The 57,671-nt window shown below is 67.4% G+C and carries 35 protein-coding genes (2 of these 35 running past the window's edge); 18 read left to right on the plus strand and 17 right to left on the minus strand.

Annotated features, from left to right (window positions below; all coding sequences use genetic code 11):
• The 5 genes from ACKN61_RS12695 to ACKN61_RS12715 form a co-directional block, all read left to right on the plus strand.
• A protein-coding gene (locus ACKN61_RS12695) for a TRAP transporter large permease (RefSeq protein WP_408949845.1) crosses the window boundary here: on the plus strand, positions 1-1,059 show its 3' portion. 225 nt of this gene lie to the left of the window's left edge; 1,059 of the gene's 1,284 nt are visible here — the last part of the coding sequence; its start codon lies beyond the left edge, outside the window; the stop codon is at positions 1,057-1,059.
• Between the two features lie 93 nt (positions 1,060-1,152).
• Positions 1,153-2,229 carry a LacI family DNA-binding transcriptional regulator gene (locus ACKN61_RS12700; protein WP_408949846.1) on the plus strand — a complete coding sequence of 359 codons (1,077 nt, stop codon included), beginning with the start codon at positions 1,153-1,155 and terminating at the stop codon, positions 2,227-2,229.
• A 1,414-nt stretch (positions 2,230-3,643) separates the two neighbouring features.
• On the plus strand, positions 3,644-4,489 hold the full coding sequence (gene kduI / locus ACKN61_RS12705) for a 5-dehydro-4-deoxy-D-glucuronate isomerase (RefSeq protein WP_408949847.1): 846 nt from the start codon (positions 3,644-3,646) through the stop codon (positions 4,487-4,489).
• Between the two features lie 10 nt (positions 4,490-4,499).
• Positions 4,500-5,273, plus strand: coding sequence for a 2-dehydro-3-deoxy-D-gluconate 5-dehydrogenase KduD (gene kduD / locus ACKN61_RS12710; RefSeq protein WP_408949848.1), 774 nt, complete (start codon positions 4,500-4,502; stop codon positions 5,271-5,273).
• Between the two features lie 25 nt (positions 5,274-5,298).
• Complete coding sequence (locus tag ACKN61_RS12715; RefSeq protein WP_408949849.1) at positions 5,299-5,769, plus strand: cupin domain-containing protein; 471 nt, start codon at positions 5,299-5,301, stop codon at positions 5,767-5,769.
• 12 nt (positions 5,770-5,781) lie between these two features.
• Here the strand turns inward: ACKN61_RS12715 and ACKN61_RS12720 are convergent, their stop codons facing one another.
• The 3 genes from ACKN61_RS12720 to ACKN61_RS12730 all read right to left on the minus strand — a co-directional run bounded on the left by ACKN61_RS12720 (position 5,782) and on the right by ACKN61_RS12730 (position 18,550).
• Positions 5,782-7,554 (minus strand): ShlB/FhaC/HecB family hemolysin secretion/activation protein, encoded by a 1,773-nt coding sequence (locus ACKN61_RS12720; RefSeq protein WP_408949850.1) that lies wholly within the window; start codon positions 7,552-7,554, stop codon positions 5,782-5,784.
• 79 nt (positions 7,555-7,633) lie between these two features.
• The gene (locus ACKN61_RS12725; protein ID WP_408949851.1) at positions 7,634-8,104 is read right to left on the minus strand and encodes a hypothetical protein; all 471 of its coding nucleotides are present in this window, start codon (positions 8,102-8,104) and stop codon (positions 7,634-7,636) included.
• Between the two features lie 3 nt (positions 8,105-8,107).
• Positions 8,108-18,550: a hemagglutinin repeat-containing protein gene (locus tag ACKN61_RS12730; RefSeq protein WP_408949852.1), complete on the minus strand. Its 10,443-nt coding sequence runs from the start codon at positions 18,548-18,550 to the stop codon at positions 8,108-8,110.
• A gap of 406 nt (positions 18,551-18,956) precedes the next feature.
• Here ACKN61_RS12730 and ACKN61_RS12735 point away from each other — a divergent pair, with 406 nt between their 5' ends.
• Positions 18,957-19,889: a TSUP family transporter gene (locus ACKN61_RS12735; protein ID WP_408949853.1), complete on the plus strand. Its 933-nt coding sequence runs from the start codon at positions 18,957-18,959 to the stop codon at positions 19,887-19,889.
• A 166-nt stretch (positions 19,890-20,055) separates the two neighbouring features.
• On the opposite strand, the gene ACKN61_RS12740 is transcribed toward ACKN61_RS12735, so the two are convergent.
• A complete protein-coding gene (locus ACKN61_RS12740) occupies positions 20,056-22,383 on the minus strand; it encodes a beta strand repeat-containing protein (RefSeq protein ID WP_408949854.1) in 2,328 nt (775 codons plus the stop codon).
• A gap of 770 nt (positions 22,384-23,153) precedes the next feature.
• Positions 23,154-24,077, minus strand: a complete 924-nt coding sequence (locus ACKN61_RS12745) for a LysR substrate-binding domain-containing protein (protein ID WP_408949855.1) — start codon at positions 24,075-24,077, stop codon at positions 23,154-23,156.
• 119 nt (positions 24,078-24,196) lie between these two features.
• Between ACKN61_RS12745 and ACKN61_RS12750 the strand changes: the two genes are divergently transcribed.
• Together ACKN61_RS12750 and ACKN61_RS12755 are read left to right on the plus strand one after the other, a co-directional pair.
• Entirely contained in the window at positions 24,197-24,898 is a 702-nt protein-coding gene (locus ACKN61_RS12750) for a pirin family protein (RefSeq protein WP_031370146.1), read from the plus strand.
• Positions 24,899-25,017: 119 nt separating this feature from the next.
• Complete coding sequence (locus tag ACKN61_RS12755; protein ID WP_408949856.1) at positions 25,018-25,848, plus strand: alpha/beta fold hydrolase; 831 nt, start codon at positions 25,018-25,020, stop codon at positions 25,846-25,848.
• An 81-nt stretch (positions 25,849-25,929) separates the two neighbouring features.
• On the opposite strand, the gene ACKN61_RS12760 is transcribed toward ACKN61_RS12755, so the two are convergent.
• Both ACKN61_RS12760 and ACKN61_RS12765 read right to left on the minus strand, forming a co-directional pair.
• Positions 25,930-26,349, minus strand: a complete 420-nt coding sequence (locus ACKN61_RS12760; protein ID WP_408949857.1) for an OsmC family protein — start codon at positions 26,347-26,349, stop codon at positions 25,930-25,932.
• Positions 26,350-26,505: 156 nt separating this feature from the next.
• Positions 26,506-28,851: a hypothetical protein gene (locus tag ACKN61_RS12765; RefSeq protein WP_408949858.1), complete on the minus strand. Its 2,346-nt coding sequence runs from the start codon at positions 28,849-28,851 to the stop codon at positions 26,506-26,508.
• Positions 28,852-29,375: 524 nt separating this feature from the next.
• On the opposite strand from ACKN61_RS12765, the gene ACKN61_RS12770 reads away from it, so the two are divergent.
• On the plus strand, positions 29,376-29,795 hold the full coding sequence (locus ACKN61_RS12770) for a hypothetical protein (protein WP_408949859.1): 420 nt from the start codon (positions 29,376-29,378) through the stop codon (positions 29,793-29,795).
• Positions 29,796-29,864: 69 nt separating this feature from the next.
• Here the strand turns inward: ACKN61_RS12770 and galE are convergent, their stop codons facing one another.
• On the minus strand, positions 29,865-30,893 hold the full coding sequence (gene galE, locus ACKN61_RS12775) for a UDP-glucose 4-epimerase GalE (RefSeq protein ID WP_408949860.1): 1,029 nt from the start codon (positions 30,891-30,893) through the stop codon (positions 29,865-29,867).
• Positions 30,894-31,108: 215 nt separating this feature from the next.
• Here galE and ACKN61_RS12780 point away from each other — a divergent pair, with 215 nt between their 5' ends.
• The 3 genes from ACKN61_RS12780 (at position 31,109) to ACKN61_RS12790 (ending at position 34,710) form a co-directional block, all read left to right on the plus strand.
• Positions 31,109-32,557, plus strand: a complete 1,449-nt coding sequence (locus ACKN61_RS12780; protein ID WP_408949861.1) for a lipopolysaccharide biosynthesis protein — start codon at positions 31,109-31,111, stop codon at positions 32,555-32,557.
• Between the two features lie 12 nt (positions 32,558-32,569).
• Positions 32,570-33,520 carry a hypothetical protein gene (locus tag ACKN61_RS12785; RefSeq protein ID WP_408949862.1) on the plus strand — a complete coding sequence of 317 codons (951 nt, stop codon included), beginning with the start codon at positions 32,570-32,572 and terminating at the stop codon, positions 33,518-33,520.
• A gap of 62 nt (positions 33,521-33,582) precedes the next feature.
• Positions 33,583-34,710, plus strand: a complete 1,128-nt coding sequence (locus ACKN61_RS12790; protein ID WP_408949863.1) for a GNAT family N-acetyltransferase — start codon at positions 33,583-33,585, stop codon at positions 34,708-34,710.
• Here the strand turns inward: ACKN61_RS12790 and ACKN61_RS12795 are convergent.
• The 9 genes from ACKN61_RS12795 to ACKN61_RS12835 all read right to left on the minus strand — a co-directional run bounded on the left by ACKN61_RS12795 (position 34,707) and on the right by ACKN61_RS12835 (position 46,635).
• Positions 34,707-35,852 (minus strand): glycosyltransferase, encoded by a 1,146-nt coding sequence (locus tag ACKN61_RS12795; RefSeq protein ID WP_408949864.1) that lies wholly within the window; start codon positions 35,850-35,852, stop codon positions 34,707-34,709. The two genes, ACKN61_RS12790 and ACKN61_RS12795, sit on opposite strands and share 4 nt — an antisense overlap.
• Positions 35,849-37,483 carry a hypothetical protein gene (locus ACKN61_RS12800; protein WP_408949865.1) on the minus strand — a complete coding sequence of 545 codons (1,635 nt, stop codon included), beginning with the start codon at positions 37,481-37,483 and terminating at the stop codon, positions 35,849-35,851. The genes ACKN61_RS12795 and ACKN61_RS12800 overlap by 4 nt, the downstream gene beginning before the upstream one ends.
• Positions 37,470-38,915, minus strand: a complete 1,446-nt coding sequence (locus ACKN61_RS12805; protein WP_408949866.1) for a WecB/TagA/CpsF family glycosyltransferase — start codon at positions 38,913-38,915, stop codon at positions 37,470-37,472. Before ACKN61_RS12805 ends, ACKN61_RS12800 begins: the two co-directional genes overlap by 14 nt.
• Positions 38,912-40,054 (minus strand): glycosyltransferase, encoded by a 1,143-nt coding sequence (locus tag ACKN61_RS12810; protein ID WP_408949867.1) that lies wholly within the window; start codon positions 40,052-40,054, stop codon positions 38,912-38,914. Before ACKN61_RS12810 ends, ACKN61_RS12805 begins: the two co-directional genes overlap by 4 nt.
• The gene (locus tag ACKN61_RS12815; protein WP_408949868.1) at positions 40,051-41,382 is read right to left on the minus strand and encodes a VpsF family polysaccharide biosynthesis protein; all 1,332 of its coding nucleotides are present in this window, start codon (positions 41,380-41,382) and stop codon (positions 40,051-40,053) included. Before ACKN61_RS12815 ends, ACKN61_RS12810 begins: the two co-directional genes overlap by 4 nt.
• On the minus strand, positions 41,379-42,494 hold the full coding sequence (locus ACKN61_RS12820; RefSeq protein WP_408949869.1) for a glycoside hydrolase family 5 protein: 1,116 nt from the start codon (positions 42,492-42,494) through the stop codon (positions 41,379-41,381). Before ACKN61_RS12820 ends, ACKN61_RS12815 begins: the two co-directional genes overlap by 4 nt.
• 74 nt (positions 42,495-42,568) lie before the next feature.
• Positions 42,569-44,068: a GumC family protein gene (locus tag ACKN61_RS12825; protein ID WP_408949870.1), complete on the minus strand. Its 1,500-nt coding sequence runs from the start codon at positions 44,066-44,068 to the stop codon at positions 42,569-42,571.
• A complete protein-coding gene (locus tag ACKN61_RS12830) occupies positions 44,069-44,911 on the minus strand; it encodes a polysaccharide biosynthesis/export family protein (RefSeq protein WP_408949871.1) in 843 nt (280 codons plus the stop codon).
• A gap of 278 nt (positions 44,912-45,189) precedes the next feature.
• Positions 45,190-46,635 (minus strand): undecaprenyl-phosphate glucose phosphotransferase, encoded by a 1,446-nt coding sequence (locus ACKN61_RS12835; RefSeq protein WP_408949872.1) that lies wholly within the window; start codon positions 46,633-46,635, stop codon positions 45,190-45,192.
• Positions 46,636-46,953: 318 nt separating this feature from the next.
• Between ACKN61_RS12835 and ACKN61_RS12840 the strand changes: the two genes are divergently transcribed.
• The 6 genes from ACKN61_RS12840 to ACKN61_RS12865 form a co-directional block, all read left to right on the plus strand.
• Complete coding sequence (locus tag ACKN61_RS12840) at positions 46,954-48,540, plus strand: alkaline phosphatase D family protein (RefSeq protein ID WP_408949873.1); 1,587 nt, start codon at positions 46,954-46,956, stop codon at positions 48,538-48,540.
• Between the two features lie 154 nt (positions 48,541-48,694).
• Positions 48,695-49,606, plus strand: a complete 912-nt coding sequence (locus ACKN61_RS12845) for a PhzF family phenazine biosynthesis isomerase (RefSeq protein WP_408949874.1) — start codon at positions 48,695-48,697, stop codon at positions 49,604-49,606.
• Positions 49,607-49,851: 245 nt separating this feature from the next.
• Entirely contained in the window at positions 49,852-50,004 is a 153-nt protein-coding gene (locus ACKN61_RS12850; RefSeq protein ID WP_408949875.1) for a hypothetical protein, read from the plus strand.
• Positions 50,005-50,287: 283 nt separating this feature from the next.
• Complete coding sequence (locus ACKN61_RS12855) at positions 50,288-50,566, plus strand: hypothetical protein (RefSeq protein WP_408949876.1); 279 nt, start codon at positions 50,288-50,290, stop codon at positions 50,564-50,566.
• 227 nt (positions 50,567-50,793) lie between these two features.
• Positions 50,794-52,548, plus strand: coding sequence for an ABC transporter ATP-binding protein (locus ACKN61_RS12860; protein ID WP_408949877.1), 1,755 nt, complete (start codon positions 50,794-50,796; stop codon positions 52,546-52,548).
• 121 nt (positions 52,549-52,669) lie between these two features.
• Positions 52,670-57,671: the 5' portion of a non-ribosomal peptide synthase/polyketide synthase gene (locus ACKN61_RS12865; RefSeq protein ID WP_408949878.1), read on the plus strand. 22,883 nt of this gene lie beyond the right edge of the window; only the first 5,002 of its 27,885 coding nucleotides appear in the window; its start codon is at positions 52,670-52,672; the stop codon falls past the right edge of the window.

Genomic DNA, 57,671 nt, shown 5'->3' on the forward strand with positions numbered 1-57,671 from the left:
CGCCTGATCGGCCTGGCCTCGGCCCTGGTCGGGCATCTGCGCGGCGGCCTGGGCCAGGTCAGCGTGCTGTCGTCGCTGTTCTTCGGCGGCGTTTCGGGCTCGGCCATCGCCGACGTCTCGGCGATCGGCGGGGCGATGATCCCGCAGATGGTCAAGCGCGGCTTCGACCGCGATTTCGCCGTCAACGTCACCATGACCGCGGCGATGGTGGCCCTGCTGGTGCCGCCCTCGCACAACCTGATCCTGTACTCGGCCTCGGCCGGCGGCAGCATCTCGATCGCCGACCTGTTCGCCGCCGGCATCGTGCCGGCGTTGCTGATGACCGTGACCCTGATGGTGACCTGCTGGATCATCGCGCGCCGGCGCGGCTACGCCATCGAGCCGTTTCCGGGCTTCGGCATCGTGCTGCGGCGTTTCGTCTCGGCCCTGCCGGGGCTGCTGCTGGTGGCCTTGATCTTCGTCGGCATCCGCGCCGGCATCTTCACCGCGGTGGAAAGCGCGGCCATCGCGGTGGTTTATGCCTTGCTGGTCACCACCGTGGTGTACCGCAAGCTGCGCTGGAAGGATTTCCTGGAGACGGTCGCCGGCGCCGCCCGTACCACCGGCATGATCCTGTTCGTGATCGCCTCGGCGGCCTCGTTCGGCTGGCTGCTGGCCTATCTGCAGGTGCCCAGCGCCGCGGTCGAGGCCCTGACCGGGCTGACCACCGACAAGAACCTGCTGCTGTTGCTGATGATCCTGATCCTGCTGGTGCTCGGCACCTTCATGGACCTGGCGCCGATGATCATCATCTGCACGCCGATCTTCCTGCCCCTGGCCAAGGCCATCGGTGTCGACCCGGTGCACTTCGGCATCATCCTGGTCCTCAAGGGCGGCATCAGCCTGATTTCGCCGCCGTTGGGTTCGGTGCTGTTCGTCGGCACCGCCATCGGCCAGATCAGCATCGGCGAGACCTTGCGCACGATCTGGCCGTTCTGGCTGTCCGCGCTCGGCGTCTTGCTGGTGGTGACCTTCGTGCCGGAACTGTCGCTGTGGCTGCCGGCCTTGCTGAAGCATTGAGCATGGGGCGCGGATCGTCGCCGCAGGCGGGCGCGCTCGGCCTGCGATGCGGGCTAGAATCCCCCTATCCCTTCGGTGCCCCTCGCCTTGTCCATGCCGCCGCGCAAGAAAACTGAACGCATCGCACCGCCGGCCAAGCGCGCGAGCGCGGTGCCCGGCAAGGCGCAGACGATCAACGACATCGCTCGCCTGGCCGAAGTGTCGAAGAAGACCGTCTCGCGGGTGATCAACCAATCGCCGCTGGTGCACAAGGAAACCCGCGACCGGGTCGAAGCGGTGATGCGGGAGTTCAACTACACCCCCGATCCGTTCGCCCGCGGCCTGGCCTTCCGCCGCTCGTTCCTGATCGGCATGGTCTACGACAACCCGACCGCGCAATACATCGTCAACATGCAATACGGCGCGCTCGATGCGATCCGCGATTCGGGCTTCGAGCTGGTGGTCCACCCTTGCGACAGCCGCAGTCCGGGCTACATCGATGGCGTGCGCCGCTTCGTGCAACAGCAGAAGCTGCACGGGGTGATGCTGGTGCCGCGCGTATCCGAAGACCAAGCCCTCGCCGACATGCTGGCCGAGATCGACTGCCGTTATTCGCGCATCGCCTCGGTCTCGCTGGACGAGGCCTCGCGCATGGTCATCACCCACGACCGCGACGGTGCCGCCGAGGCCGCCGACTATCTGCAATCGCTCGGCCACCGCGACATCGCCCTGATCACCGGCCCGAGCAGCTATCGCTCGGCGCACGAGCGCACCGCCGGCTTCGTCGAGGCGCTGGCCAAGCGCGGCATCGAACTGCCGCGCGAGCGCGTCGTCGAAGCCGGTTACACCTTCGAGTCCGGCGTCGCCTCGGCCGAGCGCCTGTTGGCCGGCAATCGGCGGCCGACCGCGATCTTCGCCGGCAACGACGAGATGGCCGCGGGCGTCTACAAAGTGGCCTTGCGCGCCGGCATTAGCATTCCGCAAGAGCTGTCGGTGATCGGCTTCGACGACAGCCCGTTGGCCTCGCGCCTGTGGCCTGCGCTGAGCTCGGTGCGCCTGCCGATCCGCGACATGGGCCGCATCGCCGCCTCGATGCTGCTGGCCGAGCCGGCCGCCGCTTCGGCCCTGGCGGCGGCCAGCGTCCGCCCCCACCTGATCGTCCGCGACTCGTGCCAACCGCCGGCGCGTTGATCCGCCGGGCAGTTCGAGCTCGTTGATTTCTTTGTAGTGCATGAATGGTTTCGGGCCGGCAGTTGCCGAGCGTGCCGTTGCCGTAAAGATTTTGCGGTTGTTGTGCGTCGCCGCGCACTTGCGAAGGCAATCGAAAACCCGGAGGGCGGCGCGCAAGGATGCGCGCCGTTTTTCATCGGGACAGGGATGTCCCGTATGAAAAATCCCTGCGTCGGCATCGAGCGTGCGGGCCTGTGATTCAAAGAAAAGCATTTTTCTTTGGTTACCTTTCTTTTGTTGCTTATGACAAAAGAAAGTAACCCGCCGCTTTAGTGGCGGAAGCTTTAGGCGTTTGATCCTGATCTTGCTTTTGAAGAAGCCACAAGCAAGTGCAGAGCTTCCGTCCGCTACGCGGCCGGGTTACTTTCTTTTGCTAAGCCCAAAAGAAAGTAACCAAAGAAAAGGGCTCTCCTTGCAAGGGCACAGGCCACGAGTGCGATGCCTGCGCAGGGATTTTTCGATAGGACATCCTTGTCCTATCGAAAAACGGCGCACGTCCTGTGCGCCGCCCTCCGGGTCTACGGCTGCATCGCAAGTTCGGAACTGCGCCAAGCTCTTACAGCAACAGCAGCCGAAGGCCTAGCTTTGGGTAGGAGCGGCGCGAGCCGCGACCGCGAATCTCGGCTGACGAAAATCGCTCGAAACCATCGTGATCCAAAACCCTTAGCTCTGGCCCTGGCTGTGCGCCGCCGCGCACTCGCAAAGGCAATCGAAGACCCGGAGGGCGGCCTGCATGGATGCAGGCCGTTTTTCATCGGGACAGGGATGTCCCGTATGAAAAATCCCCGCGGATGCAGCGAGCGTGCGGGCCTGTGATTCAAAGAGAAGCATTTTTCTTTGGTTAGCTTTCTTTTGTTGCTTATGACAAAAGAAAGTAACCCGCCGCTTTAGTGGCGGAAGCTTTTAGCGTTTGATCTTGATCTTGATCTTGATCCTGATCTTGCTTGAGCGAAACGCCGCACGATCAAAACGGCGCGGTCGCGGCTTGTGACCGAAGGAAATCCGGTAGAACGCCGCTCCTGCCCTCGCGACGATCCACTCCTTCGATCGATGACAAAGGCGTTGCGGATTCTGCGCGTCCCGTGGTCGCGGCTTACGCCGCTCCTACAGGAGCAGGTACATCGCGACCGCCCGGTTTCGCACTCGCGGCGTGGCTTACCCAGCTGATTCGGCACCTCAGATAACGGCAGTAATAGGCTGATTTAAAAAGATATTCATGGCAGCCGCCATGCCTGACTGCCCGTCCGAAAGCGCCCACAGCAACCTCAAACCTATCGCCGTCGCGAACGAATGACACCGGTTAACCTTCCGGTCTAGAATCGTCCCTACCCCGGCCCCGCCGCCGGCCCGGGGCCCCGACCCGACGGAGCTTTCGATGTTCCAAAAGACCTACCACGCCACCCATCCCGACATGATGGCCGGCGCCAGCAACGAGCAACTTCGCGATCGCTACCTCATCGGCGATCTGTTCGCCGACGGCGAGGTTCGTCTCAACTACTCGCACAACGAACGCTTCGTCATCGGCGGCGCCGCACCGACCCACGCGCCGATCGCGCTGCCGCCGCACAGCGAGCCGGCCTCGGCGGCGGGCAAGTCGTTCCTGGAACGCAGGGAACTCGGCATCGTCAACGTCGGCCAGGGTGCGGGCAGCGTGCGCGTCGACGGCCAGACCTATGCGCTCAAGCCGAAGGACGGCCTTTACGTGCCGATGGGCACGCAGAACGTCGTGTTCGCTTCCGACGATGCGGCCGAGCCGGCCAAGTTCTATCTGGCCTCGACACCCGCGCACGCGCGCCACGAGACCGTACACATCTCGATCGACCAGGCCGTGCCGCTGCAACGCGGCGCGCTGGAGACCTCGAACGAGCGGGTGATCTATCAGTACATCGTGCCGGCCACCTGCCGCTCCTGCCAGTTGCTGCTGGGCCTGACCGTGCTCAAGCCGGGCAGCGTCTGGAACACCATGCCGCCGCATCTGCACGACCGCCGCTCCGAGGTCTATTTCTACTTCGAACTCGGCGACCAGCGGGTCATGCACTTCATGGGCGAGCCGGCCGAGATGCGCCATATCGTGATCCGCAACGACGAGGCCGTCGTGTCGCCGCCGTGGTCGATCCACATGGGTTCGGGCACGCAAAACTATTGCTTCATCTGGGCGATGGGCGGTGAGAACCTCGACTACACCGACATGCACCAGCTCGACATCTGCCAACTCAAGTGAGGGCGCGCGCATGAATACCGATCCGCATCCGCGCAACCCGTTCGGCCTCGACGGCTCGGTCGCCCTGGTGACCGGCGCCAATCGCGGACTCGGCCAGGCCATCGCTCTGGCGCTGGCCCAGGCCGGCGCCGACATCGCCGCGGTGGCCAGCGGCACGATGGACGAGACCGCCGAACTGGTGCGCGGCCTCGGCCGCCGGCTACTGCCCTTGCAAGCCGATCTGTCCAGTCTGGAACCGATCGACCGTATCGTCGCCGAGACGGTCGAAACCCTGGGGGCGGTCGATATCCTGGTCAACAACGCCGGCCTGATCCGACGCGCCGACGCGCTCGATTTCAGCGAGGCCGACTGGGACGCGGTCATGAACGTCAATCTCAAGAGCGCGTTCTTTCTGGCCCAGGCGGTGGGGCGCGGCATGGTGGCCCGCGGACGCGGCAAGATCATCAACGTCGCCTCGATGCTGTCGTTCCAGGGCGGCATCCGCGTGCCTTCCTACACCGCCAGCAAGTCCGGCCTGGCCGGCATCACCCGCCTGCTCGCCAACGAATGGGCCGGCAAGGGGCTCAACGTCAACGCGATCGCCCCCGGCTACATGACCACCGACAACACCGCGCAACTGCGTTCCGACGAGGCGCGCAACCGCGACATCCTGGCGCGGATTCCGGCCGGGCGCTGGGGGCAACCGTCGGACATCGGCGGCGCGGCGGTATTCCTGGCAAGTCGTGCCTCGGACTACGTCAACGGGGCGGTCCTGCCCGTCGACGGGGGCTGGCTGGCGCGCTGAGCGTCGTTATCCGCGGAGATCCACCATGATCCTGCCATCGATTCGCCGATGCTCGGCCGTTGCATCGGCCTTCGTCTTCGCCGCGACGGCTATCGCGCCGGCTATCGCGCCGGCTCATGCCGCGGCCCCGTCTCCGAAGCCGCGCTCGGATTCGTATGTCGAGCAGGCTCGCGACATCGCGCAAGCGCAGCCGGGCCCGCACGAAGGCGAAGGCCGCACCACGGCCTATCCGTTCTTCGCCCATGCCGAAGGCTTCGATATCGTGTTCCGTCAGCGCAGCCTGCATCCGGGCGCGAGCATCGGCGAGCACACGAACGACAAAGACGAGATCTATTACGTCCTGTCCGGACGCGGCGAGCTGATGCTCGATGGGCGCCGCCGCCAGGTCGGTCCGGGCGACGCGGTCCTCACCCGCGACGGCAGTCGCCACGGCCTGCGCCAACTCGGCGATGAAGACCTGACCATCATCGTGGTCTACCGCAAGCCGGCGCCCTGACCCGCCCGTGCGCTAGAAGCTCGCGCTGAGATTGAAGCCGAAGCTGATGTCGGCGGTCGGATAGCCGCTCGGTTTGGAGATCGGCGCGCCGGCGAACAGGTCGTAACTCAAGCGCTTCCAGCCACCTCGGGCGCCGACCACGCCGCCGGCGAGGTCGCGGCCGATCAGCTCGGCGACCGAGCGGCCGCCGACGCGGCCGTAATCGATGCCGACATAGAGCTCGGTGCCGCCCTGCCCCGGAACCCAGCCGAGGTCGTTGCGGATCAGCCAACCGCGGTCGCTGACCAGGCTGGTTTCGCCGTCGAAGCCGCGCACCGAATAGCGGCCGCCGATCGCGAAGCGATCCTGCGGAGTCAAGGGCGTGCGGTTCCATTGCGCACGCACCAAGCCGACATAGCACAGCCGGCGTTCGCCGCCGGCGAGCTTGAGCTTGAACGGTGCGGTAAGGCTGACTTCGGCGGTATACAGCTTCATCCGCGATGTGCCTTCGCCGAAGTTCTCTTCGGGAGAAACGATGGAACCGAAGGCGCCGGTGCCGCGCTTGTGGGCGACGGTGGCTTCCAGGGTCGCGCTGCCGACGAACTCCTTGTGATTGAGACTCAGCTCCCAACCCCCGACCACACGGTGCTGCACTTCGATCTCGGTGTCGTCGACGAAGTTGCGCGAGGAGCGACGGAAGGCCTTGAGCGCCATCGCGGTCTTGCGGTGCTGGTCGCGGTACAGCAGGCGCGAGAGTTTGACCTCGCCGTTGCCGCTCTCGCCCGAATAAACATAGGCCTGGTTGAGGCCGGCGACGCGCTGGTGATACTCGCTCTGCGATGCGGTCAGGGCCAGCGCCCAATAGCCGTACGGCAATGAGTAATGCGCGGTCTGGCTTTCGTTGCCCTTGGCGGCGCCGTGGAACAGCGGGCTGGCCACGCCGTGGTTGGCGCTTACGTAGAACAGGTCGTTGAGGCCGAACGGATTATCCAGCGACAAGGTCGCGCCGCCCTGGTTGCGGCCGGTCGAATCGGTGCCGCTGTCGTCGAGGTTCAGGCTCACCCGCCAATGGCGCGGCTGCACGTACTTGACCACCAGATCGCTGTCGCCGGGCTTGGCGTCCTTGGCGCTGGACGGCTCGATCTTGATGTCGGCGTCGGCGGTGGGCGCGCGCTTGAGGTTCTCCAGGCCTTGTTCGATGTCGCGCAGGTTCAGCAGATCGCCGACGCGGGCCGGAATCGCGCTGAGCAACAGCGCCGAACTGCCGAGCAGCGGCGACGCCGAATCGGCGCCGAGCCGGATCGCGGCGATGCGGCCCGGCAACAGGGTCAAGCTCAGCGTGCCTTTCGATAGGTCTTGCGGCGCGGCGAGTACGCGGGTGGTCACCCAGCCCTTGGCGATCACCGCGGCCTGGACACGCTCCATGACCACGTTGACGCCGTCGGTGCCCAGGCAACGGCCGAGCGCCGGGTCGTCGCCGCCGGGGCCATCGAGATGATCGAGGGCCCATTGGAACGACTCGGCACGGTCGCCGACCAACAGCACGCGGTCGATACGGAAGCACGGCGACTCGGACTCGGGTATGCGCTGGGTCGGCGCAGCCAACGCGGTCGGCAGGCGCTCATCGATGCTGCGTTCGTTCTGTTCGCGCAAGGCGCGCTCGCGCTCCTGCTGGCGCTGCTGCTCGATGATGGGTTGAGGGGGAGTGGCGACCTGGGCCGCGCAGATCGCCGGTGCGGCGACCGCGCAGGCGATTACCGTCGCGCGGGTGGTGGCTCGCATCGAGCCGCGAATGAATCCGTTCAAGAACTTCTCCTGACCTGCCGTGCCCGCGAGCGATGCAGCCGGGTTTGCGATGAATGAGCTGACTTGCGGCGAGCGCGGCTTAGGCCTTCGCTACATCCAGGGCACGCCTGAGCGCCGAGCCCAGTTCGAGGTCGGAGGCAACGGGTGCGATCTGCAACGGCGGCGGGTCCTCGATCCACGGTGCCGTCGGCCCGGTGTTGTCGGCGGAGCGGAACTCGATGCGATCGGCATAGACGCTGACCGACACGATCCGGGTGCCCTTGAAGAAGGCCTTGTCCGACTCGACCCCGCGGTCCTTGCGGTACTCGGCCATGACCGCCTGGAAGGCTTCCTTCTCCCGGTGCATATGCGGGTGATAGAAGCCCGGCTTCCTGTCTTCGAGACGGGCCCGCAATGCGGCGCCGATCGCCTCGTCGGTTTCGTCGATCTGCAGCTTCGCGAATTTTCCGTGCCCGCCGAGCAAGCCGTTCGAAGCGCGGGATTGCGCCAGTACCAGCAATTGCCCGTTGCGCCGCAGATACACCGCGGCGCCTTGTTCACATCGTTCCATGGTTCATTTTGCCCTGAAGACTCGTATCACCACACCATTGTCGCGCCCGTACTGCAAGGCCCGGTTGATAGCGGCCATCTGTTCCGGCGTACCGCCCTCGGCCGGCAGGACCAACTCGAAGGCCTTGCGCTTGATGTCGGCGGGCTCGATCTCGAAGGTCTTGTTTCCAACGAGTCCCTTGCCGTCGGTGCCTTCGTAATCGATCAGTTGTTGGATCTGCCTCTTGATGTCCGACTCGGCCTTGTTCGGGTTCTTGATGCGGGAGTCGGTGTTCCAATCATAGCTTTTGATGCTGACCGCATCGCCCAGGATCTCATCGAACACGTCGACCGCGCGCTCGTTGTTGTGCAGGCCGATGCCGCGCTCGTTCCGATCCAGCACTTCTTCGGCCAGCGCACCGCGCCTGTTGTTGTCCGGCGACCAGATGGATCCGTCCTTGTGGGTCAGCACCGGTGCATCGCGCACCGTATCGCCGGTCCGCTGAGTGGGTATGTTCCACTGCAGGTCCTTCATCGAGGGGATGTGGCTGGCCACCTCGTTGCCGTTCGCATCCCGATAGACCGAAGCGGTATAGGTCTTGATGGAACCGCTGTAGTTCGGCAGCTCGTTCAAGGTCTCCTTGACCGACTTGATCTCGCCTGCGCCCGGCAGCGATTCGACGATCTCCTGGACCTTCTTGGCGCTGCCGGCTCCGGCACCGGCCCCCAACAACGGCCCCACGCTGGCGACTTCGCCCAGACTGGTGCCCACCGGGTTGCGCGGCGGCTGGCCGGTGCCCCAGGCATTGGCGATGTCGCTGCCGGATCGGACGCTGTCGTACTGCTTGAAGATCGCCCAGTACAGGTTGTTGTTGTCGCCGCGCGACAGTTGGTAAGCCCAATCGGCGACCGGCGCGGCGATATCGCGGACTTCGAGATTGCTCTTGTCGATGTAGTCCTTGTAGTCCTTACCGGTGATCAGACCGTTGATGTAGGCGTTGCGCATCGCCGACTGCTGTTCCTGGATCAGCTCGTAGGCCGCGGTGGCCTCGCCGATCTTGGAGCGGCATTGCGGCGAATCGGGCGATGCGCAGGCGACGTTAAGCTCGGCCTGGCGGCCGGCGTCGAGCTTGTTGAGATCGTCGCGCGCCCTGCATGCGGCGGCATCGCCGGTCTTGCAGGCGTTGTTGCTCTTGATCCACTGCTGGATCTCGGGGTGCTTGAGGTAGTTGTTGGAGGTGGCGGCATTGGCCACGTTCGCGCCCAGGGCGGTGTCGCCGCCGGAGGCGCCGATGGCGGCGCCGAGCATGGTCGAGCCGGCCAGCAGCAGGTCGTCGTATTCGGCCTTGATGCGCTTCTTGTCGCTCTCGCTGAGCCCGGCGGCGTTGTAGTCGTAGCCGTTCTCCTTGAGGAATTTGGCCATCACCGGCAACAGCGCTTCATTGACCGCGCCGGCCGTGGCACCGATCGCCGCATTGCCGTCGCCGAGCTTGGCCCGCACCAGACCGGCCAAGCCGTGCAACAGCACCTTCTGCGGGCTGCCCTCTTTCCATTCGTACTTGCTCGCGACATCGCCGATCACGCTGGTGATCACGCCACCGACCATCTCGGCGATGCGCTGCCGATCCTTGACCTCCTGCTGCCGCTTCGGAATCTCCTCGGCCTGTTGCAGGGTCAGGGTATTGACCAAGGCTCCGTTGGCGGTTTCGGGATCGCGAACGGTCAAGGTGGCGACGTTCTCGCGGCTCTTGTCGTCGATCTCGGCGTTGCCGGTGCCGGTGATCTTGATGTTGCCCGGGCTGATGACGCTGAGCGTTTGACTGGTTTCGTCGTTCTTGGCCGGCAGACCGGCGCCGCCGTTGATGTTGGCCAAGGCCGTGCTCATGACGCTGGAGCGAACGTTGCTGGCCAGGCTGGTGCCCTGCGAATACGCGTTCGCGCCCGAGCTGAAACTCATGTTCAGGCTCGAACTGGACGAATTGGTCTTCTGCTGGTTGACCAGGTCGCTGCTGGTCAGGCTGGCGGTGGTCAGGCTGTTCTTGTCCGGCGCCGCGGTGCTGGTGATGGCGCCGCCCTTGAGGTCGGTGTTGCCGCGCACCACGATGTCGTAGCCGCCGTTGCCGGCGCTGATGCCGCTTTGCCCCGTGGCGCTCTGGTAAAGGTGATTGACGCGCTGGCTGGAGGCATTGACCGAACCCGAGACGTACTCGCCGTAGCAGATCGGCGGGATGCACAGGCTGAGGCTGAAGCCGCTGCTGCTTTCGCGGCTGACGTAGCTGGTGACGTCCTGCAGCGACTCGATGTTGAGATTGCGGCCGACGTTCATCTCGACGCTGTCGCCGGCCAGCTGCGCGCCGCGCAGGTTGGTGTCGCGGCCGCTCTTGACCTTGAGCGAGTCGGTCGCGGTGACGAGGGTGTTGTCGTGGCTGACCTCGAAGCCGGTCTGGCGCCCCGACTTGTTGCCGGCCTCGACCTGGATGCTGAAGCCGTTCTGCGAGCCGAAGCCGAAGGTAACGCCGCCGCCGAGGTTACTGCCCGAGCTCGTGCCGAGGGTCGCGGCGGTGTTGCGCGCGGCGTACAGGTTGATGTCGCGCTTGGCGTCCAGGACGATGTCGCGCGCCTGCAGCTTGCCGCCTTCGACATTGATGTCGGATTCGCGGGCGGTGATGTCGATGCTGCCGGCCTGGATGTTGGTGCCGCGCTGGCTGCTGCTGACCTTGACCGTGTCGGAACGCTCGCGGGTACGGCTTTCGCTGACCGCGATGCCGAACGCCGCGCCGGACGGATTGTTGGCCAGGGCCGCCTCGCTGCTGCCGGCGGCGACCGCGGAGGCGACCTTGGTCGGGTCCTGGGCCTGGCCGAAGCTGTTGACGCCGTTGGCGATCTTGTCGCCGCTGGCCAGCTTGTAGGCGTCGTAGCCGGATTTCAGCACCAAGGCGCCGCGCAGGCGATCGTCGCTGGTGGTGCGTGCCGACTCGACCCGCTTGTACAGGCTGGTGATGGCGCCGCCGACATAGCCGGTGAGTTCGGCGCCGATGGTGTGGCCGCTGCTCTCCTTGTGCTTCTTGCTGGCCTCGCTCGAAGTCGCCGCCATCAGGTTGACTGCGTTGCCGGAAATGCTGACCCGGTTCTTGGCCAACAGGTTGGCGCCCTCGGTGGTGACGTTGCCCTGCCCCGTGCCCGCGTACTTGGGGTCTGCGCCGGCATACAGGCTGAGGTTGCCGTTATTGGCGCTGATCAGGCTGGTGACTGCGGTGCTGGACTGGCCGGTGCCGTCCTCGCCCTTGCGGGTGCGGCTATAGAACGTCTGCTTGGGCGCGTAGCCGACGCGCAGATTGAGGGTGCGGTCGTTCTTGTCGCTGGCCGAGATCGTGTTGCTGGTGTCTTGCGCGGCCAGGATATCGATGTTGCGGCCGGCGGTGATGCCGACGTTGCGGTCGGCGATGACGTTGCTGGCGATGATCTGGGCATCGCGGCCGGCTTCGATGCTGACGTTGCCGCCGCTGACGCTGCTGCCGACCTGTTCGGTGCGGCTGCCGATCTCGAACTCGCTGCGCGAGCTCTTGTTGTAGGTCAGGCCGTCGGTCAGGTTGCGCTTGAAGCCGCTGCTCTTGCTGGAGGCGAAGCTCGCCGACTGCGAATGCTCCTGCGCACTTTCGATGCGCACGTCGCGACCGGCGCTGAGCACCGCCTGGTTGACGGCGGAGACGTCGCTGCCGCGCACGACCAGGTCGTTGCCGGCCGACATCACCACGTTGTCGCCGCTGAAGCTGCTGCCGATGACGCGGGTTTCGCTTTCGCCGTCGAGCTTGTCGCTGCTGCTGCGCGAAAGCAGCTTCTTGCTCGAAGTGTGGCTGACCGCCAGCATCGCGCTGGCGGACTGGCCGGCGTCGATGCGGATGTCGTTCTCGGCGCTGACCGCGAGGGTGCCGCCGGCGGCCACCTGGGCCGCGCGTGCCTGCACGTCGTGACCGGCGCTGATCGCAACGCTGCCGCCGCCGACGATCTGCGAACCGACCTCGCGGCTGTGCGCGGCGATGCCGCTGGCGGTGGTGTCGCCGCTGCTGCCGCTGACGTGGGCCGAAGTGGCCATCGTCACGGTGCCGAGGTTGACGTCGCGGCCGGCGTTGGCCAGCGTGCGGCTGCCCTGGCCGACGTTGGCGAGGATCGCGCCGGTCAGGTTGAGGTCGCGTTCGGCCGAGGCCAGCAGCACGCCGCCCGGATCGGTGACGTAGACGCCGGCGACGCGGTCGATATTGCTGCCGGTCAACAGACCGGTCGAGCTCTGGGTGGTGGTGCGGATGTTGATGTCGCGACCGGCGGTCAACACGGCCGAGTCGCGTGCGGTGATGCTGCCGCCGATGTTGTTGAGGTCGTTGCGCGCGTCGATCGCCACGTTGGCGCCGGCGATGCGGCCGCCGAGGTTGTTGACGTTCTCGGCGGTGATCGACACCAGTGCGCGACCGGCGATGGTGCCGGTGTTGACCACGTCGCCGGCGCTGTTGATGCGGGTCGCGTTGGCGGCCAACAACGCACCGGAACCGTCGATGTCGCCGGGGCGCACGCGCACGTACACCTGCGGCACCAGCACGCGCTGGGTGCCGCCGTCGGGCAGGCTCACGGTCTGTTCGACCAGCCAGACGATGTCGCTGGTCAGCTGCGCCATTTGCGCCGCCGACAAGGCCACGCCCGGACGCAGGCCGTATTGCTGGGCGAAGGTCGCACCGGCGTTCATCAGCGCGGTGTATTGGGTTTCGTCGCTGCCGAAGCCGTCCAGGTAGCGATAGCCGGTCAGTTGCGCGACCTGTTCGCGGATCAGTTTCTGCTCGTAGAAGCCGTCGCCGAGACGCTTGAGCAAATGCTCGGGCTGGAAGCCCATGCGGCTCAGCAGATAGTCGCTGCTCAGCCACTGGCGGTGGTTGGCGAAGCGCGGGTCGGTCTCGATCAGGTAGCGGCTGGCGGCATCGGGCCGCAGGCCGAACAGGCTCGCACGCGGCACCGTCGCATTCGGCAGGCTGGTGCGCACGACCATCGGGATGGTTTCGTTACTGCCGGTGCCGTCGGCGCCATGCGCACCGCCGGCCGTGCCGGCGCTGGCGCCCGAGGCGCGGATCACCGCGCCGACCTGGGCCGGCACTTCGACCAACGCGCCCGGACCGGCGCCGCCGTTCACCCCGCCCGCGCCGCCGCCGTGGGCGTCGACGTTGGCCGTGCCGGCCGCGCCGGGGTTGTAACCCTGCACCGCGTTGACGTTCTGCAGCGGGGTGTATTTCTCCAGGTCGATGGTTTCGTTGATGTCGGGGTGGCTGACGCTGCCCTGGATCTCGCCCTTGTGGCTCATGACGATCGTCGAGCTGACGATGCGGCGGTTGCCGGTCAAACCTTCATTAGTCACGTCGCTCGCGGTCAGGGTGCCGCCGGCGATGATCTTGCTGCTCTTGTTGTGCACGGCGCCGGACAGCGCCATGTCGCCGCCGGCGACGATGCGCGAGGGGTCGACATCGGTCGCGGTGTCTTCGGTGACCGCGTACGAGGTCGTCCACAGGCCGAAGCCTTCGACCGTCAGCAACTGGCCCGGTGTGCCGTCGGGGTTGCGCAGATAGACGATCGGCGAGCCCATGACGAAGATGACTTGGTCGAGGGTGTAGAAGCCGCTGCCGCCGATCGGGGCCAGCAGTACCGTCGGAGCCTTCGGCGGCGTCGCCTGCGGCCCCTTGCGGATATGCACGTCCCAGTTGTTGATGCGGCCCATCGCGATCGACAGGTCGCCCAGCGCTTCGATGTCGGCGCTGAAGTTGTTGAGCGTGCCGCCCTGCCCGGTCGCTTCGCGTGCGCCGTTGAGCGCGCCGCCGATGAACAAGTCGCCGGCGCTGAAGATCAACGCGTGCTCGCGGTTGTTGAGGGTGCCCGCGCCGATGTCCAGGCTGCTGCGCGCGGCAATGGTGCCGGCCTTGATCGTGCCGCCGACGTTCTCGGCGTCGTTGTTCACCGTACCGGCGCCGATCGAGACCACGTCGCCGTAGATGCGGCCGGTACCGATGTTGTTGAGGGTGCCGGCGTCGAGACGGGTGTCGTGGCCGTCGATCAGGCCTCGGTTGGTCAGCGTGTCGGCGGCGCGGACGATGGTGGTGCCGGCGCTGATTTCGGCGCCGGCGGTGTTGTCGACGTTGCGCCCGGCGACGGTCAGGGTCTGGCCGGCGACGAGCTTGCCGTGATTGGTGAAATTGCCGGTCGTGGTGTAGCTGACGTTGCCGTTGGCGCCGACTTCGCCGTTGTTCACCACGTCCTGGGTCAGGGCGATGCTGAGGTCCTTGCCCGACACCGCGCGGCCGTCGCCGCTGAAGCGCGCGGCGTCGATCTTGAGCAGTTTGTCGGCGACCAGGGTGCCGTTGCCGTTGATCAGGTCGAGCGTTTTCGCCGCCGGGTTTGCGGCGTTGGGATCGACGATGGCGACGGTGTCGCCGGCCGATATCAGACCACCGCGGTTGTCGACGGTGCCGCCGCTGGCTATGGTGACGTTGGCATCGGCGCGGATCGCACCGGAGCGGTTGTCGAGGCCGCCGGTGTTGATCGCGACGCTGCCGCCCTCGATGCCCTGGTTCGCGCCCGAGGTGCCGGCGTTGACGACGTGGCCGGCATTGAGCGTGGTCGTGCCGAGCGAACGGATCAGCGCGCCGCTATTGTCGAGCGCACCGGCGCTGATCGTGAGATCGCCCTTGGCCTGGGTCCGGCCGCCGCGGTTGTCGTAGGTCGCGCCATGGGTGTCGATGCTGATGCCGCTTTCGCCCAGCACCGTGCCGCCGCTGTTGCTGACTGCACCGGTGTTGGCGACCAGCGCCTGCTTGGCGCCGATGAAGCCGGCGTTGTTATTCAGCGTGCCGGTATTGAGCGTCAGAGTGTCGGCGCTGCTGATGCCGCCCTGGCCGTTGCTGGCGCCCACGGCGTTGGTGTTGATCAAGGCCTGGCCACCGGTATCGATGCTCATCGCCTTGCCGGACTGGATCACGCCGCTGTCGTTGTTCAACAGGCCCGATTTCAGGGTGACGGTTTGGGTGGCCGCCAACGCGCCCTTGCCGCTGTTGTCGAGGGCATTGCCGCGGGTATCGACCGACAGGCTGTCGCCGAACACCTTGCCGCCGCGATTGCTCAAGCCGCCGTTGGCCAGCGTGGTGCGGGCGCCGGCCTGCAGGCTGCCGCCGTCGTTGCGGGTCAGGCCGGCGGTGGCGATGTCGAGGTTGCCGCGCACCGCGGCGACGGTGCCGCCGCTGTTGTCGAGACTGGCCGCAAGGATGCGGGCATTGCCGTTGCCGGCGATGGTGCCGCCGATGTTGGTCGCGGCGCCGCCCTGGGTGTCGACGGCGACGTCGCCGACCGAGGTGATGCGGCCGCTGTCGTTGTTCAAGCTGCCCGCGCGCACCTCGACGTTGCCGCCGGCGCCGATTTCGCCCTTGAGGCTGTTGTCGAGTAGACCCTCGACGCTGAGGCCGAGCGCCGAGCCCTCGGCCGCACGCAGGGTGCCGGCCCGGTTGTTGAGGCTGCCGGCGGCGACGCGGGTCTGGCCGTTGCTGGCGAGGATGCCGCCGGCGTTGTCGAGCGCGCCGCGCACGCCGATGCGCGTGTCGGAGGCGCCGGTCTGGACGACCTGTCCGCCGCGATTGCTCAGCGCGCCGGCCTCGATGGCGATCTGCTTGGCGCTGGTCTTGCCGCCGTCCTGGTTGAAGGCGTCGGCCAGCTCGACGAGCAAGCCACCGTTGCCGGTTATGTGGCCGTTGTCGCCGTCGAAACGGCCGCCGGCGATCTTCAGCGCGCCGCTGCCGGCGTGTTCGATCTTGCCGCCGCGGTTGCTGATCGCCGCGCCTTGCAGCCCCAGGTCCTGGCCGTTGCTGGCGATACGGCCGCCGTCGTTGTTGAGCGTGCCGCTGACCGCAAGCGTGCTGGCCGCGGTGCCGGTCTGGACGATCTCGCCGCCCTGGGTGTTGGCGATGTTGGCGGCGCGGATATCGAGTTCGCCGGCATTGAGTTTGCCTGCTTGGCTGATCAGCGACTGCGCGCCGTTCGTGTTGGCAGTGACGCTCAAACGGCCAGCCGTGGCCACGGTGGCGCGGCTGGTGTCGACGTTGCCTTGGGTGGCGGTCAGCGCGATCTCGGCAGCGCTGGTCTGGCCCGCGGAAATATCCACGCTCGCGCCCTGCAGGGTCGCTTTGCCGGCGGCAAGCTGGGTGCCGTGGGCGACCAATGCCCCGGTGGTGGTGACCTGCAACTGGCCTGCGCCGGCGAGTTTGCCGTCGGCCTGGATGCCGGCGCCGAGCACGCCGCTGCTGCCGCCTTGCAGGCTGCCGGCGGTGATCAGTGCGTTGCGACCGGCGGTGATACTGCCGTCGTTGCTCAACACGCCGCCGGTCGCGATCGTCGCGTCGTTGGCGCCGCGCAGGTTGCCGCTGTTGGCCAGGCTGCCGGCATGCAAATGCAGATCCCCGGCCGCGCCGATCTGGCCCTGGGCGTTGCTCACGGCGCCGACCACGTTCAAGCGCGTGCCGGCCTGCGCCGACTGGATGCTGCCTTTGGCGTTGTCGAGCGTAGCGGCGGTCAGGCCGACACCGCGATTGGCCATCAAGGTGCCGGCCTTGTTGATCGCCGCGCCGTTCACTGCCGCGGTCAGGGCGCCGGTGGCGGCGATGGTGCCGCCGCTGTTGTCGAGCGTTCCGCCGACCGAAAGCTGGGCATCGCCGGCGCTGGTCAGCGTGCCGTCGCGATTGAGCAGCTCGCCGCTCGCGCTGATGTTCAAGCGGCCGGCGTTGAGCTTGCCGCCGCTGTTATCGAACTGTTCGACCCGGGCGTTGAAGACGTTGCCGATATTGAGCGTGCCGCCGCGATTGTCGAAGCGCGGCTGATCGACCGTCATCTCGGCAACGCTGAGGCTGCCGCCCCGGTTGTCCAGGTTCGCGCTCTGCAGCGAGATCGCGCCGCCGGCATGGATGCGCCCACCGTCGTTGCGCACCGCGCCGGCCGCAGCGATCAGGCCCGGCGACGGCGGCTGGTACGGCGGCGGCACGACGCCACCGCCTTCGCCGCTGCCCGGAGTGCCGCCCCCGTTGCCCGGTGTGCCGCCGCCAGGCGTGGTCGGCGGCGTGCCGCCGCCGGTGCCCGGCCCGGTGCCAGGCGTCGGCGTCTGCGCGATCGGCTCCAGGCCGATGTTGCCGCCGCGGTTGCTCAGGCTCGGCGCATTCAAGGCCAGCGCCGCGCCGCTGGTCTGGCGCAAGGTGCCGCCGCGGTTGTCTAGGTCGCCTGCGCTGCTCAATTCGAGGCGCGAACCTTCGAGCGTGCCGCCTTGCTCGCCGAGGCGGTTGTTGAGGGCGCCCTGGGTGGCGATCTTGAGATTCGCGCCGCTGGACACGCGGCCGCTGTTGTCGAACTTCGATGCGCTCAGGCTTGCGTCGGTCGTGGCCTGCAAGGTGCCGATGTTTTCCAGGCGCCCGGCGCTGGTGACGACGAGTTGGCCGGCGCCGGCGAGCTGCGTCGCCGACGTCGACGTCGACGCCGCCTGCAGCGTGCCGGCGTTGCGCACACCAAGGCCGGCTTCGGTGCCGACCAGGACGATCTTGCCGGCGTACATGCCGCCGAGTGCCGCCACATCCAAGGCATAGGTCGGTGTGCTGCCGGAGGCGCCCGCCGCGGCGACCTGGGCGTGATCGGCTGAGATCCGGTTCGCCCCGGTAACGACCTTGAGCTCGCTGGCCCAGATGCCGGCGTTGGCCTGCACCGCGCGGGCGAGGATCGCCGCGTAATCGGTCTTGCTGGCGTCCAGGCCCTTGCCGTCGATGGTGATGGTGCCGCCGCGGACCAGGAAGCTGTCGAGGCCGCCGAAGGAATTGAACTGCGGCGTGCCGGTGCTCAGGGTGGCGCGGCTGGCGTTGATGAAACCGCCGCCGTCGACCGCGATGCCGGCCGGGTTGGCGATGATCACTTCGGCGCGTTGGCCGCCGACTTCGAGGTAACCGCGCAGGCGGCTGGCGTCGCCGCCGTTGACCTCGTTGAGGATGATCCGCGCCGGCCCGGTGGCCAGATTCGGATTGCCCTGCACCCAACCGCCGAGTTGGGTCTGGACGTTGCCGCGGCTGTTGTTGAGGATCGCGCCTTCGGGGCCGACATTAAACTGTTGGTAGACGTTGCGGCTCACACCGGCCGCCGACGGTGTCTGGATGTTGACCAGGGGCACGCCGTTGGGCGCGGTCAGCAGCACCGGGCGCTGCGTCGCCGGCGCTTCCGGCGCCGCGATCATTTGTCCCTGGCTCGGCGAAGCCGAGAGTGCGGCGACCAGGACCACCGCCGCAGTCAGCGGCGCGGTGGCGCGGTGCGCGCACGCGCCCTCGCCGTCCTTGGCGAGTGCCGGCTTCGTCCCGGAAGCCGACGCGTTCGGTTGCGTGCCGTTAGCACGCGCACGGGCGATGCGAGGCGGAAGGCGGGTCATGGTCTGTCGTCCTTGAAAGAATGGCGCGTCGTCGCCGTCGGCATCCCACCCCGAAGGGCATGTGCTGGCGTTCGCCTATAGAGACGAGGCAACAGCGGCGATCCCTACCCCGCCCCCTGCAATCGCCGTGACGTGCGACTCAGGTCACACTACGGCACCGGTAACGGCGTGAAGACGAAGCCCTGGCCCGGTCTTCGCGGCCGTTCGGCCCCTCCGAACAGGCCGAGAGCCGCAAGCGAACGAGCGCCGTCCGGCCGACGACTGTGCCGTTATCCGCATCCGGAGCGCGTAAGCGATGCAAGCCGCGTCGGCGCGCGGGTCCGACCATGGCCCGGGTCCTGTCCGGAGGCGCCATGCCCCTCGTCGAATTCGTCAGCCGCTCGCCCTCGCCGCTTGAGGCACTGTCGTGAATCGTCCGAGCCTCGAGGTCGCCCTGCTCTGGTCGGCCCTGGCCTTGTTGGCGCTGGCCTATGCCTGGCGCTGGTACGCGCTGGAGCGTTCCCGCCGCCAACGGGATCGCGATGCGGACGCGGGTGTGTCGCCGTGGCCCCGTCCAGGCGATGGGCTGACCGGCTTCGTGGCGAATTTCTTTGACACCCTCGGCATCGGTTCTTTCGCCACCACCACCGCGATCTTCAAGTTGCGCGGCCGGGTCACCGACGATCGCATTCCCGGCACCTTGAACGTCGGCCACGCGCTGCCGACCATCGCCCAGGCCCTGATCTTCATCGCCGTGGTCAGCGTCGACTTCGTCACTCTGGCCGGGATGATCGCCGCCGCGGTCGCCGGCGCCTGGGCCGGCGTGCGGGTGGTGGCGCGGCTGCCGAAGCGCGCGATCCAGATCGGCATGGGCATCGCGCTGTTGGTCTCGGCGCTGTTGTTCCTAGCCACCAACCTGCAATGGCTGCCGGGCGGCGGCGACGCCTTGGGCCTGCACGGCGCGACGCTCGCCTTCGCCATCGCCGCCAGCTTCGTGCTCGGCGCGTTGATGATGCTCGGCATCGGGCTGTACGCGCCGTGCCTGATCCTGGTCAGCTTGCTCGGCATGAACCCGCTCGCGGCGTTCCCGATCATGATGGGCGCCTGCGCGTTCCTGATGCCGGTCGGCGGCGCGGCCTTCGTGCGCAGCGGCCGCTACGACCTGCGCGCGGCCTTGGGCCTGACCTTGGGCGGCATTCCCGGGGTCTTGATCGCGGCCTTCCTGGTCAAATCGCTGCCGTTGGAATGGCTGCGTTGGCTGGTGCTGGCGGTGACGCTGTACGCCGCTGTGCAGATGCTGCTGTCGGCGCGGCGAGCGCGGGCGGAGGCATCGGCTGCGCTGGAAGTCGATCGCGCCTGAGCGGCGGCGGCCTCATTCGGCCAATAACGCCACGACCCGCGCACCAACTCGGATACGAACCCATCGCGCAAAAACCTGCGTGCAAGCACTTCAGTTGGCTGGCGAGATCTCGTGACGCCCGCCCGGCGACCCGGCTCTGGCCGGGACGCGCAGGCCGCGCCGGCGACTAGGGCACGTTGCACTGGAACACGAAAGTGACCTGATTGCTGCCGGGCGCCGCGGACAGGGTGCCGAGCGTCACCCCGGCCGACAGCGCGCCGAAGGTCAACGGCCCTGCCGGGCACGCGCCCGCCGGCCCGGTGCAGGTCACCACGTTACCCGCCGGACAGACGATGCCAGGGCCGGCCGTGTCGCTGACCAGCGCTCCGACCACCGCGTCCGGGCCTACGTTGGTCACCACCACGGTATAGGTCGTGGTCGCTCCTCGCGTGACCGTGTCGTTGGCCTGGTCGATGTCGTTGTTGATGCCCGGCGTGTTGGTCTTGGTGATGCGCAGGTCGGCCTGCCGGCGCGTATTGGTGATCGTGCAGACGATCGCGGTGTCGTTGTCGCCGACGGTCAGCGAATTGCCCGACAGGCCGCCGGTGCCGGTGCAGGCCCAGGCGCTCGGGTTATACAGGCCGATGTTGCCGGCACCCAGTATCTCGGACAGGGTGAACACAGTGCCGGTGTCGACCACCACCGCCGCACCGGTGTCGGTTTCGTTCGCGCTGTTGGCGACCGACGTCAGCGTCGGGTTCGCCACACCGCCGGTCGCGCTCAGGTTTGCACTGTCGTTGACGACCGCGCCGCCCCAGGTCTTGGCCAACGCCACCGACGCGGTCTTGCGCGTATTGGTGAAGCTGCAGGTGAAGTCGGTGCCGGCCACCACGTCGGTGGAGGGAATGGTGAAGGTGGTGCCGCTCAGACTGCCGACGTTAGCTGTGCCGTTGCTGCAGGTTGCGCTGCCGAGTTGGTAAATCGCCGGCAGCGCGTTCTCCTGGATCGTGATCGCCGTGCCCGGCGCAACGATGCCGAACGGTTGCACGCCTGCGGCGGCGTTGCCGTCGACCTGCGCCGCGCCCGATGCCGGCGTGCTCACCGTCGCGGCGGTCAGCGCGGTATTGGTCAGGGCGAAGCCGAAGGTCGCAGCCGCGGCCGGACTGGTGGTCTTGCTCAGGGTCAGGCAACCCGGGTCCACCACCGCCGTCGCGGTGTTGTTGGCGGTGCCGCCCGGCGCTGGCGTGACGAACAAGGCCTGCGCGCTGGTGCCCTCCTCCATTGGCGCGATCACCGCGACCGTGCTGGTGTTGGTGGTTGCCGCGCACTGCGCCGGGTCGAGCGTGCCGGTGATCGTATAGGTCAGGGTGCCGCCCGCGGCCGCGTTGCCGGCCGGCAAGGTCGCGGTCGCGGCGATAGCGCCGGTGCCGCTGGCGGCCGGACACACGGGAGTGGGTGTGCCGCTGGCGGCGCAGGTCCACGAGAACGCGGTGAAACCGGCCGGCAGCGCATCGGCGATCGTCACCTGAGCGTCGTGCACGTTCAGATCGCTGCCCGTGCCCACGGTCGGGCGCGCGGTGTTGTTCTGGTAGGTCACGGTGAACACCGTGCTGCCGCCGGCTGCGGGGCTGGCGTTGCTCACCGTCTTGGTCGTGCGCGTGTCGACGTCGTTGTCGAGGACGGTGTAGGTCGAGGTCTGCACGAACGGCGGGCCGCAGGTGGACGTGCTGGCGATGGTGTAGGCCGCGGGATTCGGCTGCACCGTCATCACGATCAGTTCGTTGTTCTCGACGACGGTGTCGTTGACGATGACGATGCCGGTCGGGAACTGGCTGCCGACGTTGCCGTCGTAGTCGCCGGCCGGGATCGTCATGGTGAAAGTGTTGGTGCCCGACGGCGTGGTGTAGTCGCTGCCGAGCGTCGCTGTGCTCGCTGCCGTGACCTGGATGGTTACATTCACCGGTGCGGCGAGAGAGCCGGAAACTGCAATGAGCGGGCCGCCGCCGGTGGTGACGGATTCCGTTCCCGATGTGGTCGCGGTTTTGAACTCCAGGTAGGGGGTCAGGAAGATCTGGATCTCGTCGAGGAAGTTGCCGACGGTGCTGTCGCCGGTCGAGGTGCTGATGGCCTCGAAGCCGAAATCGTGGATGCCGGAGGTGCCTGCCCAGGTGAAGGTGCCGGTGTAGTCGGCCCAGGTATTGGTCGTCGTCGGCGCGGCGCAACTCGCGCTGCCGATCAGACCGCCGCCGCAGGCCTGCACGGTGCCGCCACCGCTGGTGTTGGTCGCGAAGCGGCCGATCTGGTTGACCGTGGCATCGATGTTGAACGCCATCACGTCGATGCCGGTGCCGCCCGGGGATCTGGCACGGTGGCTCAGCCGCCACTGCACCTGCTCTCCGGTGACCAGGCATACGCGCTGAAACAAGCGCGAGGGCGTCTGAGCATTGAGTTCGGCGAAATTGCTGCCGGCCCGCGACGGCACTCCGGAAAAGCCGTTGCTCCACAGTTCGATCAAAGGTCCTGTTTCGTCGCTTGGCGGGCTGGTGCAGTTGCCGTTGGATGTGGCGCTGAAGTGAGTCGTGGTCCAGCCCGTTACTCGCGAATCCACGGTTTGCTTGAAGCAGCCCGCCGGTACCAAGATGGGCTCTTCGAAGCCAAGATTGAGGAAACTGCGCTGGATCTGCGCAGTTGCCGGAAACGCCAGCAGCGGCAGCAATACCAAGGCCGCACGGCAGGCATACAGGCGCCCACCGCGTGTACTGGCGGACGGGCATCGACGACGATGGTTGAACAAACGGCACCCCCTCATTGCACAGGCCAATCAGTGAGTCGGCGTCGAGCGACAATCTTGCAGCTCGATACGTGCGCTTCAGGACAGCGCTGCCACGGAGCCCCAAGGGGCAGCGACTCTCGATTGGTGACTTGCCCAGGCGTCCAGGCCACCGGCACTTCTGTGACTTATATCTCAGTTTTTCGCCCCTCTCAATCACGAGGTGCCTTTTCTTAGTCGATTTACTTCATTCGGTGTGCTTTTTGCGCAAAGGCACAGCGGAGTAAACAACCGGTCATCGAGGATGAACGGTCGTCCTTGTCTCGCTCCCGCCCGTTTCCCGGTCTCGATCGAGGCGTGTCGCAGGGCCGAACGCCGGTTGACGCATGTCGGCCGAAGTCACCGGCGACTCCGTTTATGTGTCTCGATGCCCGCTTCGACCGAAGGTGCCACACCTGCCTGCTCACGCCCGCACCGCCCGTCGGCGCCGCCTCCCCGTCGACGCAAGCCTAGTCCTAACGTTCCTGCGGGTCCGCCCACGGCGCCTTCTCGAACTTACGCACCAGGTAATCGATCAACACCTGCACGCGCGCCGGGCGGATCCGGCCCGGCGGCGTGACGACGTGCAGGGCGATCGGCGGCGGCGCCCACTCCGGCATCACCACTTCGAGCTTGCCGTTGCGCAGTTCGCGCCAGACCAGGAACTCGGGTTGCAAGGCCAGCCCCTGCCCCGCGAGCAAGGCCGGGTTCAAGGCCTCGGCATTGTTGACCCGCAACGGCGTCGCCACGCTGATCGAGAAATCGCCGTGGCGCTTGTGGCTGAAACGCCAAGCGTTGCCGAAACGCGAATAGGTGTAGAACAGCGCGTCGTGATCGGCCAGCTGCCGCGGATGCTTCGGCCGTCCGCGTCGTTCCAGATAGGCCGGCGACCCCACCAACAGGATGCGCACGCCGCACAACCGCCGCGCCAGCAGGCTCGAATCGGCCAGGGTCGAAATCCGCAGGGCCAGATCGTAGCCACCGCCGATGAGGTCGGTGACGCCATCGTCGAACACGATCTCCAGGGCGATGTCGGGATAGCGCGCCATGAATTCGGGCAGCAGCGGCGACAGGTGAGCGATGCCGAACGACATCGGCGCGGCGATGCGCACCTGCCCGCGCGGGCTCGCGGCCTGGGCGGTGATTTCGGCCTCGACCGCTTCGCCCTCGGCGAGGATGCGGCTGGCGCGTTCCAGCGCGCCGCGCCCGCTCTCGGTCAGCGACATCTTGCGCGAGGTGCGATGGAACAACACCGTCTTCAGCCGCGTCTCCAGGCGGGTGATCGCCTTGGACACGGTCGCCTGCGACAGGCCGAACTCGCCGGCGGTGCGTGCGAAGGATCCGGTTTCGGCGACCTTGGCGAAGATCGCCCAGGCCTCCAGGTCGGGCAGTTTCTGCATGGCGGGCGTCCATATCAATTTTGGAAAGAATGGTTTTCCATTGGTTCCATTCTAAACCTGATCGCATCGGCCTATCGTTCTCCTCAAGCCACACGGCACTCAACCACGAGGACACGGACATGATCGAACTTCGCCCCTACGACAGCCTCGGCGGCGCCGACCACGGCTGGCTCGACGCCAAGCATCACTTCTCCTTCTCCGGCTACCGCGATCCCGAGCGCATGGGCTGGGGCGCGCTGCGGGTCTGGAACGACGACACCATCCAGGCCAACACCGGCTTCCCGCCGCATTCGCACGCCGACATGGAGATCATCACCTACGTCCGCGACGGTGCGATCACCCACCAGGACAACCTCGGCAACCGCGGCCGCACCGAAGCCGGCGACGTCCAGGTGATGAGCGCGGGCACCGGCATCCAGCACGCCGAATACAACCTCGAATCCGACACCACCCGCATCTTCCAGATCTGGATCATTCCCGATCAGCGCGGCGGCGCGCCGACCTGGGGCAGCAAGCCTTTCCCCAAGGGCGACCGCGCCGGCCATTTCGTCACCCTGGCCAGCGGCATCGACGGCGACGAAGACACCTTGCCGATCCGCGCCGATGCGCGCGTGCTCGGCCTGACCCTTGCTGCCGGCGAATCGGCCGAATACGTCTTCGCCGACGACCGCTATGGCTATCTGGTGCCGGCCAAGGGCAGCGTCGAGGTCAACGGCGTGCGTTTGCAGGCTCGCGACGGCGCGGCGATCCGCAACGAGGGCGCTATCCGCGTCGTCGCCATCGACGATGCCGAGTTGGTCCTCGTCGACACCGCGCCCTGATCTCGGCTTTCGCAGTTGACGCTACGCGTTCAAAACGACTCCCTGCGACACCGGTCAACGCCGGTGTCGCCCGCATCGACCACACTCTCCCTTCTTCCCCACCGCACAGGAGCGACACCATGGGCACTTTCACCACCAAAGACGGCGTGCAGATCTATTACAAGGACTGGGGCCCGCGCGACGGCGAGCCGGTGGTCTTCAGCCACGGCTGGCCGCTCAGCGCCGACAGCTGGGAAGCGCAAATGCTGTTCCTGGCCGAACACGGCTACCGCACCATCGCCCACGACCGCCGCGGCCACGGCCGTTCCAGCCAGCCCTGGGACGGCAACGACATGGACCACTACGCCGACGACCTGGCGCAGTTGCTCGAACATCTCGACATCCAGGGCGCGAGCCTGTTCGGTTTCTCCACCGGCGGCGGCGAAGTCGCGCGCTACATCGGCCGTCACGGCACCAAGCGGGTCAAGAAGGCCGGCCTGATCTCGGCGGTGCCGCCGCTGATGCTCAAGACCGATGCCAACCCCGGCGGTCTGCCGAAGGACGTCTTCGACGGTCTGCGCGCAGGCTCGATCGCCGACCGCTCGCAGTTGTACCAGGACCTCGCCGGCGGCCCGTTCTTCGGCTTCAACCGTCCCGGCGCGAAGAAGTCGCAGGGCATGATCGATTCGTTCTGGGTCCAGGGCATGCAGGGCGGCCACAAGAACACCTTCGACAGCATCAAGGCGTTCTCGGAAACCGACTTCACCGAAGACCTGAAGAAGTTCGACGTGCCCACCCTGATCCTGCACGGCGACGACGACCAGGTCGTGCCGATCGACGCGGCGGCGCGCGCCTCGGCCAAGCTGGTCAAGAACAGCAAGCTGGTGGTCTATCCCGGCGCTCCGCACGGTTTGACCGACACCCACAAGGAAAAACTCAACCAGGACCTGCTGGACTTCCTCAAGTCCTGATCGCAAGCGCCGCGCCGGGGTTCCGGCGCGGCTTACTTCTCGTCAGGCATGCGGATCGCAAGCCTGGCCGCCTGCTTCGCCTCAGGCGGCCGGCGCGGCCAACGCGGTCGCGATCCGCACTTCGCCGGTCAGTACTTTGTGGATCGGGCAGGCATTGGCGATCTGCAACAGGCGTTCGCGCTGCTCGTCGCTGAGTTCGCCGCTCAACATGATGCGGCGGCGGATGTCGGTGCCCTCGGCCGGCTTGCCGTCGGGGTTGAAGCTGAGTTCCACTTCGACCGCGCTGAGCGGCCACTGCTTGCGCGCCGCATACATGCGCAAGGTGATCGCGGTGCAGGCGCCGAGGCTGGACAACAACAGGCGCTCCGGCGGCGGGCCGCTGTCGGCGCCGCCCTGCTCGGCCGGTTCGTCGGCGAACCAATGATGCTCGAGATCGTCGCTGAGACGGACCTGATACGGCGCGCCGTCGCTCACGGCGACGACGGTGGGGATGGCGGGCATGCACGACTCCGAAACGATACGTTGGATCGGTTATCGCATGCGTCCGTCGAAAGCAGAAGCGTTCGCGGCGGAACGCTGCATCGGAGCCTCGGGGCTTGCTCGGGGCGGGGCTTGCTCGGGCGGGGGCGATCGGGCTTCGCGACCGATCGCGAGGCTTCAGTTCACCACGCAGCTCAAGCTCACCACCACCGCCGCGCCGTTGGCGAGCGCGCCCAGGGTCACGCCGCTGTCCAACTGCGCCACGCTCAAGGGGCCGGCCGGACAAGCCGCACCGCTGCAGGTCGGCGGCGTATTGCAGCTCAGGCCGCTGCGCCCGGCGATCGGGTCGCGCAGCACCGCACCGGTCACGCCGTCGGGACCGTGGTTGACCACTCGGATCGTGTACACCGTCGTCGCGCCGCGGGTCAGCGTGTCGTTAGTCTGGTCGACATCGCCGTTGATGCCGGGCGTGTTGGTCTTGGTGATGCTCAGATCGGCGAGCGGATTGCGCGTGTTGCTGAAGGTGCAGGTCAGATCGTCGCCGGCGACCGCGGTCAGGTTGAAACTGGCGCCGCTGCCGCTCGGCGTTTGCCCACCGGCCAAGGCGTTGCTGCAGGAATAGCCCGCCGCGTAATTGGCCAGATTCGCGCCGCCCGCGCTGGTCTCGCTGAGGACATAAACGCCACCGATCGTTGCCGGGTTCAAGCTCGCGATTTCGGCAGGGGTGTTGGTCACACCGGTGGTGGTCGCGACGGCGGGCCCACCCGGGCCGGAGATGCTCAAGGCGAACTGATCGGAAACGGAGAAGCGGCCGAGCGGCAGCGCTTTCTGCAAGCGCAGGACCGGCTGTTTGCTGTTGCTGAAGGTGCACACGATCGGACCGACGGTGCGAGTGGCGGCCGCATCGAGCAAGACCGAGCGCGTCGCCAGGTTCGGCGTCGCCACGCCGCCGACGCCCAGCCCGGTGCATGCGATCCCCGTCAACGAGAAGCCAGCCGGCGGATCGGATTCGGTGACCGTGGTCGCCGCGCCGGCCGCGCTGAGCGTCTGGGTCGCGCCGGCGGCCGCGGTGCCCGCCGTCGCGGTGACGATGTCGTGGGCCTGGATGCCGTTGTCGCCGCTGAAGTTGAAGGTGCCGATGCCGCCGTTGCTGATCTTCTGCACCTGCAGGGTCGGACAGGCGACGGTGAAATTCACGCTCGCCGAGTTGTTGGCGGTGTTGATGTCGGAGAAGCCGTCGGTGGCCGAGAAATCGGCCGTGGCGGTGTTGGCGACGGTGGCGCCGCAGGTCGCCGTGGTGGCGACGGTGCCGGTCAGGGTGAAGGTCAGCGCCCCGCCCTTGGCCAGCGTGTAACCGCCGGCGACCGCGAGGTTGCCGGTGCCGCTCGCGGCAGGACAGGTCGAACCGACGCTGGCCGAGCAGGTCCACGATTTGCCGGTCAACTGCGCCGGCAAGGCGTCGTTGATGTCGGGCGCGTTGCTCGCATCGATGTTCGGCGATTGATCGCCGGGGTCGTTGGCGTTGATGTCGTTGTTGCGTACGGTGACCGTGTAGGTCACCGGTTGCCCGCGCAGGATCGAGGCCGCCGATACGGTCTTGGTCACCGCGATATCCGCCGGGGTCGAGATCGCCAGATTGCGCACCTCGTGGATGTTGGTCGAACCGCCGGTAGAGCCGGCGATGCCGATGCGCAACTGGGTCGGCGCGACGTGCAGGAAATCCAACGCGTTCACCACCGTGGTCGGCGCCGCGCCGGCGGCGCCGTAGGCCACCGAAATGCGGTAGCCGCCCGAGCCGTTGGGCACCAGGAAGTAACGCACGCGGTTCGGCGTGGGACGCGCCAACACCCCCGGGGAATCGACACCGCTGGCGACAGTGGCGCCGCCGATGTAGATGTTGTTGGTCGAGGCCGGGCCGCGCACGACGACGCTGTCGGGCGTCGAGCCGGGACCGCCGCCGCCCGAGCAGCCGCCGGAGGCGCCGGCGCTGGAGAAGTTGCCGAATTCGTCCAGGCCGATGCCGAGGTAGGCGCCGTTGCCTTTGCAGTAACCGAGCGAAGCGCCGGCGAGCGCGCCGGCCATGGTGCCGTTGGCGTCGTAGAGAAATACGCTGAGCCCATCGGCGCCGGTGCCGCCCCAACTGACGTAATCGAATTCGACGATGATGCCGAACTGCGGCGAGACCGTGCCGCCGCTGTAGAGCGCGCGACCCGATTGCCCGCCCAGATTGGTGGTCAGGCGCAGCCAGCCGTTGCCATTGCTGTCGTTGACGCCGTTCGGAATCGCGCCGTAGCCGCCGGTGAGAATGCCGCTGTCGTTCGTGCCGAGGTTGTCGGTGCCGGTGATCGTCCAGCCCGGCTCGGTGCTGTTGCGGAAACTGCTGTTGACCTTGAACTGCGCCGCTGCCGGCAGCGCCGCGCACAGGCCGAGACAGAGCAAGGCGGCTGCGGCGATCGGCTTGGTGGGTTGGTTCTTGCTCCCGGTGTGCGTGTGCGAATGGCGACCGTCCGTAGTTCTTTTCATGAGTCTGTTCGAGATTGAGAGTAGCGACGGCCGGACGCGGTCCCTCGCAGCGACGTCTTCGGGCGGACGGCTGTGGAAGCGATTCGGCGGTGGGAGCGCCGACCTCGAGCGGTCGGCATGGAGCGGCAGCGATCGGCCGCTGCAAACCGCGAGCCGGCAGATGACCGTCAATGTGATTCAAATCACATTTTGATCAAAGCGACGTGAAAATCGCGTATTCGCACCGTTCAGGTGATTAACTTCGCTTAATTACGTAAGCGAGCCAGCGTCTAAACAATGTCGGATCGAAGCGGTTGGGCGCCCTGGGCGCCGCCGGACTTATGGCTTTCGCCGCCGCCCTGGCCCGCATCCTAGGCCGTACCGGCAGGAGCCTCACTGGGCGCCGCGCCAGGTCAATCCAGGCTCGCTCGCGGGTCGTTTGGCCGTTTGCGCGGACGATTCGCGTACCCCGTTTAGGCGGCCGCGACGGCCGCATCGAATCGATGCGCCCGATCGGCGCGACAGTTGGCTAAGAGGAGAACGGCATGACCCAGGGCAGTGGCGCGGGCAGCAGCGTGCTTGCGGATTTCGGAACCCGCGACATCGTGCTCGAAGTGGTGGCCGATACCGCGAGCCAGGACGGAGCGCCCGAACTGCAGGTGACCTTGCTGGTGGCCGGGGTGCTGATCTCGGGCACGGTCGTCAGCTTCAAGCGCTACGCCCAGCACCACCCGATCACCGCGCGCATCCACGAAGCGGTCGAAGGCCTGGCCGCGAGAGCTTCCAGTGAAGAAGGCGCGCCCCGGCCCGGCCCGCCGCTGTACCTTCATCTGAAGGACGCGACCTACTACACCCCCGGAACGCAACAGGCGTTTCCGTCCGACCGCGGCGTGTTCTGCCGTGTCGCCTTGAAGGACGTGTCGGCATTCAACTTCGGCAGCATCGGCTGGTCGCAGCCGGGCTGAAGCCACCTGCGGCGATCGCGCCGCTGCGACGATCGCGTCGTCGCGGTCGTTCCCGATGCGCTGCGCCGCTCAGAATGCCGGCGCGCTATGCCATTGCCAGGCGCTGTCGATGATGTCTTCCAGGCGGGTATAACGCGGGGCCCAACCCAGTAGCGATCTCGCCGCATCGCTGGCCGCGACCAGCACCGGCGGGTCGCCGGCTCTGCGGGGCGCCAGCGAGTAAGGGATGCGGCGGCCGGCGATGGCCTCGGCCGCGCGTATCACCTGCAGCACGCTGAAGCCCTGGCCGTTGCCGAGATTGAAGCGATGCGCGCCCGGCGTGCTGTCGAGCCAACGCAAGGCGCGGATGTGCGCGTCGGCGAGGTCGATCACGTGGATGTAGTCGCGCACGCAGGTACCGTCGACGGTGTCGTAGTCGTTGCCGAACACCTGCAGCGCCTGCGCTTCGCCGAGGGCCGCGCGCAACACGTTGGGGATCAGATGGGTTTCCGGATAATGCGATTCGCCGATGCCGGCATGGGCCGCGGCGCCGGCGGCGTTGAAATAACGCAGCGACACCGAACGCAAGCCGTAGGCCTGCGCGGCGTCGGCGAGCATGCGCTCGACCATGAGCTTGCTGGCGCCGTAAGGATTGATCGGGTCGGTCCGATGCGCCTCGTCGATCGATACCGAGTCCGGCTCGCCATAGACCGCGGCCGTCGACGAAAACACCAGGCGACCGACGCCATGACGCTGCATCGCCTGCAACAGATTGAGGCTGCCGACCACGTTGTGCCGGTAGTAGTCGTACGGCGCGGCGACCGATTCGCCGACCAGCGAGCGCGCGGCGAAATGCATCACCGCATCGACCGGACGCTCGAACGCGGCATCCAGCGTTTCCGGTTTCAACAAGTCGGCGGCAATCCAGCGGCCCCAGCGCAAGGCCTCGCGATGACCGGTGCTGAGGTTGTCGAGCACGCTGACTTCGAAGCCTTGATGCGCGAGCGCGTAAGCGGCGTGCGCACCGATATAACCGGCGCCGCCGCAGACCAGGACGTGACAGGAATCGTGTGAGGAAACAGTGAGCGGAACCGGTGCGACGCTTGCGGGATGAGTCACGAAAGCCTCTGGAAACTGAAGGTTTTTCCTGGCCTGCCCTTGTGGCTCCGAGCATGCCGTGGGAGTATGCGTCGGACTAAAACTGTGATGCAAATCACTTAATTATCTTCAGATTTATGAATGAACTGGTCGGATAAGGAATCGAATCGGCCGGCCTCGAAGCTCGCGCGATTCCGGTGCGCGGCTGCTGTGGTCACAGCCTGCAAGGACGCGTCGTGCTGATTCGCCAGACCCTGCTGTACCTGCCCGCACAACTGCTCGGTCCGCTCGCGCAGTTGGCGGCGATCGTGTTGTGGACGCATTGGCTCGATCCGAACGAGTTCGGCCTGTTCACCCTGGCCCTGGCGATGCAGGAAGCGGTGTATCTGCTGTTCCTGGCCTTCTGGTCGTATTTCCTGCTGCGTTTCCTGCCCGGCGCCGATGCGCTCCTGCGCGAGCGCATGGACGTGATCGAGAGCTGGGTGTTCTTCGCCAACGGCGTGCTGCAGGCGGCGGTGCTGCTGATCCTGCTGCGTTATGTCTCGCACGACTGGCCGTCGCCGGCTCTGTGGACGACGTTGTTCGTGTTCACCTTGACGCGTTCCTACTGCACGCACCTGGCCGAGCGCGCCAAGGTCGCCGATGCCATCGGCGTCTACACCGCTTTGCAGAGCATCGGCCCGGTCGCCGGCCTGGCGATCGGCTGGACCTGGGCCAGCCTGGCGGCGAATGGCCCGGCCCAGATCGGCCCGCTCGAAGTGCTGGCCTCTTACGCGATCGCGCAAAGCCTGTCCTTGTTGTACGCGGTGTCGCGCCTGCGCATGCGCCTGCAATTACGCAAGCCGGACCGGGCTACCTGGCGCCGGATCTGCCTCTACGGTTTGCCTTTGGCGATCAGCGGCGTGCTCGCGTGGGTGCCCGGCAACGGCATTCGCTTCGTCGTCGAACACGGCATGGGCCTCGCAGCGGTCGGCCTGTTCTCGGTCGGCTGGACACTGGGACAACGCGCCTGCGCATTCGCGGCGATGCTGGTCACCGCCGCCGCGTTCCCGATCGCCTTGCGCCTGGAAGCCCAGGGCGAGAAGCACCGGGCGCTGGAACAGGTCGCCCTCAACGGCGCCCTGCTCTGCTCGGTGCTGGTGCCGACCGCAGCCGGCCTGATCCTGCTCGCCGAGCCGCTGTCGCGTGCCGCGGTCTCGGCGCCGTACATCGCGACGACCTTGAGCATCCTGCCGCTCGCGACCCTGGCCGGGCTGATCAAGAACCTGCGCAGCCACTTCGCCAACCAACCCTTCCTGCTCGCGCAGAAGACAGCTTGGACGCTGGCGATCGACGTGATCGAAACCGCCCTGTTCCTTGCCGCCGCCGCCATCGGCCTGCGCACGATGGGCCTGGTCGGCGCCGCCGCCGGCGCGCTCGCCGCGGTGAGCGTCGGCGCGCTGGTCTCGTTCGTCATCGCGGTGCGCAAACTCGGCATGCCGATGCCCATCGCTCACCTGGCCCGCATCGCGCTGGCGAGCGCAGTCATGGCCGCAAGCCTGTCGGCCTTGCCACCGCTCGCCGGCTGGGCCCCACTCATCGCCGCCGTCGCACTCGGTGCGACGGTGTATGCCGCAGCGCTCGCGCTGACCTATCGCGGCCAGCTCGGCCAGTTGCGCAGCGCGCTTCGTCCCAACTCCCCTTAGCGGAACGCCGTCATGCTCGAACCCACCACGCATCCCTTGAGCAATCTCGGCCCGCAGTCGCCGGCGCAATGGCAAGCCGCGCCGCTGCTGTTCGAGCACCGCCTGCACCTCGACCCGCGTTTCAGCCGCGAGGCCATCGCCCGCACCATCGAGCGTTATCCGCGCCGTCATTACTCGATCGTGCACATGGGCGAACAAGGCGCGAACGGCAAGCGGGTCTGGCGCGAAGGCGAGTTCGGCGGGCTCGACGGCGAGCGCGTGCTCGAGGCGATCGAACGCGGCCGCCTGTGGCTGAACCTGCGCAACGGCCAGGACCTGGAACCGCACTGCCTCGAAGTGCTGATGGGCCTGTTCGGCGAGGCCGGCACGTTGTCGCCGCCGCTGTCGAGTTACGACCACCGCGTGGGCTTGCTGGTGTCCTCGCCCGGCGCGCAGGTGTATTACCACGCCGACCTGCCCGGCCAGGGCCTGTTGCAGCTGCACGGCCGCAAACGCATCTACGTCTACCCGCCGCGCCTGCCCTTCCTGAGTGCAGAGGGCCTGGAAAACATCGCCCTGAGCCAGCTCGAAGTCGGCCTGCACTACGACCCGGCTTTCGATGCGCAGGCTGCGGTGTTCGACCTGGAACCCGGGCAAGGCCTGTTCTGGCCGCTGAATTCTCCGCACCGGATCGAGAACCACGACTGCCTCAACATCTCCATGACTCTGGAGTACTGGACCGAGGAGATCCGCCGCAATCACATGATCAACCTCGCCAATGCCATCCTGCGCCGGCATCTGGGCTATACGCCGCATACGCGCAAACTCAGCGGGCCGTCGTTCTATGCCAAGGCCGCGCTGCAGGCGGCGTGGCGCCGCAGCGGGCGCCTGGATGCCTTGCGGCGTACCGCGCGGCCGGTCGATTTCCGGCTCGATGCCGAAGTGCCCGGCCGCATCGTCGATCTGGCGGAGCCGGCACGGTGACGGCGAGTGCGCAAGCGGTTCGTCGGGCGAGGCAAGACTATGTCGCGACGATCGAGACCGATGTGGCGACCGCGCTACAGCGCTGGCGCGAATGGATCGACGACGGCGCCGCGATCACCGTGTTCCAGAGCGAGCGCTGGCTGTCGACTTGGTACGCCACCCTCGGTGCGCAGGCCGGGCGCAGACCGTTGCTGGCCAGCATCGCGCGGCGCAGCGACGGATGCGTGCTGATGGCCCTGCCCCTGGTCGCCGAACATCGCGACGGCCTGCAGCGGATCGGGCTCGCCGATCTCGGCGTCAGCGACTATGCCGCGCCGCTGCTGATGCCCGCTTGCCCCGACGATGCGACGCAGGTCCGCGCGATGTTCGCCGCCCTGCGCAAGGCCTTGCCGCACGCCGATCTGCTGGCGATCGAGAAAATGCCCGAAACCGTCGGCGCGCGCGCCAACCCGCTGCTGCATCTGCCCGGGGTGCGCGCATCGGCCTTGTTCGGCAACCCGGCCACGGTCGGCGACGACTTCGATGCCTGGCGCTTCAGCCGCGAAAAAACCCATCGCAAGGAACTGGAACGTTCCTGGCGGGTGTTCACCCGTCACCCTGACGCACGTTTCGAGCAAGTGTCCGACGCCGTCCAGGCGCAGCGGGTCATGGACGCATTGGAACAACAGCAACGCAGCGCGATCTCCGGTAAGGGCTGGGCCTATATCCTCGATGAGCCTGGGTATCGCGATTTCTATCGCAAGCTGGTCGACGAAGGCCTTGCCAGCGGCGAGGTGGTGCTGACCGCGCTGATGGCCGGCGACGAAGTCGTGGCCGCCCTGCTCGGCCTGCGTCGCGGCGGCGAGTACGCGATGATCCGCATCGGCAGCGCCGCCGGCGAATGGCGCAGTTGCTCGCCCGGCCGGCTGATCATCGAACGCACCATGGCCGCCCTGCATGCGCAGGGCGTGCGCCGTTTCGATTTCACCATCGGCGATTACGCCTACAAAAAGGGCTTCATGCCCGAGCAACTGGACTTGTCCGATCTGGCGGTGCCGCTGTCGTGGAAGGGCCGTCCGCATACCCTGTGGATCGGGCTTCGCCATCGCCTCAAGCAATGGTCGCATGCGCATCCGCGCCTGCACCGCGGGCTGGCACAAGCCCGCGATGTCTGGACCCGCGCACGCGCCGGGCGCAAGGCCGCGTCTTAAGCCGAACCGCTCGGGGCGATCCGCGCGAACAAGGCGAGGTATTCCTCGACGCTGCGTTCGACGGTGAACTCCAGGGCCCGCCGCGTCGCCTCGGCCTGATCGCCCGGGCGTTGCAAGCGGCTTTCGATGGCCGCAGTCATCGCCGAAACGTCGCCGACCGCGACCAGGTCGCCATAGCGGCCGTCGCCGAGAATCTCGCGCGGCCCGACCGGGCAGTCGCTGCTGATCACCGGCGTGCCGCAGGCCATTGCCTCGATGAGTACGTTGCCGAAACCTTCGAACAACGAAGCCAGCACGAACACGCGCGCCTGCCGCATATAGGCATAGGGATTGGCGCGCTGGCCGAGCAGGCGCACCCGCTGGCCCAGGCCGAGTTCGTCGATCAAGGCCTGCAAGGCCGACCGCTCCGGTCCTTCGCCGATGATCGCCAGGCGTGTCTGCATCGGCATGCGCACGCCGGCGAAGGCGCGGATCAGGCCGGCGAAATTCTTTTCCGGGCTCAGACGCCCGACCGACAGCACCAGCGGGGCGGCATCGGCGCCGAACCAGGGGTCGTCGATCGCCTCGTGGGCGAGCGAGTTCCAGTCGCGGCGCAACACCGGATTGGGAATGACTTCGAGCCGAGCCCGCGTGCCCTTGGCCAGGCGCGGCGCGAAGTCGTCGCGCACGCCCTGCGAGACCGCAACCACGGCGTCGGCGAGGCGATACGCCCAGGGCATCAGACGCAGGGTCGCGCGATAACGCGCAGAAGGATCGAGCTGCCGCATCGACGACACCGGCGCATGCTCGGTCAGCACGACCCGGGTCGCCCCGCCCGCCCATCGCGCCGCGACCGCAGCGACGATATTGCTATGAGTCAAGGCCGATACCAGTACGTCGGGACGGCGCCGGCGCAACAGTCGAGCCAGCCGGGTCGCCGCCGACACAGTGCGATCGGCGTCGAGCGAGACCAGCTCGATATCGCCGGCCAGCGCCCTCGCCTCGGTGTCGGCGCGATGGACGACGAAGGCCGTCTCCATGCCGCGCGTGCGCAGGCCCTGGGCCAGGCGCAACAGCGAGATCTCGGCGCCGCCGACCTTGAGCTGGGGCAGATACAGCAGCGCGGTGCGCATGCGCGAGGCGCCGGCAGCGTGCGGGGTCATTCGCCGGCTCCGCCCGGCGAACGCCGACCGCGGTAACGCAGCTTGCGGCCGAGTTCGTGCAGATTGAACACGTAACGCTTGCCGTCGACGAGAGTGCGTTCGCCCCAGGACGAGACGGTGTGCAAGCCATGCGGATTCGGCCCGCGCGGATCGGGACGGCAACGGCGCACCACTTGTTCGCGATAACGCTGCGGCGTACACACCTCGATGCGGTTGATCGCGATGGCCGCACCGTAGCCCGCGCTGCAGTCCTGCGCCGGCCGATACAGCGCGCCGCCGTGCACGAACGGCGTGCCGGCCGGGCGCGAACTGCAATGATCGAGCTTGACCGGATGCAACGCATGCGGATGCCACGGCCCGCTTAGGTCAGCGGCATAACTCAGACACAGATTGTCGAAGGCGCCCAGGCCGAGATCGGTATAGGCCAGCCAGAACAGGCCCTCGTGCCGAAACAAACTGGCATCGGCGGCGGCGACACCGTCCAGCAACACCGCCACCGGCCGCCATTCGCCGTCGGCCTCGATCCGGTACAGCTCGCAACGGCGGCTCGCCGAGGTTTCCGGGATCGCGTACAGGCCGCCGTCGTGCTCGAACAGATAGGGATAGGACAGGTGCATCGGCAACTGCAGCCGGGCCGGCCCGGCCTGTACGATGCGGTCGCCGCGATCGAGTTCGATCGCCTCGATGCGGCCGAGGCCGTCGCGATAGTCGTAGACCTCGCAATACAGACGATGGCGGTCGCCGGGAATGCCGAAGGGGTCGGCGCGGTAGTGGGTCGAGCCGCGTCGGCCGAGCCAGCGGACCTTCGAGGCCAGCGGCGTCTGGATCAGCTCGTGGATCGGCGCATCGATCACCCCGATCATCCAGCTTTCGCTGAGCCAACGCGCCACCAGCCGGCGCCGCCAGGCCAAGGCCTTGCCGCGCAAGCCCCGCACCGCTCGCCGCAACGGCGTCGGCGCAGGCTGCGGTGCGAATGCCGTCGTCGTGGGCAATGCCTCGCCGACGATCAGTTCCTGCACCGCGCCGCGCAGCAGGGTCGCCACTTCGCCATAGATGCGCTCGAACGAACGCGGATAGTCCGGGTCGGCGAAAAAGCGCACGGCATCGAGCACGCTGGCGCCGTCGCGCACCAGCAACAGTTCGCCGCCGAGACCGGCGCTGATCGCCGCATGACAGGGCCAGGCCGCGGCGAGATGGATGCCCTGCGCATCCAGCGGCTGCCACACGCCATGCCGACTGGCGGCGCGCCAGGCCCGCCATTGATCGCCCGCACCCGGATCGATGCCGGCCAGGTCGATCACCGCGTCCCAGCACGAATCGCCGGGCGATTGCAGGTCCGCCGAGGGTGCCGGCGTCTCGGCCAGCATCGCGGTCGCGCGTTCGAGTCGGTTCCAATCCGGCCGATAACAATCCGCCACGCGGACACGGCGCACGTCGACCTGCACGCCGGGAATGCTGCCGAGGGCGGCGCGCGCCAGCTTCTGCCAGGCGCGATGACGATCCGCCGGCAACAGCACCGCGATCCGCAGCCTTGCCGCAGCCTGGGCGGCGTCGGCTTCGAGCGGGTCCGGGCGCGGCGTGACCAGATTGCCCGGCGGTGTGCCCGCCGGCCTGGATTCAGAGTCGATCATGCAAGGCGCGTGGCAGATGAGAGCGATGTTTGTTGAGGATGGAGCCGAACACTTGGGCGTTGACCGCGGCGAGATCGTCGAGCAGCTTGCGGATCGCCGAAGCGCGCGTGACTTCGGCTTCGACCACTACGATCACGCCGCTGGCGCGGGCCGCGGCGACCAGGCCGAACGCCGGCTTGGCGTCGACCACGATCTCGTCGAAGCGCTCGCACAGACCATTCCACACCGAGGCGTCTTCGATCGCCGCGTAATTGTCCCGATAGCCGCGGGCGTCGCTGGACAGCCGGGCGTGGGTGACATCGCCGTTGGCATCGTCGGCGTAAACGGCCGTAATCGAAGCGCCGGCGCGATCCAGCGCTTCCTCGACCAGGCTGGGCCAGGCGCGCTCGCGGTCGAGGTCGTCGGACAACAGCAGGACCTTGCGCTTGCGCAGACGTGCCGAGGCTTCGGCGTAGGCCCGCGCCAGCGAACTGACGCCCTCGCCCGGGCGCGCGGCGATGAACTGCACGATGCGTCGGCCGCCACCCGCCATCTGCGCATCGAGGCGCTGCACCAGGCCGGCCATGCGTTGCTGGGGCTGCGCAAACAAGGGCTCGGCATCGACGGACATGGACGAACGCTCCCTGGGGCTTGCATCGGTATCGACGCCGAGCGCAGCCGCGCCCAAGGTTTCGCGTTCGTCGCCGCTGTCGCAGGCCAGGCGCAGCACCCGCCACAGGAACCGACCGCCGCCGAGCACGTAGCGACGCCATAAACGGCGCGGCTCCTTGAGCAATCGGTACAGCCATTCCAGGCCGATGCGCCGCAGCCATTGCGGTGCGCGCGGGAAACGTCCGCCCATGAAATCGAGGATCGCGCCGCCGTTGACGATCAACGCCGGCTGTTCGAGTTCGCCGGCCAGGCGCGCGGCGATGCGTTCCTGGCGCGGCATGCCCATGCCGAGAATCACCAGGTCCGGACGCGCGGCGGCGATGGTCGCCACGCAACGGTCCTCGCCGCCGAAACCGTCGATCGAGCAGACGATGTCGAGGCCCTGTTCGCGTAAATGCTGCACGGCGCGTTCCAGATACGGCTGGTCGGTGCCCGCCACCGCGACGCGTCGGCCGCCAAAGGCCGCAACCAGTTGCGGAATCAGGTCGGTGCCGTTCATGTTCAAGCCCGGTGCGCGCGCGAGCAGGCGCAGGCAAGCGGCCACGCCGACCCCGTCGCGCAGCAACAGCTCGCTGCGCAGCAAATCCTCGCAAAAGACCGGATCGGTCCAGGCCAGATTGAAGGCGTGCTGGTTGAGGAACGACACCACGGTGGTGCGCTTGGGCTGGCGCAGTTCGTCGAGCAGGCGCCGCTGCCGGCGCGAATCGGCGACGATGTCGAGACGCTCGAGCAATGCCCGGATGCGCGGCATCGCCGCGACGCAGTCGTGTTTGTCTGTCATGCGAAGGCGCCTTCCGCGCGTAATTCTTCATAGACCGCGGCGACCTCACGGGCCATCGCCAGGTCGGAGTAGCGTTCGCGCTGGCGTTGCAGGCCGACCCGCGCCATCGCCCCGGCGCGCTGCGGTTGCTCGATCAAGGTGGCCACGGCGTGGGCGAAGGCGCCGGCATCGCCGGGCTCCACCAACAGGCCGGCGCGGCCGTTGCCCAACACTTCCGGGATGCCTTCGTTGTCGGTAGCGACCACCGGCAGTCCGACCGCGAGCGCTTCGATCAAGACCATCGGCAGGCCTTCGCCGTACAGGCTCGGCAAGGCGAACACATCGATCTGCGCCAGCTCGGCGCCGATGTCGCGGGTAAAACCGGTCCAGACGATATGCTCGGCCATGCCCTGAGCCTTGGCGTACGCCAGCACCTGCTGTCGGTAGGCCTCGCTCTCGAAGCCGCCGACCGCGCGCAAGCTCACCGGCCGGCCGGCGGCGCGCAGACTCGCCAAGGCCTCGATCAGAACCTCGATGCCCTTGCGCGGGCGGAACAGGGCGACCATGCCGAGCACCCATTGCGATTCCGGCGGCCGCCACTCGCGCACCTCGGCGACCGCCGGCACGCCGTTGGCGACGGTGCGGATCAGGCCGTCCTCGTAGCCGATCCGGCGCAAGTAGTCGCGGGTGCTGTCGGAGACCGCGATCAAACGGTCTGCGCGCCGCAGGCTGAAGTGCTGGATCGCGCTGTTGATGCGGTTGCGCACGGCGCTCTCGGTGTCGCGGTCGGTGCGGCTGTGGACGTGGTGCACCATCGGCTTGGCGGCGCGGTGGGCGGCGAAACGGCCGATCAACGCCGAGCGCGCGGTATGCGTGTGCAGCAGGTCGTAGCCGCCCTCGCGCAACAGCCGCGCCACCTCGCCGGCCGGCTTGAAATCCAGGCGCGAACGCATCGGCACGGTCGTCAGCGCGCTGCCGCTCGATTCGCGCACCCGTTCGAAGGCGCCGGCCTTGAGGCAGGCGAAATCGACCTGCCAGCCGAACCTGGGCAATTGCAGGGCGAGCAGATCCTGCACGCGTTCGGCGCCGGCGTAATGCTCGCCGTTGATCAAGTACAAGGCCCGGCCCGGGCGCGGCGTTGCGATGACGATGCCGCTCATGCGCGGGCTCCGATACGTGAGAATGCTTGCCGCGGCGCGCTGCGGCGTTCGGCCGCGGCGGCCTCTGCGCCGAGCGCGCGATAACCGGCGACGCCGCACAGCACCGCGAACAGCAAGGTCAGGGCGCTGGTCTTGGAAGCCAACGAGTTGGTGGTCGAGGCGGTGATGAGAAACACCAGCAAGGTCCAGCGACCGCCGCTGCCCGCGCGTCGCCACAGCAGCCAGAACGCGCAGAGCAGGCCGAGCGCGAACACGGCGAAACCGAACACGCCCAGTTGCAGCAGCATGAACAGCCAGAAGTTCTCGATCGCCTCCAGGTTGGCGCTGAGGCCGACCCGCGCCGAGACTGCGTGGATCTGCGCCGGCGAGATCCCGAACAAGACATCGAAGCGGTCGAGATGATCGAAGACGCTGAAGATGCGCAGGCGCACCGTGGCGCTGTCGTCCAGGTACAGTCCCTCGAAGATGCGCGCGCCCAAGCCGCTGCGCCAGACCAGGGCCATCGCCATCGGCAGGGCCAACAGCATCGCGATCGACGCGCCGACGATGTGCAGATAGCCATAGCGCCCGGCACGCAGGCCGTGCAGCGCACCCCAAGCGGTATAGGCCAACAAGGCCAGCGTGGTCAGCACGAAACTGGTGCGTCCGCCGAAGGCGAGCAAGGCCAGCACCAGGAATGCAACCAGCGAGGCGCGCCACAGCGGCGACATCGGCCGGTCGAGCGAGGCCAACAGGACGATGCTGGTGATCAGCGCATTCTCGAGCGGATGACCCAGCAGCGCGGTGGCGCGGAATTTGTCCTCGATGACCGGCACGCCGCCGGCGACCGTATACGGCACCAGGTGATGTTGCATGGCGGCTTCGACCAGACCGAGCGCGGCATTGGCGATCGCCACGATCAGGATCAGGCGGAACAGACCGCGCAGTTGCGCGGCGTCCAGGCGCAGCAGGATCAGGGCGATCGCCGCCGGCATCATCAAGGTGTCGATGAAGAAGGCCGAACCGGAGGCGCCGTAACGCAGCAGCGAATAGACGAAGCCCGACAGCATCGCGAGCAGGTACAGGCCCAGCAGCGGCTGCCCGGCGAGGCGGCGCAGCAAGGCGACGAGCGGATTGCCCTGCGCGGCCAGCGACAAGGCCAGCGCGATGGTCAGCAGATAGCTGCCGGGATGCAGCTTGAACACGAAGCTGCCATAGGGCGCGTCGTAAGGAATGCCGAGCACCGTCAACATGGCCGGCGACAGGCACAGGTAGGCCAGCAGGCTCAGGACCAGGAACACGCGGCTGGCGCGGTCGAAGGCGCTTCCTTGGCCGTCGTACGCCTTCATCGTGCGCGCCGGCCCTGCTCCAGCCGGCCCTGCTCCAGCCTGCTCAGCCCCAGTGCGCGCAACGCCGGCGCTTCGAGCTCGCCGCGCTCGCGGCCTTCGGTGTTGCTGCCGCTGGCGATGCCGAAATCGTCGGCATAGTTCCACAGCGACCAGCCCCAGCCGTTGCTCTCGGCGAGGGCCCGCACGTCGCCGATCCAGGCATAGCGCGACGCCGGGTCGACGCCGTCGCGGATCACCCCGAACTCGCCGCAATGCACGCGCACGCGGTGCTCGCGCGCCCAGGCCGTCAGCGGCCGCCATTGCGCGGCGATGCGCTGGCGGTTCCAACCGCTCCGGAAGTACTCGGCGAGCTCGTCGGTGGCGCGTTCGGCCGCGACCTGGCCGTCGCTGCGCGGCAGCTTGAGCCGCGCCTGCAGCGCCGGATAGCGCACGCCGCGCCAGTGCCCGGCGGTGGTCCAAGGATCGCCTTGCATCCAGCTCGCGCCCTGGTGGGTGAAGATGTAAGGCAGGTAGTAATGGAAGCTGTAGATCAGGTTCGGATCGTCGAGCGGCTCGAGTTCGACCAGGCCTTCCAGGCTGCCGCCCTTGCGGCCGCTGACGATCAGCGCATGCGCCGGCAACACCTCGCGCACCGCGCCGACCAGGCGCTGCTGATATCGGCTCCACAGATAGCCGCCGGCGATGCCGTAATAGCCCGGTTCGTTGAACAACTCGAAAACGACCCGCTTGGTCGGCGTGCGCTTGAACTCGCCGGCCAGGGTTCGCCACATCGCGATATAGCCGTCCGACCATTGCGACTCGGCTTCGATCGCCTGCTTGGTCTGCTCGTTCGGATGCAGGTCGACGATCACGTCGAGCCTCGCCTCCAGCGCCGCGTCGACCGCACCGCGCAAGCGCGCAAGCCCGCTCAGTTGCGGCCCGCGTTGCGGCGACCAGCCCAGCGCGACCGGATCGACCGGCAGGCGCACGTGGTCGAAACCGGCCTCGTGCAGCTTGCGCAGCTCCTGCGCCGTCACCGGCGTCCCGCCGCTGGCTTCGAGCCAACGGCTCAGGTTGATGCCGCGTTGCAGCGACTGAGCATTCGTCGCCGTGGCGATCATCAGCCCGACCATCAGACATGCGAGACGGAACGCCCGTCCCGGGGCCGTATGGCGGTGTCGATGCCGCGTCGGCGCGCTCGCCGCGCTCATCCGCGTTCCACCATGGGCACGGTCGCCAGCACCGGCAAGCCGAAGCTGCGTTCCAGCTTCTCCGGCGAAAGGAAGCTCGAACGCAGCGCTTCCGACAGGAAGGCGACGATCAGGGCCACGCCGAGGCTGAGAAAGAAGCCGATCGCCAGGATCGGCAAGCGCACGCTCTTGGGTTTGAGCGGCCAGCTCGCGGCCTGCAGCACGCTGACGCTGGTGCGCTGTTTCTGGTCGCGCGCCTCGGCGATGCGCGCGCTTTCGAGCTTGCGCGCATAGTTGGCGTAGCTGTCTTCGAGCAGCTTCTGCTCGCGGGCGAGGCCGGCGAACTCGGATTGCTGGCGGGTCAGTTCGGCGGCGCGGCGTTTGAGCTGGTCCAGGCGTTCCTGCAAGGCCTTGCGGCTACCGGCGAGCGCGGACTCGTCCGAGGTCGCGCGCAGCAGATCCAGCTCGGCGGCTTCGCGCACCGGGTTGCGCCCGGTGCGTACCGTGGTCGGCGGCGTACGGCGCTGCTGTTGGATGAAGGACTCGGCCTTGGACACGTCCTTGCGCGCATTCACCACCAGCGGGTTGTCGTCGAGATAGCGCGAACTCAGCCCCTGCTCTTTCAACTGCAGGTCGAGCAACTGGCGCGGGATCTGCGGATCGCCGAGGGTTTCGCTGAACTGGACCAGGTTGGCCGGGGTCTTGCTGGCGATCTGCTTGAGGGTCTTGGCGCGCGCATTGGCGGTGCCGGCCTGCTGGCTGGTCTCGTTGAGGCGGGTTTCCAGGTCGTTGCCCTGTTGCACCATCAGGCCGAGCTGCTGCTCGTAATTGACGATGCCGTGCGCCTGCTTGAACTCGGCCAGGCGCTTCTCCGCGTCTTTCAGGCGCAGCTCGACCCCGGCGACCTGGCCTTCGAGGAAACGCACCTGGTCGTCGGAGAAGATCGCGCGGCGGCGGTCGAGATAGGTCGCGACCAGGGTGCGCAGCGCCGACTGGGCGATAGCCGGGTCGGGATGAGTAAAGCGCAGCTGGATCACCGTCGCGCCCTTGAGCAATTGCGCGTCGAGGTTCTCGCGGAACAGTTCGACCGCCTGGTCGAGCTTGGGCCGGCGCGCGTCGTCTTTCTGCTGGGCGATCGAGGGATACAAGCGTCCCATGCCGATCCGCACGACCACTTCACGGATCAGATCGCGGCTGGCCAGGATTTCGTTCTCGGCGCTCAGCGCCTCGCTACGGTCGAACATCAGCGGCGTGGCGCCGCCGTTGCCGTTGCCTTCGGAGGTGTCGGCAACGTAGACGTATTCATGCCCGAGCCGGACCAGGAGGCTGGCATCGGAGACGTACCGCGTGGTCGGCAGCAAGGAGGCGATCAGCACCAGGCCGAAGCTGATCGCGAACGCGAGCCCGATCCGGCGCCGGTCCCTGAAGGCGGTGCCGAGCAACTCGCGCAGCGAAAACGCCGAGGAAGGCCGCGAACGGGATGGGACTGCGAAGGCGTCCTGCGGTGCGCTGTCCATTCAGTAGCCCGAGCGATTGTCGTTGAGGTCGTAGGAGAAGCCGACGTTCACCGGCAGGTTCCGGCGGATGTACTGGTCGATCCACTTGTTCAGGCGCGACACGTGCGAGGGCACCGCCAGCACCACGTCGAAGGGCTGCAGCAACGGGTCGTTGGCGGCGTCGGCGCCCTTGCGCGATTGCGAGGCGACATCGACCCGGATCACCTGGGCGCGGCCGTCGTCGCCGCGGCGCAGGATAACCACGCGGTTCGCCGCGGCGGTGTCGCGCAGGCCCTGGGCGACGATCAAGGCCCGCATCACCGTCAGCGACGGCAACAGCGGCTGTGCGCCGGGACGCCCGACTTCGCCGCCGACGAAGACCTGCTGACGGGCGAAGCCCTTCTCCACTTCCACCGATACCTCCGGCTGGCGCAGGCTGCCGGCATAGGCGCGCTTGAGCGCGGCGGCGAGTTCGGCCGGAGTGAGATCGGCGGCCGGCACTTCGCCGACCAGTTGCAGGTGGATGCGCCCGTCGGGCCGCACCGTCACGTTCTCGTTGAGCTCGGGCACATAGAAGAACTTGAGCGCGAGTTCGTCGCCCGGCGCGATGCGGTAGCCGGCCGAGTTCGATGCGGCGCCTGGCGCGGACACGGTGCCGGGCGCGGCGCGCTCGGCGGTTTGCGCGGCCGCCGACAGCGGCAGGATCAGCCACAACAGCGCAAGGCACACCCGATGAAACCCAGACGCCGACCGCAATAATGTGTAACGAGGCACATCTGCATACGCCGCGACGGCCTGCATCCCTGCCCTATTTCCGTGCTCGATCGGCGCTGGTCGGCCGGTCTTCCGGAAGCGTTTGCTCATGCCTTCAATCCTGACCTGACAACATTCATTGCGAAAGCTCGGTAATGCATTGATTACTAATCGATACATGTCGCAATCCGTCGCGATACCGGACTTCGTCGCAGAATTCATTATGTGACGTGCATCACGAATATGTGGACCTTAGCATCCCCATGTCGAGATGGGGCGAAGACCGTCGGGCGCGATGCTCGATCGCCGATCAGGCTGCTGAACGAGCAGCCGTTCGATGCCGGCTCTCCGATGCCCGAGCTTCGATGCCGCAGCTTCTATGCCGGCTCTCAATAAGCCGCTTCGGCCGAGAGCACCGCCGGCACGGTGCGCAGCAGGATCGACAGGTCCAGCCACAGGGACCAGTTCTCGATGTATTCCAGGTCGTACTCGACGCGCTTCTGGATCTTTTGGAGGGTGTCGGTTTCGCCTCGATAGCCGTTGATCTGGGCCAGGCCGGTGATGCCGGGCTTGACCCGGTGGCGAGCGACGTACTCCTCAACCGCATCCTCGAACAGCACGTTCGCCGCCTTGGTCGCGGTGGCGTGCGGGCGCGGCCCGACCAGGGACATGCTGCCGCCGAGTACGTTGAACAGCTGCGGCAGCTCGTCGAGACTGGTCTTGCGGATGAAACGGCCGACCCGGGTCACACGCGGATCGTCGCGACCGGTCTGGCGCTCGGCGTGCGCATCGCGCAGGTGGTGATGCATCGAACGAAACTTGTAGACCTCGATCAGGCGCTGGTTGTAGCCGTAGCGTTTCTGCCGGAACAGCACCGGCCCGGGCGAATCGAGCTTGACCGCGGCCGCGACCAACAGCAGCAAGGGCGACAAGGCGAGCAACGCCAGCGATGACAGGATCAAGTCCTCGCACCGCTTATAGACCGGCGACCAACCCTGCAGCGGCGGCTCGGCGACGACGAACATCGGCACCCCGCCTACCGGCACCATGCTGCGATGAGCGAAGCGGAAAGTGCTCATGTCGGGGATCAGCAGCACCTGCACCGACAAGCGACGCAGACGCTGGGCCAGGGCCTCGTTGCGGCCCTGCGCGCCGGCCGGCAAGGCCACCAGGATCTGGTCGACGCGGCCGTCGCGGACCAGGCCTTCCAGCGCATCCAGGCCGCCCAGGTGCGGCAGCGACGGCGGCGGCGCTTCGCGCAGGCGATGCACGGTGCGATCGTCGATGTAGCCGATCAGGCCCGAGACCACGTCCGGGCGGTGATGGACGTGGTCGGCCAGGCGCATGGCGTTGTCGGTCATGCCCAGGATCACCGAGCGCTGGATGAAATGGCCCTGGCGAATGCGCCGCTGGAAGAACGCCAGCATCGCCATCCGGCTCAGCAGGAAACCGGCCAGGCTGAGCCCGTACCACAGCGACAGCAGCTCCAGCGGCACCGCGGCGATGAAGCGGAACAGCAGGTGCAGCAGCACCATCAGGCCGAATGAAGCGCTCCAGGCGATGACGGTGCGGCGGATCAGCAACAGGTTGCTGAACATGTCGCGGCCGTACATGTCGAAGCTGTTGAACACCAGCAGGCACAACAACCCGGAGAGCATCGACATCGCCAGATAACTGCGCACCGCGACGGGCTGATCGACCTGCAGCAAGGCCACCACCAGCACGCTGGGCGCCGCGGCGACGACGAAATGGATCAGGCGCGCCATCGCTACCGTGTAACGGATCGCCGTCGGTTTGGCGAAGGCGAAAATGGCGTTGGAAAACGGTAGTCGCATCTTGGATCGCAATGCCCACTGCAGACGGGAACAGGGGCATACGGCGGTCGACGTCCCTGCCAATGTGCTCCGGGCTCGGATTCTGTGGGTTCGACCTGTGACGGCTTCGCGAAGAGTTTGCGCTACACATCACGTTTTAATGTGCTTTAAAACACATTGATCGAAGCAGCAGTTCGACTTCCATCGCCGTGCGACGACACCGATGAGCCCGTTGAACGCGCCACGACCGTTCCGACTATGGCGATGCGCAATGTGCTTCGCCACACGCCTGCCATATGCGGACGTTAGGGTTTCGCCACCTCGTGCCGAGCCCGCGCCATGCACGCCAACGATCCGCATCGCCGTCGTTTCCTCGTCCGTTCCGGCAACGCCCTCGGGCTCGCCGCCGCCAGTTGGGCCCTGCCCGCCGGCGCCGCGCCGGCCATCCTCACCGCCGAGTCGGCGCGTCCGCGCCTCGACTACGGCATCCAGTTCGGCGACGTCGGCGTACGCCAGGCGACAGTCTGGGCGCGCAGCGACCGCGCCTCGCGCATGTGGGTGGAAGTCGCCGACAACGAAGCTTTCCGTCGCGCCCGTTCGCTGCGCGGCCCGCTCGCGAGCGCAGCCTCCGACTACACCGCCCGCCTCGACCTGCCCTTGACCCACGGGCCCGCGCAACGCTTCGTGCGGGTCGCCTTCGAGGACGCGCGCAGCGGCATCCGCAGCGCCTGGACCGAAGGCCGGCTGCGCAGCGCACCGCAGGGGCGCGCCGATGCGCGCCCGATCCGCTTCGTCTGGGGCGGCGACGTCGCCGGCCAGGGCTGGGGCATCAACCGCGAATTCGGCGGCATGCGCATCTTCGAAGCGATGCGCCTGCGCGACCCCGACTTCTTCCTGAACTCGGGCGACACGGTCTATGCCGACGGCCCGATCCAGGCCGAAGTCGCGGCCGAGGACGGCCGCGTGTGGCGCAACCTGGTCGCCGAAGGCGTGCACAAGGTCGCCGAGACGCTCGACGAGTACCGCGGCCGCTATCGCTACAACCTGCACGACGACAACCTGCGCCGCTTTGCCGCGCAGGTGCCGCAGTTGTGGCAGTGGGACGACCACGAAGTCGTCAACAACTGGTCGGCGTCGAAGGACCTCAGCGCCGACGCCCGCTACACGGTCAAGGACGTCGCCGTGCTGGCGCGCCGAGCCCGCCAGGCCTTCCTGGAGTATTCGCCGCTGCGCACGGACTGCGGCAGCGAACGCGCGCGTATCGACCGCGTGATCCGTTACGGCCCGCAACTCGACGTGTTCATGCTCGACATGCGCAGCTATCGCGGCCCCAACACCGCCAACCTGCAGCCCGGGCCGGACGCCGACACCGCCTTCCTCGGCCGGCGCCAGTTGCGCGAGCTCGCCCAGGGCCTGCGCCAGTCGCGCGCGACCTGGAAGATCGTCGCCGCCGACATGCCGCTGGGCTTGCTGGTGCCCGACGGCGTCGACGCGCAGGGGCGTGCGCGCTGGGAAGCCGTGGCCAACGGCGACGACGGCCTGCCGCGCGGGCGCGAACTCGAATTCGCCGAACTGCTGCGCGCCATCCGCGAGGTGCGCAACGTGGTCTGGCTGACCGCCGACGTCCACTACTGCGCCGCGCACTACTACGACCCGGGTCGCGCCGCGTTCCAGGACTTCGCGCCGTTCTGGGAGTTCGTCGCCGGCCCGCTCAATGCCGGCTCGTTCGGCCCGAATGGATTGGACGGCACGTTCGGCCCGCAAGTGGTGTTCCAACGCGCCGCCCCTAAGGCGAACGCCTCGCCCTTCGCCGGCTACCAGTTCTTCGGCGAAGTGAACATCGATGCCGACAGCTCAGCATTGACCGTGGACCTGCGCGGGCTCGACGGCGTCAGCGTGTTCAGCAAGCGCCTGCAGGCGCAGTGAGCGGCGCCCGCACGGCTTAGGCGCCGCTCGCACGCGCGAGCGCGCGCCCGGATGCGGCGGCCGCGGGCTGGAACGCAGCGATGCGCCGGCCGCCGTGGCGGCGGACGGAGGCTGCGCTTAGGATGCTTGGCCAGCTTCCGGAGCCGAGCCCGCCATGACCGACTTGCGTGTGTATCAGATCGACGCCTTCACCCGGCAGCGCTACCAGGGCAACCCGGCCGGCGTGGTCGCCAACGCCGAAGGGCTCAGCGACGAGCACATGCAGTTGATCGCGCGCGAACTCAACAATTCCGAGACCGCCTTCATCCTGCCGGCCGAAGCCGCGGACCACGACCTGCGCGTACGCTTCTTCACTCCGACCACCGAAGTACCGGTCTGCGGCCATGCGACGGTCGCCGCCCACTTCGTCCTCGCCCTCGAACGCGGCCTGCCGGCGAAGCCCTGTCGGCAACTGACCGGCGCCGGCATCCAGGTCATCGAGACCCTGCGCAGCGACGACGGCTTTCGCATCGCCATCGAACAGAACCGGCCGAGCTTCGAGCCGAAACTGTCGCGCGCGCTCGCCGCCGAAGTCGCGGCGGCCCTCGGCGTCGACGCCCGCGCCCTCGACCCACGTTGCCCGGTGCAGTTCGTCTCGACCGGCCACGGCAAGTTGCTGGTCGGCTTGCGCGAGCGCCGGCAGTTGCAGGCGCTGGTACCGGACGCCGCGCAGTTGATCGCGCTCGGCCCCAAGGTGGGCGCCAAGGGTTTCTTCGTCTTCAGCCTGGACCGTGAAGACGGCGACGACGCCCTGACTCATGGCCGCATGTTCGCGCCGGCGATCGGCATCGCCGAAGACCCGGTCACCGGCAATGCCAACGGCCCGCTCGGCGCCTATCTGGTCAAGCACGGTTTGCTCGAAGCCCGCGACGGCGTCGCCCGGTTCCGCGCACGCCAACAAGCCGGCAACGGCCGCGGCGGTCAGATGGACGTCACCGTCCGGGTCGAACGCGGCGAGCCGAGCGGCGTGCGCATCGAGGGCGATGCGGTGACCTGCTTCTGGGCGACCTTGCCGCGCACGTTCTGAGGCGCATCGATAGCGTCTTTCGGGTTGCTCCGCCATAGCCGGCGACGAAAGAACGCGGCAAAGCAAATCCCCCCAGCCCCCCTTTTTCAAAGGGGGAAGCAGTCGCGCAGCTTGGACCAGACCGGATATCGCCCCTCTCGCCGAATTCCCCCCCCTTTGAAAAAGGGGGGCTGGGGGGATTTGCTCTTGTCGCCATAAAGACGCCCTGGAGCAGATCGCCGCAGCTTTCATCGGTTAGCCGATCGATGCCCCGCCAATCGGCGCTCGTGCAGCAGGTCGATACCCGTGATCCGAACAGCGATGGTTTCGATACATCGACCGATCCGAAATCGACCGATCCGAATTGGCGCTGCCGCCCCATCGAAACGATTCGGCGTGCACTTGCAATCGGAAACTGAGACGCAGCGCGTGAAGGCCGTCGCTTCTCGATCATCGCGCTTCGCGATTTTCTATGCCCTTCTTTCCGACGTCGGTCACGGATCGATAATCGGCGAATTTCCCCGGTAAAAAAGCAATTTCCGCATACTCGACAAAGCCGTCCGAAGGCATTCACGCGGCAATCACGATCCGGATTCTGTGACCACGCACGAACGATAATGCGATATGCATCGCTACTTCGATCGACAAACTCGCTGAGTCGTTGACCGCCCTGACAACAGGACGTAACACTGTCTGGGCAAGATGCAATCCAAGGTTTCGTCGAACAACGCCTCGCGCACTAAAAACAACAACAGCGAGCCGTTCCATTCCGATCCGTCCGCACTCCGCCGCATGGAATGCGCGACGATATTATTCGTGACACGGAGCAAGTCGATTGAAAAACCCCAGCGCTATCGCCGCGGGATCGGTCCTACCCACGATCCCATCGATTCGGATCCTTCCACCGCAGGCGTCCATGCGCTCGGCCCGGTCGAACGGCACCGTGCCCGAACCCTGTCCGGGATGATCTGTCCGGAATGATCCGCAGGCCATAGCGCGGCGGCAGCGTCGATTCCCATCGAATCCGCTGCCGATCAAACCCTGAGCAACGCAACGTGCCGATCGGCATGCGTTCTGCGCGTGCCGCAAGAGTTCATCGCGCCGATTCGGTGCGCGATCGTCCGTGGCCGCAATCCGGCCGGGCGAAGAGAACCAGCCGAAGAAAAACCAGTGCAGTCACCTCACCGCCGTCCTTTCGTGGAGTTCGCATGAGCAGTTCCTACAGCGACTTGTGGCGCCTGATCCGCACCGGCAAGCCGTCCCTCGCGTTGCTGTCGCTGGCGGCGCTGACGGCGATGGCCTCGGTCGCCGGCACGCTCTGGTTTCCGATCCAGACCAAGCAATTGATCGACGATTTCGGCAACGGCGGCATCGACCCGAGCCGCATCGCGATCCTCGCCGGCATCCTGATCGCGGCCAACCTGGTCGGCGCGATTTCCGCCTACTTGCTGGCGCGGGTCGGTTACCAACTGGTCGCGCGCCTGCGCGCGTCGCTGGTCGACAAACTGCTCAGGCTGCCGATCGCGTCCTTCGACAGCGAAAGCAGCGGCGAGCGGGTCAGCCGGGTGGTCCGCGATTGCGAGTCGATCTCCGAACTGACCACGCGCCAGGCGATCAATCTGCTGACCGGCGTGCTGCTGCTCGGCGGCTCCATCGTGGTCCTGCTGCTGCTCGACGTGCGTCTCACCCTGACCTTGCTCGGTTCGATCGGCGCCGCCTTCGTGGTGATGATCCCGATCGCCTTCCTGCTCGACGGCCTGTCGCGCCGCATCCAGGACCGCACCGCGCGGCTCAGCGGCATCCTCACCCACGTGTTCCAGGAGATCCGCCTGGTCAAGGCCTTCACCGCCGAGCCGCGCGAACGCGAGCGCAGCGAAGAAGAGATCGAAGGCCTCAAGCAACTCGGCTGGCGCGTGGCGCGGGTCAACGCCGCGCTGGAGCCGCTGATGAGCCTGGCGATGACCCTGGCGATCATCGTGATCCTGGTCTACGGCGCTTCGCGCGTCGCCGCCGGCGAGATCACCATGGGCACGCTCACCGCCTTCATCCTGTACATCTTCAACGTCGCCAACCCGCTGGTCCAGCTGACCAACTTCACCGCCGAACTGCAGAAGGCGAAAGGCGCGTCGGGGCGGATCAGCGCGATCCTCGCCGAGCCCGAGGAAGAACCCCACCCCGGCCGCGCCGAGCGCCGCAGCGGCGGCATGCTGGAATTCCGCAACGTCTCCTTCGGCTACGCCGGCCGCGACACCACCGTGCTGCACGGCATCGACCTGCAGTTCGCACCGGGCACCACTACCGCCCTGGTCGGCACCAGCGGCAGCGGCAAGACCACGATCCTGTCGCTGATCGAACGCTTCTACGAGCCCAGCGGCGGCGAGATCCTCTACGACGGCCAGCCGATCTCCGGCTTCCCGCTGGTCGACTGGCGCGGCAGCATCGGCTACGTCGCCCAGAACGCGCCGATCATGCCCGGCAGCGTGCGCGACAACATCGCCTACGGCCTGGCCGGCGAATTCTCCGACGAAGCCATGCGCTCGGCCGCCAAGCGCGCCGGCGCGCTCGACTTCATCGAACGCATGCCGCAGGGCTTCGACACGGTCCTGATCGAACAGGGCAACAACCTGTCCGGCGGCCAACGCCAGCGCATCGCCATCGCACGCATGTTCCTGCGCGACCCGGACCTACTGATTCTCGACGAGGCCACCTCCAACCTCGACAGCGAAACCGAACACCAGGTCAAGCTGGCCCTGGAATCGCTGATGCAAGGGCGCACCAACATCATCGTCGCCCATCGCCTGTCCACGGTCATGCACGCCGACCGCATCTGCTTCCTCGACAGCGGCCGGATCTCCGGCGTCGGCAGCCATGGCGAGCTGATCGCCACCCACCCCTATTACGCCCGCCTGGTCGAGCGCCAGTTCCAGCGGGCGCCGGAGCCGGCCTTGCTCGAAGCCGACTGACTCGAACCTAACGCATCGGGCCGCGGCACCGCGGCGCCGGCCGCTGCCGCACCGGGTACTCCGGCGAGGCAGCGATCGAAACGACACCCCAGCGCTCCATCTTCAGCACACCGGTGAGTTCATGAGCAAGGCAAATCCGCGCCCCCTGTCGGCACCGCAATCGGAAATGTGGTTCGCGCAGGCGTTCGACCCGGACAACGCGTACTACGACACGCGCGGTTACGTCGACATTCGCGGGCCGCTCGACGTCGAGGCCTTGAGCCGCGCGGTCGACGCCTTCGCCGCCGAGGCCGACACCTTGCGCCTGCGTTTCGAGCACGGCGTCGACGGGCCGGTGCAATGGCTCGGCGAGAGCCGAGCGTCGATCCTGCAGATCGTCGACCTGTCGATGCACGCCGACCCGATTGCCGAGGCGCATACGCGGATGCTCGCGGACGCCGGCCAGGTCTACGACCTCGCCGCGACACCGTTCAACCAGATCCTGTTCACCCAAATCCTATTCAAGCTGGGCCCGGCTCATCACCAGTGGTACCAGCGTTATCACCACATCGTCATGGACGGCTACGGCTATTCGCTGGCGACCGCGCGCATCAGCGAACGCTACAACGCCCTGCGCCAAGGCCTCGAACCGGCCGGCGAACTCGCCAGCGTCATGGAGCTGGTCGACGAAGACCTGCGCTATCGGCAGTCCGAACGCTACGCCAAGGACGCACAGCACTGGCAGGACTATCTGCTCGACGCCCCGGAGCGGGTCGGCCTGGACGGCCGCACGCCGCGGCCGTCGGTACGCTTTCATCGTCGCAGCGCGCCGATCCCGCACGCTTTGGTCGAGCGCTTGTTCGAAGCCGAACAATGCACCGGCGTCAAATGGCCGCAGTTGATGACCGCCGCGGTCGCCGCCTATCTGCAGCGGATCGCCGGCCGCGACGAGATGCTGTTCGATTTCCCGGTGGCGGGACGTTCCAAGGCCGCTCGCGGCATTCCCGGGACCGTCGCCAACGTGCTGCCGCTGCGCCTGTCGTTCGCCAAGACCACCACCTTGCAGGAACTGGCGAGCGCGACCGGCCGCGAAATCGGCAAGAGCCTGCGCCACCAGAACTACCGCGGCAAGGACATCCTGCAGTCGCTCGCCGACGGCGGCCAACAGCGCTGCTTCGGGCCGCGCATCAACATCATCCCCTTCGACTACGCCTTCGATTTCGACGGCCAGACCGGCATCCTGCATTCGCTGGCCAACGGCGTGGTCAACGATGTCGCGGTGAACCTGGAAGGCCAGATCGGCCGCGACGGTTGCCTGCTGCATTTCGACGGCAATGCCGAGAGCTACGACGAGGACGAGATCGCTGCGCATCTGCAGCGCCTGCTGGCCTTCGTCGCCGCCGCGGCGGCCGACCCGCAGCGGCCGCTCGCCGCGATCGAGTTGCTCGATGCGACCGAGCGCCAGCGCGTGCTGCTGGACTGGAACGACACCGCGCATGAGGTCGAGCCCGAATCGGTCGCGGCCGCGTTCGAGCGCCAGGCCCTGGCCACGCCGGATGCCATCGCCGTGGTCGGCGAGCACGGCGCACTCACCTATGCCGAACTCGACCGCCGCGCCGACGCGCTCGCCTACGAACTGCTGCAACGCGGCGCCGTGGCCGAACGCGGCATCGGCCTGTTGCTGCGCCGTTCGCCCGACCTGGTCGTCGCCGTGCTCGCCGTGCTCAAGACCGGCGCGTATTACGTGCCGCTGCACGAGCAGCATCCCGATGAGCGCCTGGCCCAGGTGCTGGCCGAGACCGACGCGACGATACTGATCGCCGATGCCAGCCTCGATGCGCGCGCCCTGACGCATCCGAACCTGCTGCGGCTGGATCTGATGGAGCCGGACCTGATGGGGCCGGACCTGATAGGGCCGGATCGTTTCGATTCCGTCGAACGCGCCGAGCGCGTCGATCGCCGCCTGATCAAGACCGGGATCCATCCCGAACAGCTCGCCTACGCGATGTTCACCTCGGGCTCGACCGGCGTGCCCAAGGGCGTCGCCGTGCGCCATTGCGACATCGTCGAGTTCGCCCGCGACCGCCGTTTCGGCGACGGCCACGAAGTCGTGCTGCTGCATTCGACCCACGCCTTCGATGCCTCGACCTACGAGCTGTGGGTGCCGTTGTTGAACGGCGGGCGCATCGTCGTGGCGCCGGCCGAGGCCGCCGATGGTCGCGATTTCCAGCGCCTGATCGAGCGCTTCGGGGTGCGCAGCCTGTGGCTGACCGCGGGTCTGTTTCATGAATTCGCCGAGTCGACGCCAGAGCTGTTCGCCTCGCTGCGGCAAGTCTGGGCCGGCGGCGACGTGCTGTCGGCCGATGCGATCCGCCGCTTGCAGGCGCGCCATCCGCGGCTGCGCATCGTCAACGGCTATGGCCCGACCGAAACGACGACCTTTGCCCTGACCTGCGAAGTACCGGCGTTGGCGGCCGACGCCGAACGCGTGCCGATCGGCGCACCGCTCGACAATATGCGCGTGTACGTGCTCGACGCCTGGTTACGGCCGGTGCCGGTCGGGGTGCCGGGCGAGCTGTATATCGCCGGCGCCGGCGTGGCCCGCGGCTATCTCAAGCGACCGGCCCTGAGCGCCGAGCGCTTCGTCGCCAACCCGTTCGAGCACGGCGGCCGCATGTACCGTTCCGGCGACCGGGTGCGTTGGCGCGGCGACGGCCGCATCGATTACCTAGGCCGCGCCGACCAGCAGATCAAACTGCGCGGCTTCCGCATCGAGCTGGGCGAGATCGAAGCCGCCCTGGCCCGCGCCGGCCATGCGCAGAGCGCGGCGATCCTGCGCGAGGACCGGCCCGGCCAACCGCAACTGGTCGCCTACGTGGTCGGCGACGCCGTCGACGGCGTCGCGCTGCGCGGCGCCCTCGCCGCCCGCCTGCCCGAGTACATGCTGCCGAGCGCCTTCGTCGCCGTGCCGGCCTTGCCGCTGACCGGCAACGGCAAGCTCGATCGCAAGGCCTTGCCCGCGCCGGAAGTCGAAGGTCGCAGCCATCGCGAACCGCGCGATGAGCGCGAGCGCGTGCTGTGCGAGTTGTTCGCGCAGGTGCTGGGGGTGGAACGCGTCGGTATCGACGATCATTTCTTCGCTCTCGGCGGGCATTCGCTGCTCGCGACCCGGCTGATCGGCCGGGTCCGCGCCGCGCTCGAGGTCGAGCTCAGTCTGCGCATGGTGTTCGAGGCGCCGACGGTCGAAGCCCTGGCCCGTCGCTTGAACGAAAGCGCACCGGCGCGACCGGCACTGACCCGGCGGACGCGTCCGCTGCAGTTGCCGCTGTCGTTCGCCCAACAGCGCCTGTGGTTCCTGCACCAAATCGAGGGGCCGAGCCCGACCTACAACATTCCGCTGGCTCTGCGCCTGGATGGCGAGCTCGACCGCGAAGCGTTGCGCCTAGCGATCGCCGATCTGCTCGAACGCCACGAGAGCCTGCGCACCGTGTTCCCGGACGGCGACACGCCGCAGCAGCGCGTGCTCGATGCGGCGGTAGCGCCGTTCGAGGTCGTCGACTGCGACGAGGCCGAGCTCGACGAGGCGCTCGCCCGTGCGGCGAGTCACGGCTTCGACCTGAGCCGCGAAATTCCCTTGCGCGCGAGCCTGTTCCAACTTGGGCCGCAACGTCAGGCCGTGTTGTTGCTGATGCATCACATCGCCGCCGACGGCGCTTCGCTGGCGCCGCTGGCCGACGACCTCGCTCAGGCCTATACCGCCCGTTGCGAGGGCCGCGCGCCGACTTGGTTGCCGCTCCCGGTGCAGTACGCCGATTACAGCCTGTGGCAGCGCCGACTGCTCGGCGACCTGGACGATGTCGCGAGCCTCGCCGCACGCCAACTCGCTCACTGGACCGAGGCCCTGGCCGAGCTGCCCGAACGCATCGAACTGCCGACCGACCGGCAACCGCCGCAGACCCCAAGCCACCGCGGCCACAGCCTGCGTTTCGCCATCGATGACGAAACCTGCGCGGCCCTGCAGGCCTTGGCCCGGCGCCACGGCGTCAGCTTGTTCATGCTGTTGCAGAGCGCGCTCGCCGCGACCCTGAGCCGGCTCGGCGCCGGCAGCGACATCGCCATCGGCACCCCGGCGATCGGCCGCGACGATCCGGCGCTGGAGCGCCTGGTCGGCATGTTCGTCAACACCCTGGTGCTGCGCACCGACACCTCCGGCAACCCGAGTTTCGCCGAGCTGATCGAGCGCGTGCGCCGCTTCGACCTGGCCGCCTACGCACAGCAGGACCTGCCGTTCGAGCAATTGGTCGATGCGCTCAACCCGGTCCGCAGCCTCGGCCGTCATCCGCTGTTCCAGGTGATGTTGTCGCTGCAAACGGCCGCACCCGCGTTGCCGGCCCTGCCCGGCCTGCGCAGCGAACTGCTGGCTTTCGACGCGCCAATCGCCAAGTTCGATCTCAGCTTCGATTTCACCGAGCACCACGCCGACGGCGCCTCGCGCCTGAGCGGCCTGCTGGAATACGCAACCGACCTGTTCGACGAAGCCACGGCGCGATCGATCGGCGACGGCCTGATCCAGGTTCTCGCGGCGATGGCCGCCGATCCGCAACAGCGCATCGGCGACGCGGGCCTGTTCGATGCTGCACAGCGACAACGTTTGCTCGAGGCCTCGCGCGGCGAATCCGTCGCGGTGGAAGCGACCGCCCTGCCGCAATGGTTCGAGCGCCAGGCCGCGGCCACGCCGGAAGCGATCGCCCTGGTCTGCGGCGACGACGAACTGGACTACGCCACCCTCGAACGACGCGCGAACCGTCTCGCCCATCTGCTGATCGGCGAAGGCGTCGGCGCCGAAAACATCGTCGCCCTGGCCCTGAACCGTTCCGCCGACAGCGTCGTGGCGATGCTGGCCGTACTCAAGGCCGGCGCCGCTTATCTGCCGCTCGACCTCGAACATCTCGGCCCGCGCCAGCGCGAGATGCTGCTGGATGCGGCGCCGACGCGGGTGCTCGCCCATGCCGACATCGCCGCCCGCCTCGGCTCCGACCTGCCGCTGCTGGTGCTCGACGAAGCCGCGTTCGAGGCGCGCCTGCAGTCCATGCCCACGCAGGCACCGACCGATCTCGAACGGGTGCGGCCGCTGCATCCGCAAC

Origin of the sequence: Lysobacter sp. Hz25, from assembly GCF_046097045.1 — a bacterium.
Classification (GTDB): Bacteria; Pseudomonadota; Gammaproteobacteria; order Xanthomonadales; family Xanthomonadaceae; genus Lysobacter; species Lysobacter antibioticus_B.

Excerpts from the sequence above, each read along its gene's own strand:
- ACKN61_RS12700 (WP_408949846.1), top strand. The coding sequence starts at position 1,153 with ATGCCGCCGCGCAAGAAAACTGAACGCATCGCACCGCCGGCCAAGCGC.
- kduI (WP_408949847.1), top strand. The coding sequence starts at position 3,644 with ATGTTCCAAAAGACCTACCACGCCACCCATCCCGACATGATGGCCGGC.
- kduD (WP_408949848.1), top strand. The coding sequence starts at position 4,500 with ATGAATACCGATCCGCATCCGCGCAACCCGTTCGGCCTCGACGGCTCG.
- ACKN61_RS12715 (WP_408949849.1), top strand. The coding sequence starts at position 5,299 with ATGATCCTGCCATCGATTCGCCGATGCTCGGCCGTTGCATCGGCCTTC.
- ACKN61_RS12725 (WP_408949851.1), bottom strand. The coding sequence starts at position 8,104 with ATGGAACGATGTGAACAAGGCGCCGCGGTGTATCTGCGGCGCAACGGG.
- ACKN61_RS12730 (WP_408949852.1), bottom strand. The coding sequence starts at position 18,550 with ATGACCCGCCTTCCGCCTCGCATCGCCCGTGCGCGTGCTAACGGCACG.
- ACKN61_RS12745 (WP_408949855.1), bottom strand. The coding sequence starts at position 24,077 with ATGCAGAAACTGCCCGACCTGGAGGCCTGGGCGATCTTCGCCAAGGTC.
- ACKN61_RS12750 (WP_031370146.1), top strand. The coding sequence starts at position 24,197 with ATGATCGAACTTCGCCCCTACGACAGCCTCGGCGGCGCCGACCACGGC.
- ACKN61_RS12755 (WP_408949856.1), top strand. The coding sequence starts at position 25,018 with ATGGGCACTTTCACCACCAAAGACGGCGTGCAGATCTATTACAAGGAC.
- ACKN61_RS12760 (WP_408949857.1), bottom strand. The coding sequence starts at position 26,349 with ATGCCCGCCATCCCCACCGTCGTCGCCGTGAGCGACGGCGCGCCGTAT.
- ACKN61_RS12765 (WP_408949858.1), bottom strand. The coding sequence starts at position 28,851 with ATGAAAAGAACTACGGACGGTCGCCATTCGCACACGCACACCGGGAGC.
- ACKN61_RS12770 (WP_408949859.1), top strand. The coding sequence starts at position 29,376 with ATGACCCAGGGCAGTGGCGCGGGCAGCAGCGTGCTTGCGGATTTCGGA.
- ACKN61_RS12785 (WP_408949862.1), top strand. The coding sequence starts at position 32,570 with ATGCTCGAACCCACCACGCATCCCTTGAGCAATCTCGGCCCGCAGTCG.
- ACKN61_RS12795 (WP_408949864.1), bottom strand. The coding sequence starts at position 35,852 with ATGACCCCGCACGCTGCCGGCGCCTCGCGCATGCGCACCGCGCTGCTG.
- ACKN61_RS12800 (WP_408949865.1), bottom strand. The coding sequence starts at position 37,483 with ATGATCGACTCTGAATCCAGGCCGGCGGGCACACCGCCGGGCAATCTG.
- ACKN61_RS12805 (WP_408949866.1), bottom strand. The coding sequence starts at position 38,915 with ATGACAGACAAACACGACTGCGTCGCGGCGATGCCGCGCATCCGGGCA.
- ACKN61_RS12810 (WP_408949867.1), bottom strand. The coding sequence starts at position 40,054 with ATGAGCGGCATCGTCATCGCAACGCCGCGCCCGGGCCGGGCCTTGTAC.
- ACKN61_RS12815 (WP_408949868.1), bottom strand. The coding sequence starts at position 41,382 with ATGAAGGCGTACGACGGCCAAGGAAGCGCCTTCGACCGCGCCAGCCGC.
- ACKN61_RS12820 (WP_408949869.1), bottom strand. The coding sequence starts at position 42,494 with ATGGTCGGGCTGATGATCGCCACGGCGACGAATGCTCAGTCGCTGCAA.
- ACKN61_RS12825 (WP_408949870.1), bottom strand. The coding sequence starts at position 44,068 with ATGGACAGCGCACCGCAGGACGCCTTCGCAGTCCCATCCCGTTCGCGG.
- ACKN61_RS12830 (WP_408949871.1), bottom strand. The coding sequence starts at position 44,911 with ATGAGCAAACGCTTCCGGAAGACCGGCCGACCAGCGCCGATCGAGCAC.
- ACKN61_RS12835 (WP_408949872.1), bottom strand. The coding sequence starts at position 46,635 with ATGCGACTACCGTTTTCCAACGCCATTTTCGCCTTCGCCAAACCGACG.
- ACKN61_RS12840 (WP_408949873.1), top strand. The coding sequence starts at position 46,954 with ATGCACGCCAACGATCCGCATCGCCGTCGTTTCCTCGTCCGTTCCGGC.
- ACKN61_RS12845 (WP_408949874.1), top strand. The coding sequence starts at position 48,695 with ATGACCGACTTGCGTGTGTATCAGATCGACGCCTTCACCCGGCAGCGC.
- ACKN61_RS12850 (WP_408949875.1), top strand. The coding sequence starts at position 49,852 with ATGCCCCGCCAATCGGCGCTCGTGCAGCAGGTCGATACCCGTGATCCG.
- ACKN61_RS12855 (WP_408949876.1), top strand. The coding sequence starts at position 50,288 with ATGCAATCCAAGGTTTCGTCGAACAACGCCTCGCGCACTAAAAACAAC.
- ACKN61_RS12860 (WP_408949877.1), top strand. The coding sequence starts at position 50,794 with ATGAGCAGTTCCTACAGCGACTTGTGGCGCCTGATCCGCACCGGCAAG.